Source organism: Bacillus sp. T2.9-1 (genome assembly GCF_950097965.1).
GTDB classification, from domain to species: Bacteria; Bacillota; Bacilli; order Bacillales; family Cytobacillaceae; genus Niallia; species Niallia hominis.
Genome location: NZ_CATNHG010000083.1, coordinates 1 through 50,495, shown reverse-complemented (window position 1 = coordinate 50,495; position 50,495 = coordinate 1). Strand labels below are relative to the sequence as shown.

55 protein-coding genes and 1 pseudogene are annotated in these 50,495 nt (G+C 38.1%); 3 read left to right on the top strand and 53 right to left on the bottom strand.

Annotation, left to right across the window (positions count from 1 at the left end; translation table 11 throughout):
• Window positions 1–62 precede the first annotated feature (62 nt).
• From QQZ16_RS09395 to QQZ16_RS09385, 3 genes are all read right to left on the bottom strand, one after another.
• Complete coding sequence (locus QQZ16_RS09395; RefSeq protein WP_284561308.1) at window positions 63–686, bottom strand: class I SAM-dependent methyltransferase; 624 nt, start codon at window positions 684–686, stop codon at window positions 63–65.
• A gap of 112 nt (window positions 687–798) precedes the next feature.
• Window positions 799–2,166: a sensor histidine kinase gene (locus tag QQZ16_RS09390; protein WP_031536879.1), complete on the bottom strand. Its 1,368-nt coding sequence runs from the start codon at window positions 2,164–2,166 to the stop codon at window positions 799–801.
• On the bottom strand, window positions 2,150–2,857 hold the full coding sequence (locus tag QQZ16_RS09385; protein ID WP_109768509.1) for a response regulator transcription factor: 708 nt from the start codon (window positions 2,855–2,857) through the stop codon (window positions 2,150–2,152). Before QQZ16_RS09385 ends, QQZ16_RS09390 begins: the two co-directional genes overlap by 17 nt.
• A gap of 258 nt (window positions 2,858–3,115) precedes the next feature.
• Between QQZ16_RS09385 and QQZ16_RS09380 the strand changes: the two genes are divergently transcribed.
• Window positions 3,116–3,334: a glutaredoxin domain-containing protein gene (locus QQZ16_RS09380; RefSeq protein WP_231512534.1), complete on the top strand. Its 219-nt coding sequence runs from the start codon at window positions 3,116–3,118 to the stop codon at window positions 3,332–3,334.
• Between the two features lie 139 nt (window positions 3,335–3,473).
• On the opposite strand, the gene QQZ16_RS09375 is transcribed toward QQZ16_RS09380, so the two are convergent.
• Both QQZ16_RS09375 and QQZ16_RS09370 read right to left on the bottom strand, forming a co-directional pair.
• Entirely contained in the window at window positions 3,474–3,863 is a 390-nt protein-coding gene (locus QQZ16_RS09375) for a DUF302 domain-containing protein (RefSeq protein ID WP_031536881.1), read from the bottom strand.
• Window positions 3,864–4,039: 176 nt separating this feature from the next.
• On the bottom strand, window positions 4,040–4,384 hold the full coding sequence (locus tag QQZ16_RS09370) for a four-helix bundle copper-binding protein (RefSeq protein WP_031536882.1): 345 nt from the start codon (window positions 4,382–4,384) through the stop codon (window positions 4,040–4,042).
• 241 nt (window positions 4,385–4,625) lie between these two features.
• On the opposite strand from QQZ16_RS09370, the gene QQZ16_RS09365 reads away from it, so the two are divergent.
• Window positions 4,626–5,942: an MFS transporter gene (locus tag QQZ16_RS09365; protein ID WP_031536883.1), complete on the top strand. Its 1,317-nt coding sequence runs from the start codon at window positions 4,626–4,628 to the stop codon at window positions 5,940–5,942.
• Between the two features lie 21 nt (window positions 5,943–5,963).
• Entirely contained in the window at window positions 5,964–6,671 is a 708-nt protein-coding gene (locus tag QQZ16_RS09360; protein ID WP_035416319.1) for a hypothetical protein, read from the top strand.
• Window positions 6,672–6,752: 81 nt separating this feature from the next.
• On the opposite strand, the gene QQZ16_RS09355 is transcribed toward QQZ16_RS09360, so the two are convergent.
• The 48 genes and pseudogenes from QQZ16_RS09355 to QQZ16_RS09120 all read right to left on the bottom strand — a co-directional run bounded on the left by QQZ16_RS09355 (window position 6,753) and on the right by QQZ16_RS09120 (window position 50,089).
• Window positions 6,753–8,081, bottom strand: coding sequence for a recombinase family protein (locus QQZ16_RS09355; RefSeq protein ID WP_035416321.1), 1,329 nt, complete (start codon window positions 8,079–8,081; stop codon window positions 6,753–6,755).
• Window positions 8,026–9,309: a recombinase family protein gene (locus tag QQZ16_RS09350; protein WP_035416322.1), complete on the bottom strand. Its 1,284-nt coding sequence runs from the start codon at window positions 9,307–9,309 to the stop codon at window positions 8,026–8,028. The genes QQZ16_RS09355 and QQZ16_RS09350 overlap by 56 nt, the downstream gene beginning before the upstream one ends.
• Before the next feature lie 77 nt (window positions 9,310–9,386).
• A complete protein-coding gene (locus QQZ16_RS09345) occupies window positions 9,387–10,265 on the bottom strand; it encodes an N-acetylmuramoyl-L-alanine amidase (RefSeq protein ID WP_446715452.1) in 879 nt (292 codons plus the stop codon).
• 101 nt (window positions 10,266–10,366) lie between these two features.
• Window positions 10,367–10,780 (bottom strand): phage holin family protein, encoded by a 414-nt coding sequence (locus tag QQZ16_RS09340; RefSeq protein ID WP_031536888.1) that lies wholly within the window; start codon window positions 10,778–10,780, stop codon window positions 10,367–10,369.
• A gap of 126 nt (window positions 10,781–10,906) precedes the next feature.
• Entirely contained in the window at window positions 10,907–12,547 is a 1,641-nt protein-coding gene (gene merA / locus QQZ16_RS09335) for a mercury(II) reductase (RefSeq protein ID WP_031536889.1), read from the bottom strand.
• 19 nt (window positions 12,548–12,566) lie between these two features.
• Window positions 12,567–12,731: pseudogene (locus tag QQZ16_RS09330) on the bottom strand (heavy-metal-associated domain-containing protein); the annotation flags it as partial.
• Window positions 12,732–12,743: 12 nt separating this feature from the next.
• Window positions 12,744–12,893, bottom strand: a complete 150-nt coding sequence (locus tag QQZ16_RS09325; protein WP_197030875.1) for a hypothetical protein — start codon at window positions 12,891–12,893, stop codon at window positions 12,744–12,746.
• Window positions 12,894–12,899: 6 nt separating this feature from the next.
• A complete protein-coding gene (locus tag QQZ16_RS09320) occupies window positions 12,900–13,199 on the bottom strand; it encodes a putative mercuric transport protein (RefSeq protein ID WP_268817806.1) in 300 nt (99 codons plus the stop codon).
• 2 nt (window positions 13,200–13,201) lie between these two features.
• Complete coding sequence (gene merF, locus QQZ16_RS09315) at window positions 13,202–13,423, bottom strand: mercury resistance system transport protein MerF (protein ID WP_231512535.1); 222 nt, start codon at window positions 13,421–13,423, stop codon at window positions 13,202–13,204.
• Window positions 13,407–13,832, bottom strand: coding sequence for an Hg(II)-responsive transcriptional regulator (gene merR, locus QQZ16_RS09310; RefSeq protein WP_031536891.1), 426 nt, complete (start codon window positions 13,830–13,832; stop codon window positions 13,407–13,409). Before merR ends, merF begins: the two co-directional genes overlap by 17 nt.
• Before the next feature lie 79 nt (window positions 13,833–13,911).
• Window positions 13,912–14,973, bottom strand: a complete 1,062-nt coding sequence (locus tag QQZ16_RS09305) for a hypothetical protein (protein ID WP_031536892.1) — start codon at window positions 14,971–14,973, stop codon at window positions 13,912–13,914.
• Window positions 14,974–14,975: 2 nt separating this feature from the next.
• Entirely contained in the window at window positions 14,976–16,130 is a 1,155-nt protein-coding gene (locus tag QQZ16_RS09300) for a prophage endopeptidase tail family protein (protein ID WP_031536893.1), read from the bottom strand.
• Window positions 16,127–18,727 carry a phage tail tape measure protein gene (locus QQZ16_RS09295; protein ID WP_031536894.1) on the bottom strand — a complete coding sequence of 867 codons (2,601 nt, stop codon included), beginning with the start codon at window positions 18,725–18,727 and terminating at the stop codon, window positions 16,127–16,129. Before QQZ16_RS09295 ends, QQZ16_RS09300 begins: the two co-directional genes overlap by 4 nt.
• Before the next feature lie 57 nt (window positions 18,728–18,784).
• Window positions 18,785–18,961: a hypothetical protein gene (locus QQZ16_RS09290; protein WP_231512536.1), complete on the bottom strand. Its 177-nt coding sequence runs from the start codon at window positions 18,959–18,961 to the stop codon at window positions 18,785–18,787.
• An 11-nt stretch (window positions 18,962–18,972) separates the two neighbouring features.
• A complete protein-coding gene (locus QQZ16_RS09285) occupies window positions 18,973–19,398 on the bottom strand; it encodes a hypothetical protein (RefSeq protein WP_051640937.1) in 426 nt (141 codons plus the stop codon).
• 20 nt (window positions 19,399–19,418) lie between these two features.
• Window positions 19,419–20,300, bottom strand: coding sequence for a major tail protein (locus tag QQZ16_RS09280; RefSeq protein ID WP_081836602.1), 882 nt, complete (start codon window positions 20,298–20,300; stop codon window positions 19,419–19,421).
• Complete coding sequence (locus QQZ16_RS09275; RefSeq protein ID WP_031536897.1) at window positions 20,301–20,645, bottom strand: hypothetical protein; 345 nt, start codon at window positions 20,643–20,645, stop codon at window positions 20,301–20,303. It abuts the gene before it with no gap.
• Window positions 20,642–21,076: an HK97-gp10 family putative phage morphogenesis protein gene (locus tag QQZ16_RS09270; protein ID WP_031536898.1), complete on the bottom strand. Its 435-nt coding sequence runs from the start codon at window positions 21,074–21,076 to the stop codon at window positions 20,642–20,644. The genes QQZ16_RS09275 and QQZ16_RS09270 overlap by 4 nt, the downstream gene beginning before the upstream one ends.
• Window positions 21,077–21,080: 4 nt before the next feature.
• Entirely contained in the window at window positions 21,081–21,416 is a 336-nt protein-coding gene (locus QQZ16_RS09265) for a phage head closure protein (RefSeq protein WP_031536899.1), read from the bottom strand.
• Window positions 21,413–21,724 carry a head-tail connector protein gene (locus tag QQZ16_RS09260; RefSeq protein ID WP_031536900.1) on the bottom strand — a complete coding sequence of 104 codons (312 nt, stop codon included), beginning with the start codon at window positions 21,722–21,724 and terminating at the stop codon, window positions 21,413–21,415. Before QQZ16_RS09260 ends, QQZ16_RS09265 begins: the two co-directional genes overlap by 4 nt.
• A 14-nt stretch (window positions 21,725–21,738) precedes the next feature.
• Window positions 21,739–21,960 (bottom strand): head fiber protein, encoded by a 222-nt coding sequence (locus tag QQZ16_RS09255; RefSeq protein WP_031536901.1) that lies wholly within the window; start codon window positions 21,958–21,960, stop codon window positions 21,739–21,741.
• A 10-nt stretch (window positions 21,961–21,970) separates the two neighbouring features.
• Window positions 21,971–23,164 carry a phage major capsid protein gene (locus QQZ16_RS09250; protein WP_031536902.1) on the bottom strand — a complete coding sequence of 398 codons (1,194 nt, stop codon included), beginning with the start codon at window positions 23,162–23,164 and terminating at the stop codon, window positions 21,971–21,973.
• Between the two features lie 13 nt (window positions 23,165–23,177).
• Window positions 23,178–23,858, bottom strand: coding sequence for a head maturation protease, ClpP-related (locus QQZ16_RS09245; protein ID WP_031536903.1), 681 nt, complete (start codon window positions 23,856–23,858; stop codon window positions 23,178–23,180).
• A gap of 3 nt (window positions 23,859–23,861) precedes the next feature.
• A complete protein-coding gene (locus QQZ16_RS09240) occupies window positions 23,862–25,079 on the bottom strand; it encodes a phage portal protein (RefSeq protein WP_081836603.1) in 1,218 nt (405 codons plus the stop codon).
• 78 nt (window positions 25,080–25,157) lie between these two features.
• Window positions 25,158–26,195 (bottom strand): type II toxin-antitoxin system antitoxin DNA ADP-ribosyl glycohydrolase DarG, encoded by a 1,038-nt coding sequence (gene darG, locus QQZ16_RS09235; protein WP_031536905.1) that lies wholly within the window; start codon window positions 26,193–26,195, stop codon window positions 25,158–25,160.
• A 33-nt stretch (window positions 26,196–26,228) separates the two neighbouring features.
• Window positions 26,229–26,822, bottom strand: a complete 594-nt coding sequence (locus QQZ16_RS09230; RefSeq protein WP_031536906.1) for a DarT ssDNA thymidine ADP-ribosyltransferase family protein — start codon at window positions 26,820–26,822, stop codon at window positions 26,229–26,231.
• 108 nt (window positions 26,823–26,930) lie between these two features.
• Window positions 26,931–28,484 carry a terminase large subunit gene (locus QQZ16_RS09225; RefSeq protein ID WP_446715451.1) on the bottom strand — a complete coding sequence of 518 codons (1,554 nt, stop codon included), beginning with the start codon at window positions 28,482–28,484 and terminating at the stop codon, window positions 26,931–26,933.
• Window positions 28,477–28,950, bottom strand: a complete 474-nt coding sequence (locus tag QQZ16_RS09220; protein ID WP_109768512.1) for a phage terminase small subunit P27 family — start codon at window positions 28,948–28,950, stop codon at window positions 28,477–28,479. Before QQZ16_RS09220 ends, QQZ16_RS09225 begins: the two co-directional genes overlap by 8 nt.
• Window positions 28,951–29,024: 74 nt before the next feature.
• Window positions 29,025–29,240 carry a hypothetical protein gene (locus QQZ16_RS09215; RefSeq protein WP_031536909.1) on the bottom strand — a complete coding sequence of 72 codons (216 nt, stop codon included), beginning with the start codon at window positions 29,238–29,240 and terminating at the stop codon, window positions 29,025–29,027.
• Window positions 29,241–29,507: 267 nt separating this feature from the next.
• The gene (locus QQZ16_RS09210; RefSeq protein WP_031536911.1) at window positions 29,508–30,260 is read right to left on the bottom strand and encodes a hypothetical protein; all 753 of its coding nucleotides are present in this window, start codon (window positions 30,258–30,260) and stop codon (window positions 29,508–29,510) included.
• A gap of 124 nt (window positions 30,261–30,384) precedes the next feature.
• Window positions 30,385–30,705 (bottom strand): DUF6329 domain-containing protein, encoded by a 321-nt coding sequence (locus QQZ16_RS09205; protein WP_031536912.1) that lies wholly within the window; start codon window positions 30,703–30,705, stop codon window positions 30,385–30,387.
• Between the two features lie 134 nt (window positions 30,706–30,839).
• Window positions 30,840–32,087 carry a site-specific DNA-methyltransferase gene (locus QQZ16_RS09200; protein WP_031540359.1) on the bottom strand — a complete coding sequence of 416 codons (1,248 nt, stop codon included), beginning with the start codon at window positions 32,085–32,087 and terminating at the stop codon, window positions 30,840–30,842.
• 9 nt (window positions 32,088–32,096) lie between these two features.
• Complete coding sequence (locus QQZ16_RS09195) at window positions 32,097–32,837, bottom strand: HNH endonuclease (RefSeq protein WP_051641009.1); 741 nt, start codon at window positions 32,835–32,837, stop codon at window positions 32,097–32,099.
• Window positions 32,830–33,294, bottom strand: coding sequence for a helix-turn-helix domain-containing protein (locus QQZ16_RS09190; protein ID WP_031539295.1), 465 nt, complete (start codon window positions 33,292–33,294; stop codon window positions 32,830–32,832). The genes QQZ16_RS09195 and QQZ16_RS09190 overlap by 8 nt, the downstream gene beginning before the upstream one ends.
• A 348-nt stretch (window positions 33,295–33,642) precedes the next feature.
• Window positions 33,643–33,996 (bottom strand): HNH endonuclease, encoded by a 354-nt coding sequence (locus tag QQZ16_RS09185; protein ID WP_031539296.1) that lies wholly within the window; start codon window positions 33,994–33,996, stop codon window positions 33,643–33,645.
• Between the two features lie 273 nt (window positions 33,997–34,269).
• A complete protein-coding gene (locus QQZ16_RS09180; protein ID WP_031539297.1) occupies window positions 34,270–34,701 on the bottom strand; it encodes a DUF1492 domain-containing protein in 432 nt (143 codons plus the stop codon).
• A gap of 18 nt (window positions 34,702–34,719) precedes the next feature.
• Complete coding sequence (locus tag QQZ16_RS09175; RefSeq protein ID WP_031539298.1) at window positions 34,720–36,102, bottom strand: SNF2-related protein; 1,383 nt, start codon at window positions 36,100–36,102, stop codon at window positions 34,720–34,722.
• Window positions 36,099–36,377, bottom strand: a complete 279-nt coding sequence (locus tag QQZ16_RS09170) for a VRR-NUC domain-containing protein (RefSeq protein ID WP_031539299.1) — start codon at window positions 36,375–36,377, stop codon at window positions 36,099–36,101. The genes QQZ16_RS09175 and QQZ16_RS09170 overlap by 4 nt, the downstream gene beginning before the upstream one ends.
• Window positions 36,378–36,638: 261 nt before the next feature.
• Entirely contained in the window at window positions 36,639–39,044 is a 2,406-nt protein-coding gene (locus QQZ16_RS09165; RefSeq protein WP_031539300.1) for a virulence-associated E family protein, read from the bottom strand.
• Window positions 39,045–39,223: 179 nt separating this feature from the next.
• Complete coding sequence (locus QQZ16_RS09160) at window positions 39,224–40,045, bottom strand: phage antirepressor KilAC domain-containing protein (RefSeq protein ID WP_031539303.1); 822 nt, start codon at window positions 40,043–40,045, stop codon at window positions 39,224–39,226.
• A 21-nt stretch (window positions 40,046–40,066) separates the two neighbouring features.
• The gene (locus tag QQZ16_RS09155) at window positions 40,067–42,016 is read right to left on the bottom strand and encodes a DNA polymerase (RefSeq protein ID WP_031539305.1); all 1,950 of its coding nucleotides are present in this window, start codon (window positions 42,014–42,016) and stop codon (window positions 40,067–40,069) included.
• 5 nt (window positions 42,017–42,021) lie between these two features.
• Window positions 42,022–42,564, bottom strand: coding sequence for a DUF2815 family protein (locus QQZ16_RS09150; RefSeq protein WP_051641010.1), 543 nt, complete (start codon window positions 42,562–42,564; stop codon window positions 42,022–42,024).
• Between the two features lie 18 nt (window positions 42,565–42,582).
• On the bottom strand, window positions 42,583–43,758 hold the full coding sequence (locus QQZ16_RS09145) for a DUF2800 domain-containing protein (RefSeq protein WP_031539309.1): 1,176 nt from the start codon (window positions 43,756–43,758) through the stop codon (window positions 42,583–42,585).
• Window positions 43,758–44,099 carry a hypothetical protein gene (locus tag QQZ16_RS09140; RefSeq protein ID WP_031539311.1) on the bottom strand — a complete coding sequence of 114 codons (342 nt, stop codon included), beginning with the start codon at window positions 44,097–44,099 and terminating at the stop codon, window positions 43,758–43,760. Before QQZ16_RS09140 ends, QQZ16_RS09145 begins: the two co-directional genes overlap by 1 nt.
• Entirely contained in the window at window positions 44,092–44,250 is a 159-nt protein-coding gene (locus QQZ16_RS09135; RefSeq protein ID WP_155986780.1) for a hypothetical protein, read from the bottom strand. Before QQZ16_RS09135 ends, QQZ16_RS09140 begins: the two co-directional genes overlap by 8 nt.
• A gap of 331 nt (window positions 44,251–44,581) precedes the next feature.
• A complete protein-coding gene (locus QQZ16_RS09130) occupies window positions 44,582–46,483 on the bottom strand; it encodes an ImmA/IrrE family metallo-endopeptidase (RefSeq protein WP_031539313.1) in 1,902 nt (633 codons plus the stop codon).
• A gap of 102 nt (window positions 46,484–46,585) precedes the next feature.
• Complete coding sequence (locus tag QQZ16_RS09125) at window positions 46,586–48,421, bottom strand: tetratricopeptide repeat protein (RefSeq protein ID WP_031539314.1); 1,836 nt, start codon at window positions 48,419–48,421, stop codon at window positions 46,586–46,588.
• A gap of 27 nt (window positions 48,422–48,448) precedes the next feature.
• Entirely contained in the window at window positions 48,449–50,089 is a 1,641-nt protein-coding gene (locus QQZ16_RS09120) for a restriction endonuclease (protein WP_051641011.1), read from the bottom strand.
• Window positions 50,090–50,495 lie beyond the last annotated feature (406 nt).

Below are 50,495 nucleotides of genomic sequence, written 5' to 3'. Positions count from 1 at the left end.
TCTGTTGTAAACTGATTCATAGGGAAGACCTCTTTTCTAGGATTGGTTGTGGTGACTTAATTCTACCAAGAGAAGGTCTTCCTTTTTACATGGAAATTTTCATTTACACAAAATATTTTATACTCTCGTTCAATTAGTAAACCTGCCTTATTAATATTATTTAATGTTCTTCGGTTAATATTCGCTCCCCACATGCTAACCGTAATAGGATTTAATAGATCCATCATTTTTCCTACTACTTCATTCTCACTTCTCATATGTTCTAACAGAATAATTTCCCCATCCGGTTTACAGACTCTGCCCATTTCTTTAAGTCCTTTTACAGGGTCAGGCACAGAACAATAAACACAAGTGGCTACGACATAATCAAAAGTATTGTCTGGAAATTCCATTTGCTGCGCATCCATTTCCGGTAGAGATATTTGATAGGGTAGAGTTAGAGTCTGTGCCTTTTTCCTTGCATGCTTTAACATACCTGGACTAAAATCTATACCTGTCAAATAAATGTCGGTAGGATAAAACGGAAGATTCGCACCGGTACCTACCCCTACTTCTAAAACATTTCCTTTTACATTTTTGAGCACATCTTTTCTCCAGCTCTCCTTTATCATTTTATCCATGGAATCGTATATCCTTGATACCCGATTGTAACGATTCTTGATCTTTTCAGTTAATCTCTTTTCCACGTTAAATCTCTCCCAAAAATATATTGGATTAAATTAGCTTATCAAATATAAAACACTGAAAATAGTGAGTGAACATACAATAGTATTAAATCTAACGGCATTTGGCCTTACCTTACTTCTTTGGTAATTGTACTTCTACAGTTGTACCAACATTTGATTGACTCTCTATCTTTATTTTTCCTTGATGCGCTTCTACAAAAGCCTTTACAATCGACAACCCAATTCCAACTCCACCTGTTTTTCGATCGCGTGATTTATCACCTCGATAGAACCTTTCAAATAGAAATGGAAGATCATCTTCACTAATTCCTTCACCTTCATCTTTTACTATGAAAGAAATTTGATCATTTTTTTCTTCTATATAAACAGAAACTCTTTTCCCTGGCGGTGTATATTGCAGGGCATTATTAACGATATTGGTTAAAATTTGAATAACTTTATCACGATCACCACTAAACCAATGTTGTTCTTCGGTATTTTGTACTTCTAAATCAACTCCTTTTTTCATAAACAATGGATTGAATTGCTCTTTTATGAAGGACAATAGTTTGCCGGTTTCGAGCCTTGTTTTATCTAATCTAATCTGAGGATTTTCAGCTGCAATTAATTTTTCTAGTTCATTTACTAGCCTAACCAGGCGCATTAGTTCTTCATGACATTGCTCTAATCTCTTTGAATCTGGTTCCCATATCCCATCTTGAAAAGCTTCAATATGACTCCTTAGCGTTGCAAGTGGTGTCCTAAGTTCATGAGCAAAATTAGCTGTAAACTCCTTTCGTAGCGTTTCTTCTTTTGCTAAGGATTCTGCAAGCTGATTAAACGACTCTCCTAAAGGTCTCATTTCATCCGTTAATTCTTTAACCTGAATTCTTGTTCTCCATTGATGATTACGTAACTCTGCAATCGCATTTATTAACTTTTTAAAACCTGACGTTAAACGATTTGAAAATAATAAACTAAATAAAATCGATAAAATAACAGTAACCAATACAGCAATGAGAATATTTCTTTTTATTGATTTCAAAAAGATAAAATCCTCACCCATTAATTGTTCTGGGTAAAACACGGTCAAATTCCCGATGACTTCATTATTATTTTTTAATTGGTATGAAGTTGACTGATAGTCATTAGGGTCTATTGAGGATTGCGTCCCATTCATCATTCCCATCATTGAGCGCAAAGATGTTGAATCAATTAATATTTCACCGTTACTATCATAAAGTTTAAAGTATAAGTTCTCTGTCATTGCCTGCTGATGTAGCATATTATTTAATTCTTCGTTTGTTAACTCACCCGTCTCATCATATTGTTGAAGTACTTCCTTTTTAATCGTCTCGATACGTTCTTCTCTATTTTTTTGGAGATAATCAGTAAATTGATTTTCTACGCCAAAAAAGATAGTGAAACTAGTGATAAAAACGCCACTTAAAGAGACCACTAAAAGATATAACAATATCCTTGTCCTAAGTGTTAGATTCATCCTTTTCTCCTCCAAACTTATACCCCATTCCAAATACAGTAATGATAAACTCAGGGTGGCGAGTATCAGTTTCCATTTTTTTGCGCAAGTTTTTTATATGTGTATCAATATTTCTTTCGTATCCCTCGAAATAAGCGCCGTCTTCTTGTAACTTTTCTAATAAATCAGCCCTACTGTACACTCTCCCTGGATAGCTTGCCATCGTAATTAAAATCCTATATTCATTTGGAGTAAGAGCAAGAATCTCATCATTCAGCCTTACTTCCTTTTTAACATGATCAATCTTAAGTTTATGATGGTTAAAACTCATTTGGTTATCGTTTACCATCTGCTGTGTTCTTCTTAATAAAGCTTTTACTCTCACAACCACTTCTCTTGGACTAAATGGTTTTGTCACATAGTCATCTGCACCAATGACAATCCCATTAATTAAATCATCTTCAGCAGACTTAGCGGTAAGCATGATAATCGGTACATTACTATCCTTTCTTACCAACCTACATATCTCCTCACCGGAAATATCCGGTAACATCAAATCTAATATGATAAGATCCGGACTCTGTTCTTTTACCTTTTTTAAAGCGTCAATTCCATTTGAAGCGAAAAGAACTTCCCATCCTTCTTTTTCAAAATAAGCTTCTAATACTTCTAGTATTACTTTTTCATCATCAACCACAAGAATTTTCGTCATAAAAATCACCTCTTATATGCATAATAGCATCTTCTTTATTAAAAAAAATAATCTCCATAACTTCCACATAACTTTATCATATGAATTGATTACAAAGTTTTTATAATGAAAAGGAAACTGCTTGTCATTATAAATTATTGTTTTTTGATTACTCCCTTACCGATTGGTATACTTGATCCATAGTTAGGAGGTGTTGTACCAATGAGTGATTTAACTGTAACAGTATATACACGCCCCACCTGAACAGATTGTCAAGCATTGAAAGAGTTTCTTTCATCTCAACATATTCATTATACCGATATCGACTTAACTCAAAACCTTGAAAAGGAAGAGGAGTTAAAGAAAAAAACAGGAAGCAAAATTGTACCAGGAATTATTATTAGTAAGCCTAGATTTTGGGGATTCTCAAAAAAAGAAAAATATTTTATCGGATTCGAACAAAATGAATCAGAAATAAGAAAAATTTTAAATGTTTAGTGGTGAATGGCAAGATAATGAGGATTTTGACCCTTATGACAACAAAGTTATTTTCAGTCCGTGCTTATTACAAAAAGCAGGAGACACCTCCCATTAAAAGTTTGGTGTCTCCTGCTTTTTGACCTAATATTTTTTTTCTTCAACTAACAGCTTTCTTAATTGAAATTATAAGACGTTCTTCAATTTCTTCTGCAATATCATATAAATCTTTATTCTCCGTAAGACCAATAAGTAAACTAGGTTTTGGCATTCCAACTTTTGTTTTTCCATTCTCTTCATAAACCACAATTTTACAAGGTAAAAAGTATCCTACCAGTTTATTAACATTTAGCACTCGGTTCGCCTCTTGAGGATTACATACTTCTAATACTCTATAGGGGGTATTAAAGTCCATCCCTTTCTCTTGTAATTTTGCAGTAAGATCAAAGTCCCAAAGAACACCAAATTTATCTTCCATAAGAGTGTCCTTAAGTCTGTTAACAACTTCATTTATTCCCTTAGAGGTCTCTACAGTAAACTCAAATGACATTGATAGGCCCTCCTCACTCTCGCTTTTAAAGAGCTTTTCTTTTATCATCTATATTATTTGGTTAAATTAGTTGAGCTTTCCCAGCACAGCACCTTTGAGACTTAAAGATATAACAACTTTACAAGACAATAAAAAGGAGCTAATTCCAATAAGGTTTAGCTCCTTTTTATGTGATTTTAAGAAGCCATATTTCTACAAGCTTCTGCACACTCACGACAAATCTTAGCACATTCTTGGCAGTGAGCATCTTGAAACTTTTCGCATTCAGAAGCGCATGCCTCACAAATATCAGCGCAAAGCTGACAATGTTGTTTAGAGAATGAGCTATTTCTGGCCATATATGCTACTGCCTGAAAACAAATCTCTGCACAATCGTTTAACATTTGAAGACATGTTATTCTAGCTTGTACATCTTGTTCTTGTAAACAAGCTGTTGTACATTCCTCACAAGCCCTTGCACATTTTACACATAACTCAATACAGTTGTCCATGTTAGTTGGTGACGCTGATAATACTCCCATCCTAAAACCTCCAATTATGTTTAGTCAAAGTTATTATCTTGTTTTTTTTAGTTATTTATACAAATAAATACTTCTACCTCATATAGAAATTAAAATAAAGATTATTTATATTCTTCTTGTATTTGGATATCTTAAGAATGCACTGGCCTTTTATCAATGATAAATAAATTACAGCATTTATTTTAATACTTTGAACACACTCTAAATATCCATTCCCGCTTCTTTTGGAAAGGAGAATTAAATGATAAATTTGAGTTCCATTGAAAAGCCTATGATTGTCCTTTTGCTAGGTGTATTATTATCTCACTTAGGAACATATATGGTCATTCCCATTTTACCTATTATGTTAAATGATTCAATTGGATTAAGCTTTTCAACAGTTGGTTTCGTGTTGGCAGCATACGCTATATCATTCCAATTTGGGAGTTTATTTGGCGGTTTTTTAGCTGACAGAATTGGGCGTCGCACTATTATTGGATTAGGTGCTCTGATAGGTGGCATTGGTTTTATTGGATTAGGTATTTTCCCATCATATATTCCTGTTTTGATTTCTACTGTTATTGCAGGTTTTGGTAATGGGCTAAATGCTCCTTCTACAAAAGCAGCCATAGCTGCCCTTGCTTCAAAAGGAAATGAAACAACAGCTTTTTCACTTAGAGGAATATCCGCTAATATTGGAACAGCTGTTGCTGGTCTGATAGTTTTTTTTCTAGTAAGTGGCTCCCCAACTATCATCTTTTGGATTGCAGGAATAATCTACGGTATCATTGCTATTAAAAGTTGGTTTTTGCTGCCAAAAAAATGTGGCGATGCTCCGTGCCCAGTTATCCCGTCAGGTGCTTACAAGGAAGTATTTAAGCATAAACCTTTTGTTATTTTTGGGATTTTGAGCATCTTCATATGGGCACTTTATGCCCAATTATCAATTGCATTACCGTTACGAGCAACAGAGATTTTAGCACAACCTAGCAATGTTGCTCTCATATGGACAATAAAAAGTGTTACAGTCATCCTACTCCAAACATGGATTACGAAAAAAATCATTAGCCGCATCCACCCCTTTGTAACTCTGTCGATTGGTTTACTATTAATTGGGATTGGTGTAGGCTCGTTGTTTTGGGCTAACTCCTTTTATCACCTGATTATAAGTGGAACAATCTTTGTTATGGGAGAAATGCTGATATTACCAACTATGGATAGTACGATATCTCAACTCTCTAAAGCTGGCTTAATTGGTTTATTTTTTGGCCTTGCAAACGTACTATCTGGGTTAGGTGAAGCTGCTGGCAATTTTGTAGGAGGACGACTACTTGAAATCGGACAAGACATACAATACTTACCATGGCTTATTTATGGGGTAACGGGAGTATTATTATTTTTTATCACACTTGGTTTGATGAAGTATAAAACACTACAATCATCACTAACTGAAGCAGCACAAAAAGAGACGCGGCCTAAACAAGCTCCACATGTCAACCCTGGTCCAAATAATCACTTAAATCACCCATATCATGATTGGGTAGAGGATATTTTTTTTCGTAAAAGAAAGAGTACTTAATTTTAGAGGAGGTACTTGTCAATGGAAATACATCACAATCATCATGACTCAACACTGCATCATAGTCCTACTGTAGAAAAAAGCGATATTGACGTTTCTGTTTCTTTCGATAATGGCTTATTCAATATTCATCTTGATGACTCAGAAGGAAATGCACCAATATTAATGGAAAGCCACGGAAAGTTTATGCATTTGATAATCATTAGCGATGATTTTCAAGAATTCTACCACGTTCATCCAACGAAAGTGGATGAATCTAATTTTAATGCAGAAATATCACTAAATGAAAATAAAGGCTATAAAGCATTTGTCGATATATCAGTAAAAGATAAAAATTATTTGATTAAACCCCTGACTGTTTCTACCATTGACACCCACCAATTGGTAACCTTAGAACTTGACAAAAATCGTACAAAGAAAATTAATGGGAAGAGCATCGAATTGAAACACAGTGATTTTATAACCGGTAAAAAAGTTGATTTAGAATTTTTATTTCAAGAAGGCATAGTACCAGATCCTTACTTAGGTGCTTTAGGTCATGTTGTTATCATTGATAAAAACATTCAGCAGTTTATCCATGTTCATCCAAAATCGGAACACGAAACAATATTTGAAACTCAGTTCGATAAGGCAGGGATATACAAATTATGGGGAGAGTTTAAATTTGGAGACAGTATAATAACATTCCCTTTTGTGTTCGAGGTTAAAGGTAATACTAATTATCATTAAAGATATAAACCAGAAGGGCTTAATATCAAATCTCTTCTGGTTTTATTTATTATATATGAATGAACTTGATAACTTCATTAACTATTCAATTTCACATTCAACTTCTGTTCCATCCAGCAAAGTCACAATAATTTTTTTTCCTTTAAACACCGTCATCTTTTCAACTAGCTTAAAGTATAAATCTATATCAAACTCTGTTATTGTTAAACCTTTCTTAAAAAGTTCAATAAACTGTTCTGTTTTATATTTTTTTAGAAGCTCGTCGCTACCTTGCTGTCTCCACTTATTTATAAAGTGATCTTTATTTTCTAGTATGGCGTTAAATACATTTATAAAGGCTTGGTATAAAGTTCTATCATCTATATGCTTATTCTCACAGCTCTTTTCACCTTTAATGGTGTATTTTTTGTTGCATCTCCATATTTTTCTTCGAAGGCTTTCGTTTGTAGAGTTCCAAACCTTTCTGCCAAATGGGCTACCGCAATGGCCACATAAAACTCTTCCTGCAAAAGGATTATCAATCGTCGCATAATCGACTTTTACAATCCCGTGTTTCTCTGCAAAGGATCGCCTTCTCTCCATTTCTAGCTGAACCGCTTCCCACATTTCCTTGTCAATGATCGTGGGGTGATTGTCTTCCACATAATATCGTGGAACTTGACCGGTGTTCTCAACTCTTTTCTTGGTTAAATAGTCAACTGTGTAGGTTTTTTGAAGAAGGGCGTCGCCTTTATACTTTTCATTACTCAACATCTTTCTGATACTGCCTTCATACCATTTGGCTGTTCCGTTCCAGTTTGGAACACGCTCTTCCTCAAGCTCTCTAGCAATTCGATTGGGCCCTTTCCCATCAAGGTAGTCTTTAAATATCCTTCTAACAATCTTGGCTTGTGGCTCGTTAATGATCAAATTGCCATCTTCATCTTTGTCATACCCTAGAAATTTTGTATGGTTGATGGCGACTTTTCCCTGCTCAAATCGTCGCCTGATTCCCCAGGTAGAGTTCTCCGAAATAGATCTACTCTCGTCTTGGGCTAGGCTGGAAAGGATACTTAATAATACTTCACCCTTCGCTTCTAATGTGTTTATGTTCTCTTTCTCGAAAATAACGCCAATTCCTAAATCCTTTAACTGCCTCACGAAATTCAAACAGTCTAAAGTATTTCTTGCAAATCGTGATATAGATTTTGTGATGATCATGTCTATCTTTCGAGCCTTGCAATCTTCAATCATTTTGTTGAACTGCTCGCGCTTTTTCGTATTGGTTCCTGAAATCCCTTCATCTGCATAAATTCCTGCCATTTCATAATCAGGGTGGTTTGAAATGTAGGTTGTATAATAATCAACTTGTGCCTCATAACTTGATAACTGTTCTAATTGGTCGGTTGACACTCGGCAGTAGGCTGCCATTTTCTTTTTCTGGGGTTCGAACTGTTCTGAACTGATCTGGATGTTTGTGCTTGCTGGTATAACGGTAATGTTTTTTGCCATTCCTCAAGACCTCCTGTACAAGCGTTTCTTCTTTTATATTGAGCTCTCCAACAACTTCATCGTCAATCTTTGTTCCTAGACAGGCTTTTTTTCCATTCTTAATGTAGTTGCTGCATTGCCAGACTACTTTTTTGCATGGAAGTTTGCTGTTCCAAGTCCTGCGTTTCAAAGTTGCCCCACACTTTCCACATAAAAGCATTCCTGTTAGCGGATATCTATTTTGATACTTGCTTTTATCCCCTGTATTCCCCTTGGCTTTTGCTCGGGCTTTCATTTCTGTTTGAACCCTATCCCATGTTTCATTTGAAATAATCGGTGGGTGATTCTTTTCGATATAATAACTTTCAACTTTTCCATTATTTCTGACGGTGCCTTGCTTTAAATGATCGGGTGTATAATATTTCTGGAGAATGGCATCCCCCTTGTACTTTTCATTTTTTAGTATGTTTAAGATTGTACTCTCTTGCCAAATCCCCCCAGCAACAGTTGGTATCCCTTCTGCATTTAATTCCTTGGCAATCGTGAATGCTCCTTTGCCCTCCAAGTATTGATCAAATATCCGTTTGATAATTTCTGCTTCATCCTCATTAATAACTAAATTCCTTTGTTCATCTTTGTCGTAGCCGAGAAACCGATTTGTGTTTATCATCAGTTCGCCTCGTTCAAACTTCTTTTTTATTCTCCATTTCACATTTTCACTAATGTTCTTGCTTTCTTCTTGGGCAAAAGATGAGAGGACGGTAAGCATTAACTCTCCGTCCCCTGATAATGTATTGATATTCTCTTTTTCAAATCGCACTTCAACGCCTAGGTCTTTGAGTTCCCTGACCCTTTGAAGAACCACTGTTGTGTTTCTTGCAAATCTTGAAATGGATTTTGTGATGATTAAATCAATCCCACCTTGTTTTGCGAGTTCTATCATCTTTTTGAATTCTGGGCGTTTGTCAGTAGTCCCGCTAATACCTCGATCTGCAAACACTCCCACAAATTCAAACTCCGGGTTTGTTCCAATCAATCTTTCATAATAATTAATCTGGTTTTCTAAAGATTCACCTTGCTTTTCATGATCAGTTGATACCCTAGCATAAGCACATACTTTTTTCTTTGTATCTTTCACAATGGTTGGTTCTATAATTCTAACTCGCAATGAAGGCCCTCCTTTCTATCAATTTGGTACTACCATATATCACTCTAAAGGCCTTAAAAATCAAGTTAATAGAACCATTATTCGAATTTAATAAAGCCATCAAATCCCGCTGCTTTTAGCTTTTTAAGTATCGCCTCTGCATTGTTTTTCTTAGAAAAGGCGCCCACCTGTACTCGATAATACTTATTTGCCTTTGACGGTTTTTCTGTTTTAGTAGATGAATTAATTAGCGTTAGCGCATCCTTATCAATCCAACTCATGATTCCAGTAGATTCTTTGCCATTGTTTTTACCTATGGTTTTTCCTAGTAGAACACAAGTCTTTCCACCTCTAATGACTGGTTTTCCATTTGAAACAATCTGGGTCACTTTGTGATATGGACCTGTTTTTACCCAAGATGGAATGGTTGCTCCACCGGGGTAATACTTAGTTGTTGATGATTTTACTTCCACTACATCACCAACCTTAATGCTAGACGATGTTTCCGGATCAGTATTTGACTCATTTAATGCTGACTTAACCGCTGCACGAAAAGTATTCATATTCTCACCATGCTTAGGGAACCAATGCATGATATCCGAATGGTTACTCGCAATCCCCTTCTCGTGTCCTTCTGAATGACAAATGATATCTCGTTCAGTGAGATCATAGGTTTTACACAATTGAACACAAAGTTGAACCGCATTTTGCCATGCTTTTCTAAAGTAGCTCTCATTCTTTTTGACGTCATAGCCAACCATCGCGGATCCTTTACCATAAGAAAATCCACCTGGTTCACAAATTTCAATTCCGATATGCGTGTTGTTTGCCCTGCCGCCAGAGTGCCATCCCCGGTGATTCCAGGGTAGGTACTGCCAAACTTCTTTATCATCAACAAAGGCATGAACTGCAACTTGCCTACTCGTTTCGCCCGCTTGGTATGATTTATTCCATCGACTAAACCAACCCGCAGCCATAACACCAGGGGTTGCTGTGGAATGAATCATAATCCCTTGAGGTGAAATCTTCCTTCCCGCTTTATAACAATCATTTTTGGTCATAAATCTAGTATTTAGTTTCATCCCTTATCCCCTCCCTTTTTCCCTTTCAGCTGGGCCAATATATCTTTGAGTTTTTCAGGAATAGGTAACCCAATTCTTGAGGCATTTTCGATAATGCTGATCCCCTCATTTGAAAGATAAAAAAAGATAACCGCTGTGCGTATAGCACTACCGTCACCAATAATTTTGCTATCTATAATATGAGCCACTCCAACTAGGAAAAAAATCAACACCTTCTTAAAAATTCCTTTTGCTCCAATTTCACTAGAAAGATGTTTTTCTATAATCGCACTCATAATACCGGTAATATAATCAATCACTACAAATGCTATAAGTGCATACAAAAATCCATCAAAACCACCAAGAGCCCACCCAAACCAACCACCTACTGTAACAACTACAACTTGCATATATGTCCACAACTCTTTCATTCTCAAATTCCCTCCCGACTTTTAAGTAAAATAAAAAAGAACACATCCCAAATTAAAGGTAATGTGCTCAATAAAACATTCATTTTTTATATGAATAAAAGATGTTCTCTCATTTGCCAAATACACTTACCCAGCACAACAAGATAATTTCGATACGTCTTTATCAAACGTTAGTGCTGCTAATTTTAATCCTTCTGCCATCGTTAAATAAGGGGCAAGGCTCTCTTTTAAATCTTCAACTGTCAACCCAAATTTAACAGCTAGTGTTGCTGCATAGATGACATCCCCAGCATTTTCAGAAACGATATGAACGCCGAGTACTTTCAACGTTTTTGCGTCAGCAACAAGCTTAAAAACTCCCGTTGTTTCCCTGTTCACAATGGCTCTTGGAACGGCATCTAAAGGCAATACAGATGTTTTAACTTCATAGCCCTTTTCCTTTGCTTGCGCTTCTGTTAAACCGACTGTAGCAATAGAAGGGTTCGTAAAAGTAACACCTGGTACTACAGATAAATCTAGCTTTTTATTTAATCCGCCAATTGCATGATCTGCAACAATTCCACCTTCATAAGCTGCAACATAAACAAATTGAGGGCCTAAGGTTACATCTCCTGCTGCATAAATCTTTTCATTACTAGTCTGAGCAAATTCATTTATTAGGACTTCTTTCCGTTTACCTACTTCAACACCGGCGTCTTTCAAATTTAGCGACTCTGTATTTGGCTTTCTACCAGTAGCAATAAGTAACTGTTCAGACTCAATCACTTTTTTCTTTCCAGCGACCGTGACATGGACCTTCTTAATATCTCCTTCTTGTTCCACATGATCAAAAGTTGCTCCTTTTACAAGGTTAATCCCCTGCTCTAATAATGCTTTTTCTACTTCTTCTGAAATCTCGGGGTCGTATTCTTTTAAAAGACGCTCGCTTCTTTGCATCAGCGTCACTTCCGAACCTAAGTTGTGAAACAATTGCCCAAGTTCCATTCCAATATATCCAGATCCAATAACCGTTAACCGCTTAGGAACTTTCTTTAATTCAAGTAATGTGGTGCTTGTTAAATAGTCCACCTGTTCAAGACCTGAAATTGGCGGTAACGATGGAGATGCTCCCGTTGCTATTAAAAAGCGTTTTGCTGATAACTTTTGACCATTCACTTCAAGCGTATTTTCATCAACAAACTTCGCTTCACCCTCAATTAAATCAAACCCGTATTCATCGATTAAATCTACATATTTTTGATTCCTCAGCTCACTAACCAATTCATTCTTTTGTTTAATTAAAGGAGCTAATTCCACTTCTCCTGCAGATGTTTGCAGTCCTGTAAATGGGTTAACTTTTGCCACGTGGTTGATTTCCCCTGCTCGAAGGAGGGTTTTTGATGGAACACAACCGATATTTACACATGTTCCTCCAACTGTGCCTCGTTCAACCATTCCAACTCTGGCCCCGTATTCGATTGCTTTAATTGCAGCAGAAAAAGCCGCTCCTCCTGAACCAATGATTAGTAAGTCGTAATCTCCTTCAATCCCTAATCTTACCTCTTCTTGCGATGAAACTTCCTTTATTTCTCCAGGCTGATATTTTGCTTCATCAACTGCCTTTTTAGCTGTTTCAACATCGACGTTGTCCGGAAGCTCAAATACAGCTTCACCTCGGCGGAAATTTACCTCAATGTTTTTAGCACCTGCATTTTCTAAAGCAACGGAAACATGTTCTTCACACCCTGTACAAGTCATTCCTTCAATGTTTAATTTGAATTTTTTCACGTCTTAGCCTCCTCCTGTTTTATTTTTCCTCGCTTCTTATTTCATAACCTAAATCTATGATGACTTTTTTCACTTCTTCTAAACTAATTTTAGATGGATCATAAGTAAGTGTTGTTTTTCCTGTTCCTTCAACCTCAATATGTTGAACACCCTCTTTATTAGAAACGGTGGACCTCACCGTAAAAGCACAGGATGCTCAGGTAAAACCATCTATATGAAATGAGACCGTTTCAAGGGATTCTGATTGGGCTTCTTCCAATGTAACATTGCTGTCATTAGTCGTATTTCCACAGCCCGAAATGATTAAAACCCATCCAATAATGAATACATAGATAACTGGTTTCATTGTGCCCTAAACCCCCTGACTAAATAATGTATAGAGAAGTAAAACTCCAGAAATAACGGTACTTATCCATAACAACTTTTCTGTTTTCTTTGATCGTTTATTTTGTTTCCATACAAGTATGTGAGCGACAGCTAGCATCATTATTGTGATTATAATAAACCACATTCTATAAGGCGCAAAAGCTACCGCAAGTGTTCCAGCTAAACCACTTAGACCAAGTGGTATTAAAATCGCTAAGCCAATTCAACAAAAACTTGCTAAAAAGGCTGTAAACATAGAAGCAACTGCAACAAATCTCCCTTTCATCCTTACGTCTCCTTTTTTGATTGTTCAAATTTTGAATAAGAATAATAAATTAACCCAAGAAATACAACTAACACTGGGATTAATATATAATCTAGGTACCCTGTCATAGCCCCAAGTCCAACAGCACCTAGTAAAATGACCAATATAGGTGTTGCGCAACATAAAAGCACAATGAGCGTTCCAACTATACCCGCGAAAAAGGTCTTTTTATGTTTCACTTTCATCACTTTCCCTTTTTCCATCTATTAGTACTTCAATAATGGGACATGCATGTAATTCTTTTTCATCAGGACAACACTTTTTTAAATTCTTTAACATCTCTTCTATTCGTTTTAAATCTTCAATTTGTCTTTTTACTTCTATCTCTTTTTTTGAAACAAATTCAAACATATCTCGGCAACGCACTTCATCTTTATCTACAACACCTAGTAGTTTATAAACTTCATTTAATGAGAAACCAAGATCTTGCATTCGTTTAATAAACCCTACTCGTTTCACTTCATCTTCTGAATAAATCCGGTAACCAGCATTTGTTCGAGTGGATTCTTGTAATAAATCTTTCCGTTCATAATATCGAATGGTTTCTTTATTTACACCACATTTCTTTGCAAATTCACCTATCTGGTAGCTCATCTCATTCACCTCACTTAAGATTATAAACCGTGTACCATAGTACACAGTCAAGTACCAGTGTGAACTTTTTCTTTTAAATTTAATACTGCGCATAATAAACATATCCACTGGCCTTCACATAAAAACCATCCCCAGGAACATAAATAGCACCACCAAAGGTATCATATGTGGATGTAGTAAATCCCGGTTGTTCCACGCCTTCCCATGTCAATCCATCAACTGATACATAAAGCATACTTTCTTTAAAGATTGCATATTTTCCCCAATCCGCCATCCAGATGATATTCTGCGGATTAGCAATGTTATTATTGGCTAAGTCACCAACATGAGAGAGATTCGTTTCAGTAATCTCGGTAGCACTGTCATTCATCACACACAGTTTTACGTCATAGATCCCATTCACATAACGGTACTTCATTACAAACAACTTGTCATTAACAGACCGGATAAACATATAGGATGTTTCATTTAAGTCTTCAGGAATGGTTGTGTTCCATGAACCTGGAGTTGCTGAACTAGCAATGGCAATTGACTTGTCCCCACCTACTATCCCGACAAAGTTTCCTTTGTGAGTAGTCATGTATTTAAAGAATGGAACCGAAGAACCATCAGAACCGACTAAAGTCCAGGCTGTTCGTTCTAATAGAGAATCAAAACTATAGTACAAAGGAGACTTGTAATACCACCAACTAACAACCCCTGAACCTCTATCCATATCATAAGCACCCGTTGTCATCGCATTTTGGGCATTTTGACAGTAACCACTATTGTTCCAAGTAATACCGTCAAAAGAAGAGATGATGTTGGCATATCCGGTTATCTTGGCTATGAATACACCACCACCCGAATAAAGGATTTCAGGTTCACCATAGTTCCACCAAGATACATCTGACAATGTCCATTGACGAGTCGTCTTATTGTAATAGGACATGTACGGTGTTTTTGCATGATAAACAGCAATCTGTGCATTTCCGTTATCATAAACATTTATTTGCTTTTCACTATTATATTGAGTGTAGCCAAAGCTACTATACGTTTTCTTTGTCCAATTCAAGGTGGGAATAGGAAGAACGAGGCCACCCCTGCCACCAAAGGCAGTCCAGATGGCTAATGTATTATTAAAATTTCGATCGTAGCTCACCCTTACCCCACCACCTTATCAATTGCCGTAATTCTTCCACTGCTATCTGTCGTGTAATTATAGCTTGCTGTCTCTCCATCTACATAGGTGACATCAAATTTTGCAGCATCTACCGTTAATGTAGAAACTTCCTTTAATAACAATTCTGAGAAAATGTCTTCTAAAGTAATACTTGTAATCCGTCCACTGGTGTCAGTGGTGTAGCTGTATTGTGCATGATACTGTTGTGTATCGCCCTTTTCTACTTCATAAGTTACGTTAATAAAACTAGTATCTATTGAAAGGCTTTTAACAATCGTATAGGAAACTCCTAAATCATTTACTTGAATCTGAAGGCCATCAACTGAACTACCGACCTGTGTTATAGATGTTTCAACTGAATTCATTGAACTTTTAATTTGATAAAATGTATCAGAAATACTTGGCCGGTAACGTCCCACTTCTACTCGAACGTCATAGCGATAGAAAGGGTTATATTCCAAAGATATAATTCTAGTCTGCACATCAATTCCAAGTGGCCTAAACACAATGTGCACATTATCTCCAACTGATAGGCTTAAGAGTTTAAAGAAGGAAATATGATATGAAGATGCATTTTCCCTTGAATCATGGGAAACCGAAACATCTGTAACGTTTTTGGTGTCCATTACCAACTTGTATTCACTGCTTCCACGATGACTTTTAATGTTAATTTGATAACCATCGTACTCGATTTCTCCACCCAAGATGGCTATGTACTGCATAAGAGCAGACCTTCTTGTCACCTCTTGGTTGATCTTCATGGTACAACTTTCGGTAAACTCTACAATCCCAGCTGAAAAAGGAGTTCCTGATAATAGCTGGGTCAAACCAGCAGCCGGATCTCCTGTAAAATCAAACGTATCAATTTTATAAATATCATCATTTAAGATGTACGATACATGCTCACAAGTTACCGAACAAACCGGTAGACTTCCTTGCAGTGACTTTGTTATTTGTACGATTTCAAAATACTGATCATTTATTTTGGCTAACTGTTTCGTCTTTAAAGCGAGGGCAGATTTGGCAAGCACCGTAAACGATAGTGTAAATTCCCCCTCAATTGTTTCTCGCAAATTGGCGGACATCACTTTTCGAATGGTCTGTATTAACGTGTTTCCTGCAAAAACTTCTATCATGACCCCGCAACTCCTAAATTCCTCACCGTTACAGTATTTTGATTCCACTGTAGCTGAGCTATAATCCGAGTTAAAACTGTTCCATCAATGGTAAGTGGAATCGTAACATCTAATAAAGAGCCATTAGCTCCATTAGCTGAGGCATTGATTTGACTGTTTAAATCCATGTCAAAATCGGTTGGAATAGCTCCTTCCATATCTTTTTCCACACCTCTCATGGCATCGGTGAAACCAACACCAATTCCAGCACCCATGTTTTCACCGATTCCAGCAAATACTTTTGAAGGAGAGTGAATGCCAAGAACACCCTTTACATTGCTCACAATTCCACCAACAAAGTTACTCACTTTATCTCTTATCCACCCAATCATTGAAGAAATTCCATTCCAGAGTCCTCGAACAATATTTACTCCTATTTCACCTATCGAATAGACCGCTTTTCCAAGACCAACTAAAAGTGCAGAAACAATCTGTGGTAATTGAGCCACTAATTGTGGAACAGCTCGAATAAGCCCCGCTGCTAATTGAATAATTAACTTAATCCCCATCTCTACAATCTTAGGTAGGTTCCCTGTAATAAAATTAATGATTGTTGAAATTATGGTTGGAAGGGCTTCTATTAAACTAGGTAATGCATTTAATAACCCGATTGCTAAACCTTCAATAATTTTAAAAGCTGCATCTAATACCATATCGAGATTATCTATGAGTGTTTGAACAATTAAAATCACCGCTTGAACAATCGATGGAATGAGGTTCGGTAATGCTTCACCAATTCCTGTTGCAAGTGTCACGATCATGGTTAAAGCCGCTTCAATTAATGCTGGAAGGTTGGCAATAATTCCGTCTACTAAAGTTAAAACCAGATAAAGTGCACCCTCTGTGATTTGAGGTAGAGCCTCAATTAACCCTTGAAGCAAGGTCGTTACTATCTGCATAGCTGAATCAATAATTGTTGGGAGGTTTTCAATAATTGCCCCTGCAATAGACATCACAATTTGAAGGCCTAAGGTAACCAATTGAGGTAGCTGTTCAGCGATAATTTCTGTGATGCCAGCAACTGTCTCCCCAATAACCTCTGAAATTTTTTCGAAGTCTCCATCAGCCGCATTAATACCATTTGAAAGATTTGAGAATAAATCCGTTATTCCTGAAGACACTTCACCAACTGCTGGTAAAAACACTCCTTGCAAAGAACGTTTCACACCCTCAATACCATCAGTCAAATTGTCGTACTTCACTTCTGTTATTTGGGCTAAAGCATCACCACTTGCCAGTGTACTATCCTTCATGTTGGCGAGAACAGGTAGTACGTTTGCCTCTAAATCTTCAAATTGAGTACCAAACAACTGCACACCAACAGTATTTTTTAGCAGGGGATCCTCAATTTCCTGGAGTCTTTGAACAACACTGTAAAAAGCATCATTAGCAACTTCGCCACCCTGTGCAAACTTACTGGTCATCTCTTCAGCATCTAGGCCTAAAGCAGTGAAAGCTTCCATGCTTGTTTTGCTTCCATCTTTTGCACGAATATTGAACTCTTTAACTGCATCCCCGACCTTATCAATACTAAATGCTCCGCTTTCAGCACCATTTACTAAACTAGCAATAAACTCATCTGCACTTAATCCAAGTGAAGAATATTGCACAGAGTATTCATTAAGCGTATCTAAAAGATCTCCATTTTTATCTGCACCATTTTGGGCACCTGTCGCAATGATGTTATAGGCTTCCTCTGAGGAAATACCGAAGTTTTTCATCAAAGCACTTGCTGCCCTGGCTGACTCCTGCATTTCAAAGCCAAAGGTGTCCCTTAAAGCAAAACCAGACTCGGTGGCTTTTTCTAATTCTTCGCCCATGAGCCCAGTTATCTTTTTAACTTCTGAAATTCCTCCGGCAACATCTTCCAAGTTTTCACCGAAATTATGTTTGTACACGTTTTGAGCAATCTCACCTAGTTCTTCAAGTTCCGCCCCTGTGGCCCCAGTGGAAGCAGAGATCTGATTAACCGCCATATTGTACTCATCACCAAGCTTAATAAGGCTTGCTCCAGTTGCAACAGCAGCTGTTCCAATAGCAGTTACGGCTGCACCTATCGTCACTCCGATTCCCTTTAGTACTCCTCCTACTTTTTCGAAGCGGTTAGCTGCATCTTCTGTTTGCTTTGCTGCATTTTCTACTTCATCAGCAAACTCTCCTACTTCACCTTCTGCATCATTAGCACTATCACCCATTTCATCAATCGATTGATTAGTTTTATCTAATTCCCGCTCCATTTTTATTAAGTCGGACTTGGCGTTATTAAGTTGAATTTGCCAGTTTTGAGTTCGCTTATCGGTTTCCCCAAAGGAGTCTGCAGCATTTTTCAAAGCTTTTTCTAAGGTACCGATTTTGTCTTTCTGTGCATCTACTTTTTTGTTTAACACATCACTTCTAGCGGTTAGTGCCTCCATCGATTGATCCTGTTTATCAAACTGTGAAGTTACTAGATTCATCTCACTGCCTAATACTTTAAAACTTCGATTAATGTCTCTTAATGCATTTTTAAATTGTTTCTCACCTTCAACACCAATCTTGACCCCAAAGTTATCTGTCACGATTCCACCTCCTTCCCTCAAAACATAAAAAGACACCCATACGCTGAGTGCCTTCTTCTATATTCCAATTGGTATTGCATCATCAATAAATACATCTTTCCTTGGTTTTGCTATTCCGTTAAACTGCTTGTGGCACTCCCATAAGTCCATCAAGTATCCTAGAGGCATTAACCACACTTCATCTTCGCTACGGTTTAATAATGCCGTTCCATAATAAATAAGTCGGATAAACAACTCTTCATCGCTTACCCGACTACCACGTTTTTTGATGGTTCACTCTCAATATGTCTTTTGGTACCTTTCATCATGCTAGCCATAATAGCATTCTTATACTCTGCTAATTCAAAAGGAGTGGTCAATAGTTCGATTTCTTCTTCCGTTAACAGCTCTTTCTTTGCATCTCGATTCTTTAAGTTATGAATCAGAATCGATTGATTCGCCAACAAAGTAATTAACCAAACTACCTCATCTAAAGCCAATTCAAAGTCCTTTGTATTCATCAATTTATTCCCGAGATTTTCAAGCCCGCCATACCGCTTCGCAATTCCCTTGGTAGCCTTAGTAGTCAAAATCAACTTATATTCTTGGCCACCGATTTCGATCACAGCACTTCGTTCATCAGCTGCAGGATCTATCTCTAAAGGTTTAGCTTCTATCTTTTCATATCCCATTTGTCATCATCCTCCTCTGCTTAAGATACCGTGACCATCGCCACTGTCGTCGTAACATCAGGTGCACCCGTTGAGCTTAGCGTACAGTAATAGTAGTATGTTCCAGCAAGAAGGTCTGTTGGAATATCAAAGCTAGCAGATGTTTCACCGTTGATAACCGTTCCACCAGTCGTGCTATCCACTGTATTTTCATACCATTGATATGTCACTGGATAGCTAGTATTCGTTTCAGCTACCACTGATAGACTTCCTGAAATACTACCTTCCGTTACATTTGTTAAATCAGCTGGCTGGGTAGTAACCGTGATCGTTGGTGTAATTGGTGTAAAATCTGGCTCGTACACAGTACTAAACCAGTTGGTAATAGTATCTTGTGCAACGCCATTATCACCTTCTGTGACCTCAGCTTTCCAAGGATGTTTGCTTTCCGCATCTAACTTATTTCGTCTAAAAACGGTGCCTTCTATGGTGGGATTACTAAAGGTAATCGAATCGCCTTTTGTTGCAAGACTCGTTGTAGGAATACTAAAAATAACACGATATAGCCAAAAATAGCGGTACTTTCCATTCGACTTTTTCGCACGAAAGCCAATTGCAACTGGGTTCCCTCCATCTTCACTTCTTGATACAACAACATTGTTGCTATCAATCTTTGAACCTGTTAAATCCTGCGCCACGATTGAACCAATATCATCAATCCCAAGGCTTAATGTTCCACTCTTAAATTCCTTTACCACTTCAGATGCGCCATCATCGGCATATAGAATTGCTTCTATTAGCTCAACACTTAATTCAGCTGTCATGGCTTTAGCTAGTATTTTAGGTGTTCCATAGCTTTCAACACCATTTGTATCTTCGGTGATTTGGGCATAATATAATTGGTCAAGTCCTATTGTCGCCAACTAAATCCCCTCCATTTCATATTCTTTCATTATGTCAATTGCGTAATGGTGATATTTTGTATCATTCTCAAAACCGATATATTGTCGATCTGTAATCGTTATTTCTCCTGATAAAATTGCTCTAGTCAGTTGTTCCTTAAGAGCTAAATAATTTTTCTTTGAAAATAAGGATAATCTTACTTCAGCGATAACCGTATGCGCTTGGTTATCCGCATAGAATTCTAATCTATCTGCCATAGGTGTAATGACTACATATTCATCAGGTGGTTTTCCAGAGAACACACCTGTTTCAATCGGGATGCCGATGGGCTCTAGTAAGCTATTTAGTTCATTTAATAAGCTCATAGTTTTCCAATCTCCTTCCCCAACGCTTTCTCCATTGCTTCAATACATGCTTTTCTTGTAGCCGACTTTGTTGGTTTTAACCAAGGTTTAGGCGGTTGACCTGATTTTCCATATTCCAAAACAGCTGCTTTTAAAGCATTTGATACGCCTTTACTATCTTTGGTGGTTGGAACCCCAACACGCAGATTCCAGTTACCCTTATGATCCAAAGTAGGCTTTGTTGTTTCTAAGGATTGGACCAGTTCTCCTGTAGATTCAGAAGGTTCCTTTGTCCCTTCTCCAATCCTAGCAGTTAAATTGCTTTTTGCTTTCTTAATAACAGGATCTGCCCCAGCTTGTAAGACTCTTGGTGCAATATTGTCAAATTGGTTATTGAGCTTAGATAGCTTTTCTAAAAATTCATCCGGCATTTTAAATGTAGCCCTAGCCATCCTATCACCCCTTTGACCCAACAGTTTTCTCAGCCAACACTTCTACATACATCCCTCTTTCCTTCAGGTCTTCAACACTCAATATGTTGTATTTCTCGTTTTGGCAATTAATCTTCATTTCTGTTGTGACCCGAAAGCTTCGAGGTTTTCTAAAACGAAAAAGCGATGTAGCAGATGAAAAACTTGCTCGACTCTTCCATGCTTCGTTCCCATGTCTATCTTCTTTATAAGCACGTAAGGAAGCTATAACAGTATCTTCTTCAGTGGCAAAACCTTCCCCATCTTTCATAATCCTAGTTTCAACAATGTCTATTAGAGTTCTCATTTTCCCAAAACTCATATGACCACATCCCTGTTTAACCGTAGAAGCATATTCACTACATGCCATACTTGCTGACTGGCCTCTACTTTATCTGCAAAAAAGCCACCAGTACTACCATCCCGACTTTCATAAAAGTGAGACGATAGCATGATGACTGCTTGTTCGGTCGTTGGATGCATAGGGTTTTCTTTATAATAACCATCTGGCTTCTTTTGATAGCTTTCTGCATAGGAAATAGCAGCAGTGATGAAGCCAGAAAGCAGAACATCGTCTTCATTATGATTTAAAATAAGGTTCTGTTTTACCTTTGATAGCAATTCCTCCATCACCACTTACCTCCCTATACAGATTTCATTAGCCCCGCTGCTTTCAGCTTTGCTAGTAGAGCATTAAAGTCAGTAACTAGCCCAGCTACATCTGCAGCAGTACTATCTGCTTGAAGTGTAGCTGGGCTTAATGGCGTTCCATCAAAAGCTAACTTACCTTCAGGAGTGATATCTAATTCCCCACCGATGACGGTTCGATCTCCACCTTGTTCGGTATAATTTTTTACATTACTCATGAACTACCACCTACGCTTTCTGTTGAAGTACTTTGATTGCTTCAGGAAGAATTAACTTTCCATCCACCCGCTGTGTTGCCTTAAATCCAACTTGTCCTGTTGCAGCATACAATTCATTTAATCTTTGGAAAGAACGCCCTTGTCGATCAGCTACCCAATAGTACCCGAAGTCACCAAAAGCAATCGACTTAGCACCCGCTGCAACAGTTGGCACATAAGCTGAGGTTTTCACCGGGCGATTTAAAATCGTATCAGGTTGTCCTGCTTGGACTGAAGGCTGCCATAAATATTGACCACTTCCGTCTTTTAACTTACGAAGTAATTTGACTGTTGCATCATTCATGACAAAGACGGCCTTTTTACGGTAAGGCGATTTTAATGAATAAAATAAATCCATAATCTCATCGACTGAAACAGCGGTTGCTGAAGTGGCTGTAACTCCTAGCTCTGCTCCACCCGTTGCATTAAAAATGCCAGTCGGTTTTCCGGTACCATCTCCAACAAAGAAAGCTTCTTCTTCTCTGGCACCAATCCGTCTGGCAAATTCTTTTGAAATATATGATTCAAGATTAAATACACTGTCATTTAAAAGTTCTTCAGAAACTTTAATCATGGTGGCAAGCTTATAAGCCCCAATGGAAACCTGGCCAAAGCTATCATCTGATTCTGGAATCAATCCTTCCTCATCTACCCATGAAGCAGTTCCTTTTGAAGCAACTACAGGAATTTTCCGATCGCCTGATGAAGTCGTAATGACCTTGGCTAATGAACGGAAGATATTTTCTTCTTCCAGGGATTGAATAAGTGTTCTTTCAAACTCGTCTGGAGCAAGGTAGCCACCTTCTGAATCCGTTCCAACCTGGAGAGCATTCTTTACATCATAATTACTTTTGTTTCGCATCACTTTCCAGAACGATTCTCTGTAGTCATCCGTAGCTCGTCCTGTTTTTTGCCCTTCAACACCCGTTGGTTTTGATGTAATTGGCTGGTTAACCGGCTTGGATAGTTCTAGGTCAATGGCCTGTTGTCGTTCCAATCGGTCGATTTCCTTACCAAGATTAACAACTTCTGTTTCCATCTTCTCATAAGTAGAAGTATCTTCAGCGGAAAGGATCCCGTCTTCTCCTCTTTTAGAATCAAGAAATGCTTTCGTCTGCTCCCATACTTTTGCTCGTTTTTCACGTAGTTCTAATACTTTACTCATCCAAATCTCCTCCTTAAAATTTCAAGAGGTCTAGCCTCTTGTCCAATATGGTGATGTCTGTCCCTGCTTTCTTTTGTGGCAGTTTGTGTAAAAAGGAATTTACCACCGCCATCTTGTTGTAAATAATCCCTTCATCCGAAGAGTCTTGCTCACTCTCGTTTTGGAACATGATCTCATCAGCAAAACCCAGCTCTACTGCTTTTCTAGAATTAAACCAACTTTCATCATCCATCATGTGCGAGAGCTTGGTCCTTGAAAGACCTGTCTTCAGTTCATAAGCATTGATAATACTTTCTTTTACCTCACTCAGCATCTGGATCGCCTTTTTCATTTCAGCTGTATCGCCAAATGCAATGGTCATCGGATTATGGATCATCATCATGGATACAGGTGACATATGAACTTCCCCACCTGCCATCGCAATGACTGAGGCAGCACTAGCAGCTATTCCATCAATCTTTACGGTTACATCTCCTTTGTAATCCATAAGCATGTTATAAATTTGACTCGCTGCAAAAACGTCGCCACCTGGTGAATTAATCCAAACGGTGATATTCCCACCATCATTGTTTAGCTCTGACTTAAACTGTTTTGGAGTCACTTCATCACCAAACCATGTTTCTTCGGCAATGACTCCATCAAGATAGAGCGTCCTGCCATCTTCGTTTTTTACCCAATTCCAAAACTTCTTCACGGTTTATCCCTCCTTGTACTTTTCTGTCCAAGCTCCTGCCTTTGACATATCAACGAAGTTTCCGTTAACTAAATATTTATCTCCGCCTTGTTCTTCAGGTATCAGGTTCATCTCTTCTAGCTCTCGGATGTCATTCGCTGACATTACTCCGTTTTGTCGCATGATTTGATAAAACTGTGCTCTTGATCCTGCATCTCCTCGGAGTCTTCCATTCAGATTAAATTTGATAAAGTACTCTTTCTTATCCGTTTCACTTAGCAATGCCTTTTTCATGGACTGCTCGATTCTTGTAACCCAAGGCATGATCGTATTATCTATGAAACTAATAGACTGGTGTTCAATATTACTGAAGGTTGCTTTATCCAAATTGGCTACAAGATGAGGTGGAACACGAAAGATTCTACAAATCTCCTCTGTTTGAAACTTCCTTGTTTCCAAAAACTGTGCTTGTTCAGGTGGAATGCCGATGCTTTGAAATTTCATCCCTTCTTCAAGGACGGCAATACGATGAGCATTGCCACTTCCTTGATAAACTGCATTCCAGCTCTCTCTGATTTTCGCCGGATCCTTGACCACACCTGGATGTTCTAAAACACCACCGGGATTTGCTCCGTTAGCGAAGAACCTGGCCCCATATTCCTCAGTTGCAAGGGCCATTCCAATCGCATTTTTAGCCATAGCAATCGGTGAGTATCCAACAAGACCATCAAAGCCAAGCCCAGGAATATGAAGCACTTCCTCGCCTCGCAGGATGACTGAACCTGTGTCTTTTCGGTATTCATAATAAAGCTCACCAGTTGAAGTTCTATCTACCGTCATTCGGTCAGGAAGCAAAGGGTAAAGAGAAAGCACATTCCCTCTGCCGTCCCGGATAATCTGCGCATACGCATTTCCCCATAATAAAAGATGACTCATCAGTGTTTCTCTAAACACGAACGAAGTCATCTCGGCATTTGGCTCATCATGGAGCTTATAATATAAATTGTTTTCTACTGCTTTTTCTTTTCCATTATCAGTGTATCTGTATAGATGAATTGGGAGACTTGCAATCGTTTCTGCTAGAATTCTCACACAAGCATAAACTGCAGTGGTCTGCATCGCAGTTCTTTCATTGACTGTTTTCCCACTAGTTGTCCCACCAAAGAAAAAGCTGTAGGTGCTACCTAAAAGGCTATTCTTAGGACCGTCTCTTGATTGAAATAGACTTGATAAAATCGGAATTCTTATAGTGTCCACCTCCTAAAAAAGTGCATAAAAAATAGCACCCCAATGTGTGAGATGCTACGAAATTATAGGTATTTAGCTATGAATAGTTCGGCTTTGGCTTAGCGTATAGCCCATTAACGTTTTTTCAATAATATCCGTTTCAAATAACTTTTCAATTCCATTGACAATTTCTTCTTCAGAAAACCTATTTGCCTTATCTTCTGACCAACGCTTAAACTCATCAACAATTTCTTCCTGAGATAATTCCTCTTTCTCTTTCAATAGATAGGTAATGGTCGATAAGCATTCTAATTCATGGTTAGAAGGTAAAGTGTTAACATATTCTGCCGCTTTTTCAATAAAAGGCTCTAGGGATCCTAATTTTAATTCTACTTGACCGCTCACAATTTTATTATAGAGAATTCCATATGCCTCTTCGGTATTCTTTACGCCATGGTATTTCTGAAACTCTTTAATATTCCTGCTGATGATGGCAATCGAATTATCGTATGGACCGTATTTATGTCTATTAAAATTAAAATAATTTTCCTTAGAAAAAACATCCATATAGAAAGCTGTTTTTTGAAGTCGTAACGTATCAAATTTATTAAGGTGATGTTTGATATTCATTAATACAAGTGCTGATAGGCTTAAATTAGGTTCTGCCTTCGGTTGTGCTACATAATTTTTGGATGGTTCGTAAATAAAAATTTGGACCGTCTCATCCACTGCTGTTAGCTTCTCTTCAATCAGTTTCTTTACCTCGCTCCAAACAAGTCCTCCATTCCCACTTCCTAAAGGTGGTATGGCAATCGATTGAATTCCTAACTTTTCAATTAATGGTACGAGCTCATCCAGTCCTTTTTCTACATATTCCATCTTGGACTTTGCTCTCCATTTATTTTTAGTCGGAAAATTCACTATAATCTTACCGTCTTCCTTATAATAGTGAAGCTTTCCAATCTGTAGTTCACCTGTCTTACAGGCCTTGACATAATCTTTATTGTTCTCCGGGAATTTCAATTTAAACTGATAAGCAATTCCTTTTCCCATATACCCTTCGCAGTTGACAGTATTAACAAGCGCTTCAGCTGAAGAACTTAACAAATCACCCGTTGTATAAATAATCACGTTTTCACCTCACTTTCTTTAAATAGATATTCATCATAGCCAGGGGCCTAAATCAACGTATGGTGGCTTCTTCGTAATCCCTTTAGACACTAGCTTATCTTGTACAATTGCTCGCGTCTTTTCATTTTTTACATATATACAATGAAATACACCTGCAGGTACCCTTAAATTTGTCAGGCATTCTGCCATTTTTACACTCTTTGTATAACGGTCTTCTGTACCTGGTGTGTGCATCGTTTCCCAATCGATGGTTTCAAAGCCTTCTTCGTATTCATATAATTGGTATGTCTCTTCGTTATTTAAGGGATGGCGTGGCAGTATTTTAAAATTATTATATTTAGCATTTTCCCTTGAAATGCAAATGTAAATGAATTCTTCATCTGCATATGTGTTTTTTACTGCAACATCAAATGAAGAATAAGGATGAAAATGAAAAGGTATATATTCATCTAGTCCAAGTTTTGTACGCTTAGAAATAATTTCTTGGTCTGCGACATCAAAAAAGCGAACATCATTATCTTCAACTAATTTTCTGGAAACTAAACCGTGTTCCAATATGGAGTCTAAGTTAGACAATCTCGTCAAATGATATAAGAGTTTGCTCGTTTTTATATTCCCTATCGCCATGTTTACATTCCACCTTATTATAATACTGCTAATATAGCAAGCCGTGACTTTTATTCTATTATTATACCATATTGTGGAATGTTCACATCAGCTATTTCTTCGGAAAAACTACAGTATTAAAATTCCACGACCATTATAAACACTCTCTCTATTTTCATTCCTTATTGCTCGATCCAACGCCATAATCAAAGCTACGGCACCATCAATACGTTCTGTACTTTTCTCTTTATCAGGCTTGATATTTCCTGCGGGATCAGTTTTCACAAAGATGTTATCCATCATCCATCTTAAAACCGGATTTCCACCATGAACGATCCTTTTCTCAAGGGTGATTTTCATCAGCTCTTTGGATGCTGGTGACATATCCTTGTACCCTTGTCCAAACGGAACAACGGTGAAGCCCATGCCTTCAAGGTTCTGAACCATCTGTACAGCACCCCATCTATCAAAAGCAATTTCTTTAATGTTGTACTTTGTTCCTAGTTCTTCTATGAAAGCTTCTATGAATCCATAATGAACGACATTACCCTCTGTTGTTTTGATATATCCTTGTTGTTCCCAAATATCGTATGGAACGTGATCTCTCCTCACCCTTACTTTCAGGTTGTCATCTGGTATCCAGAAGTAGGGTAAAACAATAAACTTTTCATCATCTGTTCTTGGTGGGAAAACCAATACAAAAGCTGTAATATCAGTTGTGCTAGAAAGGTCCAGCCCAGCAAAACATTCTCTTCCTCGAAGACTATCTAAGTCAACCTGATCATCGCAAGCATCCCATTTCTCCATTTGCATCCAACGAGTCGATTGCTTCACCCATTGGTTCAATCGCAGCTGCCTGAAGATGTTTTCTTCTGCAGGATTTTCTTTCGCACTGATAAATGCATTTTTCACTTTCTCTATGTCAATGGTATGGTCCAATGATGGATTGGCCTTGTACCAGTTCTTTTCATCTGTCCAATCATCGTCATCTTTAATTCCGTATATGACCGGATAAAATGTAGGGTCAATTTTTCTTCCTTCCAGAATATCTACTGCTTTTTGATGTACTTCATAACAGATTGAATTTCGATCTGTACCAGCTGTCGTGATTAAAAAGAACAGTGGCTGAAGCCGGGCATCCCCAGAACCTTTTGTCATTACATCAAATAGCTCGCGGTTTGGTTGAGCATGTAATTCATCAAAAACAACGGAATGAACATTTAGACCATGTTTTGTATATGCTTCTGCCGAGAGTACTTGATAAAAACTATTTGTAGGTTTATAAACTAATCTTTTCATTGACATGACTGGCTTAAATCTTTTCTTTAAGGCTGGTGATTGTTCTACCATTTCAACCGCAACATCAAATACAATCGAGGCTTGTTGCCTATCAGACGCACATCCATAAACCTCAGCTCCCCACTCGTTATCACCACAAGTCATAAGAAGTGCTATTGCAGCTGCAAGTTCACTCTTCCCATTCTTCTTTGGTATTTCAATGTAAGCAGTGTTGTATTGACGATAGCCATTTTCCTTTACCGTGCCGAAAAGATCCCGAATTATTTGGTCCTGCCATGGAAGAAGGTCAAAAGGTACCCCACGCCACTGGCCTTTCGTATGTTTTAAACAGTTGATAAAATTAACAGCGTGTAAGGCTTTTTTCTCGTCATACACCTTAACCACCACCTTTAAAAAGCATAAACTCCATTGGATCATTTGCATCCATGGGTTTATCAGCTGTAATTCGACTTCTCGATGAAGGGGTTAATCCAAACTGCTCACAGAAACGGTTCATGATTTTTAGATAGCTTTGAGCGATGGAAACCTGTGGCACCTGTTGCCAGTATCCTGAAGGCGTTTTTACAATCGTTCCATGCTTGGAGATGAACTCTTCTGCCTCTTTCCACCTTGCATAAGCTTGGCAATATCCCGCAAATGCAGCCATGTCTACTTCTGTCAGAATACCTAGCTGTTCCAGTTGCTTAACCATTCTACGCCACTCCTTCTTGGCTTCAGGTTCTAACCAAGTTGGGCATCTCGGTGCCTTCTTTTCAGGTTGGGGCTCTTTCAGATTAAGGTCTCTCTTCCCAGGATTACCTTCTAATTGTTTAATGGCTGTAGGTTTTGGTTTCCTTCCACGTTGAGCCACAGGCGCCACCTCCTTTCCAATTTGGCATAAGAAAAGAGCCTACCTTCTGATAGACTCCGATTGTTTCATTTCTTTTAGTTCTTCCAAAATTCCATCTTGAATTCGCCATCAAATGCTAACCATCGAACTTCTCCATCTTCAAGTTGTAAGACTAGCATGCCCGGTAATAAATGTATTTCATTTTCTTGGTATCCCGCTTCTTTCAATTCTCGCTTTTGCTGAAGTAACAGTTCCATTCCCCTCACCGCATCAACGTTTCCTTGTAACATCTGAACCCTATCTCTAATCATAGAAACAACCTCCCTGTGTTTTTGTATGTCTATACATCACTCTGAACACAGGGATTATCAAGTTAATTGTCGCCCTTAATTCCTTTATAATTGAAATTGCCCTTCTTGATTTCCTCATGGTCAGCTTTTACCGCTTCACCATAGTCATTTCGCTTGGATTCCCTATCCTTACAGCTTAAGCAAATGCAATCGGTATTGTACATGGACATGATCCGTCCGCCTTTCAAACTACCGCCACAGCGGTCACAGTGCCTTTGTGTGAAGAATTTATTCATTCGGTTCAATCACCTTTCTAAAGGCTCCGCTTCCTTCAAGATTTTGCAAGAGTGCTTTTCTCGTGGTTTTGTATTCAGGTCCATTCATTCCGAGTCTTATCAGCCAAGTCCTAAAGGCATATTTCGGATTGTCATCCTGAGCTCGTTTGAAAGTTGCTCGCTTTTGCTTTTTGGCATTTTGGTTGATGAATGCGGCGAGGTCTTGAAAGGCTGCAATTTTCTCTGAATTCAAGTTTTGCGCTGCTAGTTTGATAGTGAAGGTTTCATTTTCAAAATTGAAAGCTAAACCTGGGATCCTCTGAACTCCAAGTTCATCAAGTGTCTTCTTAAACTCCTCAAAGGTACTCGATTCTTTTTCACCCAAAGCCTCTGGTAAGGTTTCATCCATCAGCGGCTCGTTTGTTTCAAACGCCATCATGATCAGGTGCTGTTTGCTATAAAGCATGTTTACTAGATTTCTTAATGTGTTTCCGTTGTGACCCTCAAGCGGGATCGTTACCTCAATCCCATCCAAATCAAGAACCGCTGGCTGTTCCTCACCTGTTTCTTCTTCAGGCTCTGGCGGATTTGTTATCTCTTCAAAGGTTTTCACTTCTCCGGCTGAGTTTGTAATCGCGCCCTGCCTGTCAATGGTGTAAATTTCATCCTCGGTTATAATTTCGTAGGCAAAGGTTGGAACGTTTAGATACTTGGGTTTCACTCCTAAAAATTCTCCTAGTTTTTTGACCATTTCTTTTCGATCCATTTTCACTACCTCCTGTGTTTTGGTGTAGTACATATATCACTCTAAACACAAGTAATAGCAAGTCATTCCTGAACAAAATGAGTATATTTATAGACCAATAGAAAAAGGCCCGTCAAGGCCCCCTCTAGTTATTTTCAATTGCTGTATATCTTGGATAACTAAATCCTTCGCTGTTTACCAATACTGATTCACCTGTTTCTTTATTGATGACTCTAATACATCGAGCCTCTCTATTCGTATTCACTCCGCCATCTCCTCGTGTGATCCAAGGCTGGTCATTAAAGAAGTCTCTTGCAAAGTTATGAAAATCCTTATCTTCTAACTCCACTTCTTTTGTAACGGTGTATGTTTGACCTCGTTGTCCTTGCTTAATGGCTGATTCCGTGATTTCCTTAAGTTCCGCTAGATTACTAACTTTCCTTCCAAACAGTGCTTTTTGACTCATTCCCATTCAACCTCCTATGTTTAGTTAATACATATATCACTCAAAACATAGAGAATAGCAAGTTCATCAAGCACTTTCATTCCCTAAAATAGAAACAGCCGCCTTTTCAAAATGGCGACATCACTCATCTGCATTTAATCCTTTTTATCTTCATTGAGCACCAAATCACTATACTTCAACTTTTGGCCATCTCGAATAAGAAAAACATCTTCATCTATTCCTACGTGCTCGATATATCTTTTTACAATTACATCTACAAACTTCTCATCCAGTTCGATCATGTAACAAATTCTATTTGTCTGATCACTGCTTATCAATGTACTACCAGAACCTCCAAATGGATCAAGTACAATACAATTAGTGAGGCTTGAATTCTTAATCGGATAAGCAAGTAGATTCAATGGTTTCATGGTCGGATGTAATTTTGAGCTTGTCGGTCTGTCAAAATTCCAAACTGTTCTTTGTTTTCGATCACCATAAAATTTATGTCCCGACGTAGGCTTCCAACCATACAAAACGGGTTCATGAGCATACAAATAGTCACACCGATTAAGCACTGGAGCATTCTTTACCCATATACATGTCTGATGACAAAAGAATCCCGCTTCTTTCATTGCTGTTCTGAAGTTAACTGTCTCTCGATCTGCATGAAATACATAAATTGCAGCACCATCTTCTACATGCTCATACATATTTTTATAAGCCTTTAGTAAAAATGAATAGAATTCTTTGTCGCCCATATTATCATTTTTTATTTTACCTGCTGTTCCTTCATAATCTACATTGTATGGCAAGTCTGTTACGATTAGATTTGCTTTTTCACCATTCATCAACTTCTCATATGTTTCTGGAACGGTACTATCTCCACAAATCAGCCTATGCTTTCCAAGAAGCCATATGTCGCCTTGATTTGAAATTGGTTCTTCTTCTAGTGCAGCATCAACATCGAAATCATCTTCCTTGATTTCTTTATCGTGAACCTCGTTAAACAATTCATCAATTTCTGGTGGATCAAAACCTGTAAATTCAATATCGTAGTCTAAAGATTGCAAATCCTTAATGAGGTCTGCTAGTAACTCCTTATCCCATTCGCCCGATACTTTGTTCATTGCGATATTTAATGCCTTTTCATCAGCTTCATTCATTTCTACAAGAACACATTCAGCTTCGGTGTAACCTAAATGTTTTAATACATTCAGTCTTTGGTGACCAGAAATCACAGTATTGTCATTCTTTACATTTACTACTATTAGTTCGACATAACCAAAGTTCTCAATGGATTTCTTTAATTTTTCAAATTCAGAATCTCCTGGCTTTAATTGTTTCCTAGGATTATATTTTGCAGGATTTAATTCTGCTATTTTCAGTCTCTGAATATTCATTGGTTCCTCCTAAATTGAAAAAGCCATCACTGAATGACGGCTTAGTTTCTCAAGTATTCGCTTTTCTAATAAGTACGTTGCTTCAGGAACATCATTTAAATTTGCATACTCACCAAATAAGACATTAGCTGCCACATTATAAGATTGCGCAGCTTCAACTGTGTTGTCAAAGCATCCAAGATGAATAGATTTATAGCTATATGTTATTCTTGCCGCGAACCTACCTGTTGCTTTAATTAAGTAAACTCCTGTATAGCCTGTAGTATTGCTACTGTTTAGTTTGTGATTGAACATATTCTGTTGATGGCTGCATAACCTTAAATTACTTTTTCTGTTGTCATTTTTATTTCCAGATATATGATCAACTATTTTATCTTTCGGAGCATTCATTATTAAACGATGCATCCTTACTCTTCTCCCATTAATTTGAGCTACTAAGTATCCCACTCCATTAGGCAGCCACCTATGATCCTTAATAATTGCCAAATCTTCTGTATCTATAATAAACTCTTCACCGCTAGGTAACCTTCCAATGGTTTTATCACCTACGCTTTGATATTTAATATTTGTCCTGCAAAAGCCACAGGTTTTTGTATGCCCTGTACGTAAATATCTTCCTTGAACAATTGTCATATTCCCACACGAACATTGACATTGCCACAAAGCCCTCCCCTCTGTACAACGCCCTGCTTCTTTTATCACTTTTAGTTGGCCACAGATTTTATTTTTCATATCAATCTTTTTAACCATCTTCTATCACCGACTCTATTTCAATAATCTCATCTTCACTCCAAAATCTAGATTTGATATAGCAATCATGAGTACAGAACTTTCGTTTCTTGTTCCCATAGCAACTGAAATCTTTTTCACACTGCGGGCAGGTATAGTGGTAAATAGCTGTTTCATTTTTATTACGTGCCTGAGGATTTTCTTTCCACCACTTACGGCGACATTCATCCGAACAGAACTTCCGAGTCCTTCCACGACCTTTTTGGTTAATTGGATTCCCGCAGCAAGTGCAGAGTAGATGATTGTTCATTTGCTCTTTCACATTTAATGCGACAACTCTGGAATCACCTGCAAGTCCATTCCTTTTACAAAAACCACGGATACTATCTCTGGATTTTCCCAAGACAGCGGCAATGGCTTTGTATCCCACTCCTTTAAGCCGAAGATCGTATATCGTCTGTTTTTCTACATCATTCATCTCTCACACCCCTTTCTGCGTAAACCGTATTAAAAATCGCAATAAAAAAACGCCTTAATCAGCTATTTTTCAAGTGATTACTGGCGTTTAGCTATTATTTCTAATTTAATTAAAAAAGTTGCTTCAACCCTAGTATCCATAAGGCTTGAGCAGTTTTTGTATTCCTTCTTAAATAAAACCTCTTCGCAAATTCAAAAATAGTTGTAACCCTTGCGCCTATTGAGATTTAATATCTTTTCCAACCTTTGAGGGATACCCCCCTTATTTAATTCCGCGAAAATTCGCGTGAAGGGGGCGCGCGGTCGCCATATAAAAGGTTGTAGAGATTTGGCCTCCCCTAGGGGTCTCTTAAAAAGAGTACACCGGGAACTGATCTTCTGTTCTTGTCTTCCGATCGTGGCACCTCTTACACAAAGGTTGCCAATTACTTTCATTCCAGAACAGCTTCTGATCTCCTCGATGGGGTTTAATGTGGTCTACCACCGTAGCTTGATTCAGCTTCCCTTTCTGTTCACATCGTTTGCATAGAGGATGAGTGTTTAAGAATCGTTTGCTCGCTTTCCTCCACCGTTTATCATAACCGCGCTCGCTTGCGTTTGCTCTATCATCAACATGAAGCTTTGCATGAAACTCACAGTACTTGTTTTCTGTTAACAAAGGACAACCGTTGTGTTTGCATGGCTTCTTTGGTTTCACTGGCATTGCTCTCAACTCCGTTTAATCCATTAAAAAAGCCCCGAAGGTTTGTCCTCCAAGGGCTGTTGTGTATTCTACTTCTACAGTTTATACTCTAGCACATTTACAGGGTGGCTTATAATGGCTTTTCATGGCCTCTTTTAAATTTAATAATAAATAAAAGTTATCCACATAGAAGTGTGAATATTTTGTTAATAAGCAGCATTCTTACACAACAATTGCATAGAAAAACCCTTAAAGGTTACATCCTTCAAGGGCACTGTGTGTACTCTATCTTTTTTATATGCATTCCACTGATTTGTTTTCTAATCGTTCCGTTGCTTCTTTCAACGCTTTCCGATGCAACCGATAAACCCAGCGCAAATCATAGCCCATGATGACAGCTACTTCTTCCCATGTACTGCCGCTAAGATATCGTAGTTCAAGTAGTAATCGGTAAGAGGGATTATCTATTTCAGATACGAAGGTTGCCAACTCACGTTTTAAATCAATCAATTGATCAATGTCGTCATTGATTTCTTCCTCAAGGGTCATTAACTTAACGAGAGCAGTTTCCATCGGCGATTGTTGTTTCGTACTTTGGACCTTATCATCCTGAAGGACGGAGGTTGTTTTTAAAGCAAGGTCTCGTAACATCGATACTTGTTCAAGCTTACTGTTTATTCTTTGATCAAGCTGAAAGGCCTGGGATAAATAATCTTTTGCGTTCACCGGCAATTCCTCCTGTCTTTACATTCCATCTGGCAAACCCTCTTTGTATTGATTCATTCTCGCCTTCACCGCTTCCATTAATGCCGCTTGGCTGACGTCTTTATCTTCCAGTGCTTTCATCACCCGTTCATCAATGGTGTCTTTGGCAATGATGTGATGAATCACAACCGATTGTTTTTGACCTTGCCGCCATAATCTTGCATTTGCTTGTTGGTAGAGTTCGAGACTCCAAGTAAGGCCAAACCAGATGATAATGTTCCCACCAGTTTGAAGGTTCAGTCCATGACCAGCTGATGCTGGATGAGCTAGAAGAACTTGAACCTTCCCTTGATTCCAATCCTTAATATCTTGATCTGTTTGAAGGGGCCTCGGATTTAGTTTCTTTAAATGATGTAAAAGCCTGTCCTTGTCATGCTGGTAACCATAAAACACAAGAACTGGTTTCCCACCTGCTGCTTCCACCAATTCATTCAAAGCCTTTAACTTTTCATCATGGATATGTTTTACTTTTCCGTCCTCATCGTAAACAGCGCCATTAGCCACTTGTAATAATTTATTGGCTAGGACTGCAGCGGACCCAGCTAAGACATCTGTCCCCTCCAGTGTTAGAATCAATTCCTTTTCCAAAACCTCATATTGTTCCTTCGTCTTCTTGGGAAGTTCCACTGTAATGACATTGTCCATTCTTTCAGGTAACTCAAGGTAATCCTTGGCCTTCATACTCACACAGATATCAGAAAGCTTTTCATAAATGGCAATTTCCGCTCCATTTTTTAACTTCCATGTGTAGACAATCATTTGATTTCGCTTATCGGGAAGAAAGTATCTTTCTCTATAACTAGTGACTGTTTTACCTAACCTCTCTCCACCATCGAGTAAATAAATCTGTGGCCACAAATCAATTAAACCGTTTGGTGCTGGTGTTCCTGTTAATCCAACCAATCGTTTAATAAAAGGCCTCACCTTTTTTAAGGACTTAAACCGCTGTGCTTTGGAAGATTTAAAGCTGGATAACTCATCGATTACCACCATGTCAAAGGGCCAGTCCGAATCGAAGTGTTCTACGAGCCAAGTAACATTTTCTCTATTGATGATGTAGATATCTGCTTTTTTATATAAAGCTGCTACTCGTTGTTTTTCACTACCGAGCACTTTGGAAATTCGGAGCTCATTAAGATGATCCCATTTCTCCACTTCTTCTTCCCAAGTTGTACTTGCTACTCGGAGTGGAGCAATGACCAGAACTTTCGACACATCAAAGTAGTCATACATCAATTCTAAAATTGCTGTTAAAGTTGATACTGATTTTCCCATTCCCATCTCAAGAAAGAGAGCTGATTTCTTTTTATCAATAATCCACTGGGTGGCATAAGCCTGGTAATGATATGGTTTATATCTCATGGGACCAACTCCTCTAGCATTCGATCGACCGCTTCATAGCTATCAATCTTAAAAACTTTAAAGCCTATGGCTTCTAGCTGCTTTTTCCTTTTCCGTTGCAAGGCTCGTAGCTTTTTAGCTGGTGCCTTTAATTCCACAAAAGCAACCTTTGAACCATTAAAGAGCACCAGCCTGTCTGGCACACCTGCAAAACCGGGCGATACAAGCTTTAATGCCAACCCGCCATGTTCGTTCACTTTCTTTTTCAGCCTTTGTTCCACACTCGCTTCATTCATTTATCAGTCACCCCATATTTATTGTTTACAAACAAATCCAGTATTGATAAGGGTTTGAGCCCTCTTGTAAACTTGTAAACATAAAAATGGTTAAGCTATACATATAAGGCTATTAGAGGGTATAGGCTATATATAGTATTCTCTATACTCCCTATTTCTTCTTATATAGATATATATGTTTATCATGTTTACAAGGTATATAGAGTAAGAGGGACAAGAGGTTTGATGTAAACAATTAAAAAATTTTATAGTTTACATGTTTTACAAACCATCCCTTCTAAATCCTCTTTGTGTTCCGTAATCATTGTCGAACCGAATGGAACTCACCCTTTTCCAACCCGGTGTATGTTGGATGATCATATTGATCTCTTTTGCATCGTATCTAGTCATTATCGATACATCCTTTTGGAAAAGCTCTTCCCACACCATCTGAGCACATACTTTGTTTATTTTTATGGTTTGAACTGAGTTATCATTTGGTTGGTCCATATGCAAATAAGTCCTTCTCGTACCAATGTCTAGCTCATACCAGTTCACAGGCACAGGCGTTTCTAGATAGGTTCTGATACTTTCCGCAATTGGATTTTCTTGCGTATGGGCAGCTTGAAGTTCACGTGCCTTTTCCTCAATGTCTTTGCTTAATGCCAAGATCTCTCCCTTTTCGTACAATACCTTCGCTTCTGCCCAAATCTGATCCACTTCCTCATCAGTTAAATCATCCCACATGTTTTTACTGCCTCCACCATTAACCGTTATCGGTAAGAAGCGACGATTCCCCGTTGGATCGTTTAAGAAGTCGTAATCATTGGTGGTTCCAAAAAACACGCACTGCCGCTTAAATGTTTCATTATGCCTTCCATACGCTACCCGAAAGGTATCCTCGGATTTAGAAATAAAATGCTTTACTGCTTCCACATCAACCTTCTTCGTCGCCGTTAGTTCTGCCATTTCTAAAATCCAAGCTCCCTGAAGCTGCTCGTAGGCTTCCTTGCCCTTCACGGTTATTAAGGAATCCGAGTGCCATTCTTTGCCTAAGAGCTTAATAATATAACTTTTCCCCACACCTTGAGGGCCAACAAGGACCACGCAGTAATCAAACTTTGCCCCCGGTTGATAGATTCTTGTGACTGCAGCAAGCATAATTTTTTGAGTAAATGTTCTAATGCATTCATTGTCTTCAGAACCAAGGTAATCGACCATAATCGTCTCAAGCCGCTCCTGACCATCCCATTCAAGGCTGTCTAAATAATTTTTAATAGGATGAAACGCATGGTTAATGGCAACTTCACTCCAAGCATCAGCGATAACACCTGCTCCTTTAATACCATAAATTGAATAAAGATAATTTCGCAGGCTAGCATCATCCATGTCTGACCAATATCCACCACGCTCAACACTCCGCCAAGGTAAATCATCCTTAATAACCACCCGATGGACAAAATCGTTCATCGCAATTCTGTCTTTTAAAGCTGGGTCGTTTTCAAGAATAAGGATGACATTTGGTGCACTCGAGACAATGTTTCCTTTCTGATCCCTTGTTAATTCAGCCAACCACTCCATCTCTCCATCTTCAAAATCATCTGCAGCAAGACTTAACTGTTCTTTGCCGAGTGTCAGTTTCACCTGTTTATCCTTTAACGCTTCTTCCACCATGGCATTATACGAAGGCAAACGATTAATAGGCGTCCCTTCTTTGGAAGCTTCATCAAGATCACCAAATAGGTGAATACGAACTAAATCAAAAGCATTGCATAACTTCCCACCGATCGGGTCGGTTGAGTGATGGGAATAAGCAAAGTCACCATCTTCATATATCACCAGTCCACCTGCTGTAGAACCAGCTGAATACGTGTAACGGTTTGGATCCTCACAAGGGATATAGATATCACTCAAGTATTTCTCAATCACATCTACGACCGAGTACGTTCGGCAAAAAGCACCGACCACACCTTCTTTGGATTTAGGATCACCTTGCTTATCAGCGAGCTTCTTTCGTTCATGTATGGTTCTGGAACTTTCTGGCCAATAAGAGGAATCTCTCCAATCCGGATATCTTGCCAGCACTACATCAGGATCAACCCAAGGCTCGTCCAATACTTTAAAGACAAACTCCCCATCAGATGATGTTGATGGCCAATACATAAGTCGGTGAACTTGATATGTCGTATCATCGAAAAAATCAATTCCGAGGTCTGCTGCTATTCTTCTTGCAATTGGTACATATTCATCAGCGGTAACAGGCCTGGATAAAGGAATCACGAGTCTTAATCTTTGGTTTTTCGGATTATGTTTATGAGTAGAATACATGGCGCACCCATAGCCAAACATCGTCTCAACTGAAGCCCACAAGTCACCTTTCACAAAATCGGCATCAAGGGAAACAATCTGTCGCCAAACCACACTATCATGCTTTCTTCTGCCGCCCTTTAAAGTCCCACCGACAAATCCACCAACGTCTTTAATCTCATCTTGTTTTGATTTAGAAAGCTTTTTATATTCCTCATACGTTTCATGGGTTCTAATCGTGCTACTTAGCTTCTGAACAACATCGGACCAAAGCATTTCACGATTTTTCCAGTTTAGTTCTTTACGATTTCTTCCGATTGCAATCGTGAGGTTTCCATCATGTTTTAAACTTCGCTTTATTTTTTCACTGGGCTCTTTCACTTCGATCAACCCTCCTACGTAACAAAGTACCTAGGCCCTTTTTGGCTCCCTCCAGATCACCGGAAAGAGCCTGACCTTTCAATGTTTTAATTGTCTGTTTTGGCAGTACATCCTTGTACCGTTTTAGTTCCATTACAAAATTCAGAGTGTCAATACTAGCCATACTTGACACTTCCCCGCTAGGCAGTTTTAGTTGAACGTTCTATTAACGGTACTAATCCCTTTTCTCTCTTTAGTAATTCATAAAGAAATAACCTTCCCTTTTGTGTCCAGTAGGTGTGCATGACACTTCTTTCTGCATCAATGGCATGTGTTTTCGACTGGGTATAGCCCATATCGGCATATTTTTGATAAAGAAGCCAAGTTTTGCCCATCTTGTATTGCACACCCAGCTCATGTAAGATGGCGTTCAGTTTTCTTGCGGATAACCCATAATCCTTCGCAATAAGGCTTATTGGTACAACGGATTTATTTTGAAGAACTAAATCATAATACGATGCTTTCGGTTTTAACTCTCCGATGATTTGCTTGTTTTGAGCATTTTCCAGTTCGAGTCTTCTTGCTTTTTCTTTTGCATCTTTATACTCAGTAAAAAGCTTAATCCCCAGTTCAGGATTTTTTAAAATGTCATTGAGAAGGGACTCCGAAGCATACATCCCATGTTTTCGAATATCCGGTAGCACCTCATCGAAAATCCAATGTTCGAATTGCTCTGCTTTCTTCTTCACCAGCTTATTCTTGCTTTGAGATGAAGCCCCGATAATTAAGCGATACACATCGCCTTCAGGAATAAAATTCTTTTCAATTGTTTTACCTTCACTTTGCGGATGAGGTACCTCTCTTTTTGTTAGGTACCGGCAGTTTTTGATAATGGCTTGATGAGGATTACCATAGCAGAGCATTTTCGCTACCTCTGTCGCAGGAAAAAATTCCTTTCCATCAATCACCATAATTTCTAACTGACCAAATTCCGTAGAGTTGAATACACGTAAATTATTCATCTTAATTTCCTCCTGTTCGATTTAATCTTTCTTGTAATAATCCGTTTCAAAGCTATCTGCCCCTAAAGGCAATCCGGGTGCCCATTCAATTGACTGACCCATCAATTCTTCTACGTTTTCCATAGAACCCGTATCAATTGGAACATCTAGAACAACTTCGTCATGAACATGAAAGTTAATTCGATATCCCGCTTCGTCCAACCTAAGCATGGCAACAGCAAGACAATCTCTAGCTATGGCTTGAATAATATTCTCCGTAAGTTTGCCACCATAAGTAGGAATCCTTCCCCACTGCTTGGAGCCTTGTTCCGTTCCTTCATACGTGAGTTGCTCTTTTCCAAAACGCTCGTCTATCCCAATTTTCGGTCTAACATAAGCAAGGGACCGACCTGAAGGTAAGGTGATAAATAAAAGACCTTTTGTATAATGAAAAGTAAGACCATACTGCATCTTCACTACTGCTTTTTCCTTCACAGCTTTTATTGCTGCAGATTCTATGCCCCACCAAAGTTTCACGATATTTGTATTGGCTTCACGCCATGCAGAAACTAACTCTGGAAGTTCATCTTCGGTTAGCCCCATTTCTATAGCTCCCATTTGCATCAAAGCCCCTTTAGAGCCACCGTAGCCAAGAGCCAATTCAGCAATTTTCCCTTTCTGCCTAAGCGGGCTCCCTTTATCGATTGTCTGAATGGGTACTTTAAACATCTGTGAAGCAGAGGCTTCATAAATTTTTCCGTGTGATCGAAACACATCCATTCGCCAACGTTCTCCCGCTAGCCACGCGATTACTCTCGCTTCAATAGCCGAGAAATCAGCAACAATATAACGGTGGCCTTTCGATGGAATGAACGCGGTTCGTATCAATTGCGATAAAACGTCAGACACACTTTCAAAAAGAAGTTCTAGGGTTTCATAGTTTCCAGATTTCAATAGATCTTTTGCAACCTGTAAATCATTTAAACTGTTTCTTGGAAGGTTATGAATTTGAACAAGTCTACCAGCCCAACGCCCTGTGCGATTCGCTCCGTAGAATTGGAGTAGTCCTCTAATTCTTTGATCAGGACAAATGGAACGTTCCATGGCTTCATACTTTTTCACTGATGTTTTGGACATTGCTTGTCTTAATTCCAACAGCCGCTTCACTTTTGTGCTTTCCACTTCATCCATTAGTGCTTCCACATCTTTCTTGGTAAGGCTATTAACTTCTAACCCTTGTTTTAATAACCAACCTTTCAGCTGCGCTGGACTATTTGGGTTCTCGAGTCCTGTTAAACGCACAGCTTCTTCAAAGAGCTCATCCTGAAATGTTTTATCTGCTTGAATGGCATTAATGACTAAGCCTTTATCGATGAGAACACCCTCATCATTTATTTTCTGGTCTAACTCCCAAAGTTTCTGTTCGACTTCCGTGATAGGAAAGGCCTCTAGCTTCTTTCGGATTTGTCTTTCTACCTCAACGTCCTGCTTACAGTAATCCTTAAAAGTAGTCCACTTATCCAAATCGTGTTCTGGAAGATTGCGAGTTCTTCCCCCATTCACTTTTGTAGGTTTACAAGGAACAGAAAAGTAACGAATTAAAGCTTTTCCTTCCTTCATTTTCTGTTCTTGCAACCTGAGACATTTGGCCACACCATCAAGATATCCAGGTAAACCAAGCATTAGAGCATGAACCGATGAACACCGCCATTGTTCTGGCGGCATCGGTTGGTGAAAATACTTGGCTAAACATGTTCTTTCAAAGTTGGCATTGTATGCTGTCTTTATAACTGTCGGATCGGTCATGGCTTTCAAAATGTCATCCGGTATCTTTTCACCAGAAGCTAAATCAACAATCCTCACTTCTTCATCATCAACAGCATATGCCAAGAGAAGAACTTCAAAATCAGCTGATTCACAGTACGCATAGACCCCTGTTTTAATAAGGTCTATGCTACTGTATGTTTCTATATCAATGGCTAATAGTTTCATAGATATCAACCTAAAATATCATCATCGTCACTATCATCAGCAAAGTCAGCTTCAGCACTGCTTCGGCCACCAAGTGGATCTCCATCAGTAGACTTCATTATATTTTGAAGCCCTGCCGCGATTCCCTTATTTCCATTTACGTTGTAAGCGTAGAAAGTCAAACTGACTCTCCCATAGCAGCCGGAGTAAAATTCGCTCTGGTCCATAATCGGATTCAAATCCGCATCGACAATCCCTGGTTTTATCTTGCTGTTAGCATTAATGAAATAGGAATCTGCATATGCCTCATCATCTTCACGATCCACATCACCATCACGCAGAGGTGTCTTTAGATTTGAAGGTACCTTACCACCAAACTTGTCCTTATTTTCTTGAGTGGCTTTTTGAATTGCATCTTTTACTTTCTTAATTGTTGCCTTATCTGATTTTGGGATAATGATACTTACTGAATACTTTAGGTCACTTCCATTGACACTAACTGGCTGATGTACATTCGCATAACTAAAGCGTACTGGGTTTTCATTTGTTCCAATCGTAATTTTTACCATGATTTAATTTCCTCCTTGTTATTGAAAATCCACTTCTGGTGAAGCTTTTATTTCCGGTCGCTTGTCCTCTTCTGGCACGATCTTTACTTTCCCCGGCGCTTTTGTAATGAGAGACCCAAGCAACTCTTGGAATGTCTTTTTACCAAGTTCTTTTTCCAGTGTTGTAATCGTATTAAGTGATTTCTTATAAATCACATCACTGTCATATCCTGCAGTAGTAAGTGCTTCAACTATTGCATTTTCATCACTATATTTACGACTGCCTCTGCCCTCGACCAATTTCATCCCTGGCCACTGCTTGTTTTCATCCATTGCCATGTTTAAAGCATATTCTTGTACATCTTTTGCCCAGCTGATCAACTGGTCCATAGAAGTTAAAACTTCTACCACTTCATCATCCGTCAGTAACGGAGGTTTCTGAAAATCCATACAGGCAAGCTTCAGGTTTTCTTCCGCTCTCGCTCTACAGTTCGCTTTCACCTTACAAAAACGACAGTGCTCACCGGCCATGAAGTCACCTTCACCCTTAAATGCTAACTCCGCCTTGGGCTTGACCACTTCTTCTGCCCATTCCAATAGTTCATCCACTTGCATTTCATCTGTGGAGATATTGTCTAATCTGGGTTGCACAACGGTCATCAGTATTTTCTGAGTATCATAGAGTAGACCAAAGTTGTTTAATGCGCCCAAAGCGTACAGTCGCATCTGGGGATTTTCCACTGCGGAAACCTTGACACCCTTCCCACCCTTAAGGTCAATAACTTCTAATCTATCACCATAAATTAGAATTATGTCCCCCGTACCGAAAGCAGCTGGAACCCAAGGACTAAAATCTACTTTTTCCTCAATAAGGATGAGCGGGTCCTTGCTAGTTGCCTTAGCCTCATTCATTTTTTCTGTAGCAAAATCTACATATGTTTTTACAGCTTGTTCGATTTCTGCGTTATAAAATTCATTTTGTTTCATCTGTTTCAGCTTTTTGTTCAACTGAGCTTTTGTCATCTGTTTTAATTCATAGGACAAATAAAGTTCTGACAGCTCATGCATGAATGTACCTTCCCTGGCAAAAACGCTAGTTGTTTCTTCGTACTGTTCACTAAGTCGAACACTTGGTGGACAAGCTAACCAGCGACTGGCACCAGAAGCACTTAGACTAGCATGTGCTCTTTCTGAATGGTTCACAGCATTCTTCATCAAAGTTTCCCCGCTTCTTCTAAAAGCTCTGGATACTTTTCAGCTGGGATATCACTTAGTTTCTTGGCTCCAAATCCCGTAATCAGCTCTTTCACTTGTACCTGTTTTCCATCTTGTGAAAGTGATGCAAGTTTTGCCCTGACATCCTCCAAAGTTGGTAGCTTTGCTTTCGGAGGTTTCACAGACTTCTTTGATTCCCTTTTTTCCTTCGTTTCTTTTTCCTCCACGGGAGCCGCAGAGTTTGTTTGATTGCTTTCTAATGCAAACACCAAGGTTTCAATACTTCCTGCTAGATTTCGCAAGTCCGTCACTACATCAAGAGCGAGTTTTGTTTTACTCATTTGCTTCTTCTCCTTTCTTTTCATTTTGTTCATCAAGCTGACTCAATCGATTGGCTAGTCTTTTAGAAACAATGCTGATAGCTGTAAGGACGCCAATCATTTCTTCCTGAATTACTTGGTCGCCATCTTTTGGTTTGACTTGTTTTATCAATTAAAGGTCACCTCCTCGAAATTAATAATGTCCTTCACTTATTAGCCAACGGGGAGGGTGGTTTGGAAACCAAAAATCATAAATTTTTTTATAGAAATTCTTAGCGATGATCCTTCTATGAATTTCTGCTTATTTATTAAGGGTTGGCCAACCTCTTGCCTTAATAGTAATCTCTCAGGCATTGTTTAACCCGGACACGAAATGTCCTATTTTTACGCAAAAAAGCACCCCCAAAGTGATTATTTGCTCATCACTTTTGAGAGTGCTCTTGATTTCAAACAAAAAAAGAACCGGACATAGAATGTCCATCACCAATAAATATTTTTATTTTTTAAGCTTCTTTTGCGAGAGTTTTATATTCACATGCAACAAGAATTTCATTACATTCATATATAGAGCTTTGAAACTTTGTCATTAATAACATTTGAAAAATGACATGTTTTTGATCACCTGGTCTGAAAGAATGTCCTGCCTTAGATACCATATCCAAACTCAGAGGAGGAGGTAATTGAAGACCAATACAGATAGCAATAACTGTCCCGAGTTTTGAATTATAATCAAAATCATTTCTCATTCTTTGAATCGTCTTTGGACTAACCAATGATTTTTGAGCCAATTCTTCTTCTGTGATATTAAGACGCTTCATATGGGATACAAGAGTGTCTCCAAATGTAGTGGGAAGAGTGCGCTGGATATTGGCTATTTGACTAGCCATACCTCCAAATAACATTAATTCTTTCGCATTCTTTTCTATCGATTTATTATTATCTGAATCTGAAAACTTAACTTCTACTAGCTTGTCAGACGCTACATCTCTATATAGAACTGCCTCTTTGTAGTAGTTGACGCCATATTTATTTGGACTTGCTTTCACATCGAAAATCAAACAGCATTCATCTATATGTCGTCTTGCGTAATCTGTTAGATTTGCATATCCGTAATCATCTAGGTATATGTATTTCGGATCATTTATACAAAAATGAGAATCAACATATAAATATTTCCCTGAATCTAATAGACTTCTAAGGTTCGCATTCGTCGCATATTCAAACAATGCATCCTGAATACTAATAGTGAACGTTTGATTGTTTTTAAGAGCCTTTTTATCAAAAGCATGGCTTGCCACATAGCGATCATCTACATAGGTGTAAACGCCAACCGCCTCTCTATAACCGAGATCAATCATCCTAATCTTTGCTGCCACCTTAGACACTTCAAAAAACTCAGATAATTCAAGGACTACTGATTCAAAAATTTCATATGAGCTTTCTCCTGAATATAATCGTTTGTTTTTTGCAATTAACTCTTCTATCTTTACCCTTGTTTGCTTTTCTGGCATCAGTATTCTTGGAGCTAGAGCGTTAGCCTGCCATTCCATCCAGTCCAATGGAGTCCTATTCTTTTCCGGCTTAGCACTTTCTATTACTCTACAGCTGATTGCCTTTGCTTCTCGATTATAAAGCTTTTCAAGTTCAAAGAATTTTTTGTGCAATTCCCAGTGAACACACTCATGTATGATCGTATTATTCATAGATCCGATGTTGCGCATAAAAAACACATCTGGATCAATAAGCATTGTTCCTCTTTTTACCTTTACTGACTTGTAGGCCCCAGATTTGATATCAAAATATCGGGTTTTAGCATTCGAAAAATATATCTGTCCAAAGACAGAACCTGTTTTTGTGATGTGTATTTCTCGGATGCCAAGACCCATTCTTTCAGCTATTTTACGAGCTGGAACCTTCATTGGCTTTTCGAGTGCTTCAGGATAATACTTTTCAAGAAACCCTTCTGCTACTTGATCTAGCTGGTCCTTACTAATGACAGGAACCAAGTATTCTGAAAGGCGATTCTCCTTATTTTCTCTTTGCTTCATGTAGATAGACACATCTGTTACACCAAAATCCTGAAGACCGTCCTCTAATATTGCTGTACAAGAAATTCTGAACCATTGAATTAACCCATCAGTTTCCCTATTGCGTTTTACTGTTTCAGCAATTTGAATTTCAGCAGAAACAATGACATCAAAATAAATGGAGTTATCCAGTGAGCTAATTATATTAATCCACTTCACTTCGAAGTCTTCTAAGCTCGCCTCATCTGGTTCCTCAACAAGGTATGATTTTGATTCAAGTTGAGAAGGATTTTCTTCTATAAACTCTGACAACTCATCAAAAATTTCGTTATAAAACAGTTCCTGAATAACATCTCTAAATGAATGTAATTTACCCATAGGCAAGTCTCCTTGCTTCTGATTTTAAAATAGACACCTACAGTGAATACCAACCAAGATACATGGATTTATATTGTCCATTAACCCTAATCCAGCAACCATTTATGTTTCACTGGTGATAGGATTAAAATTAGAATTTAAAAAATGAAAGTCTTGTTGAATCCAGTGTGCAAAATGATGAATGGAGACTCCAGAAGACTTAAAAGCATCCAAGTGCTCCTTCGATTTTTCCCAATTACCGAGTGTAAAATAATATTTGGAAAGCCTTATGTACATTTCTACTACAATAGGGTATGAATTTAATTTCGCTAGATTATCTTCAGCTATCTGTACATGTTTTTTCATTTTTTCTAACGGTTCTGCTTTTATTTTTGAACCATTCATATTATCAATAGCAAAGCATTCATCAGCAATATCAAGGTCTTGTGTTACCATGTCAATTAAAAGTCCGTTTTTCTTATATATATCTTTCACATCGCACATTGACTCATAAATACGATTAAATTCATAAGGTTTATGAAACGCTTGTAACACCCCGATTTTTTCCCTTTCAATTTGACACCTTTCTTTTATTTCATAATCTTTCAGCATTTGAAGGTAATGTTCCAAATCTTTTAATGCTTCATTTTTTAAATATTTTAATACTGTATGCCTAATGGTTTCATAATGGTGATGAGCAGGAAATCGGATTTCACTTAATGCTACATTAATTTCTTTCATGCAAAAGTATCGTTGAGGCATTTCTAAATTGAAATAATCATTTAGACTGTTATATATACGATTCAGTACCTTTGTTAAATCTAACCTGTTGTTACAACGGAGTCTCAAATCATTTATGTCAAAAAGTAATTGTTGTTTAAAAGATAATTTCTTTCGAATTTCAATTTCCCCAAAGTCAACTACTCTTATCAAGTTCACTTTATTTGATTTTTGTCTTGCTACTTCCATCTGTAGATTATAAAATTCTTGCAAGTCTTTTAACACATTGCTATCTATTAATTCACTATATTCATCTAATCTTTGCTCACTTTCCTCAACCCTCTTTTGCCGAATACATAAGTGGATTAAATTTTGATACGACACATGTATCAAGGTTTTGCTCTTTTGCTGATTTGCAATTTCACAGCTTAAACGATAATAGTTTATAGCATCTGTATAGTTCCCTTCTATAAACCTTAAGCGGCCATAGTTGTTATAAATCATCGCTTCTAATATCCGATCTTTTCCATCAACCATATTCAACGCATGCTGAAAATGATCTGCTGCCCTATCTAAGTCCAGCCAGTTTTCATAAATCATTCCTCTTAGCATATGATAATTGGAATCATTTTTTTCTGTCAGATTATCGAGTAAGTACTTCGCTTTATTTAAATCACCTAATTCATATAATAGAAACGCTTTTTTTCGATGTAATACATTCTTCTCCGAAAGGAATAGCTTTCTTTCGTCTACTTGATTGTATAGCTCATATGCTTCTTTTATCTTCCCTAATTCTCCTAAATGTTCAGCATGAAGCATGTCGAATTCAAATCTTTCAACAAAATCAAAAAAATAAAAGGGTCTTTTGTTAAAAAGTTCTTCCTGGTTCCAGCTATAACCTTGCTGTAATTTAACTTTCAATTGGCCTAGCTTTAATTTTGAATATCCCAATGGTTTCTTAGCTGCAAAATATGAAAAGAGTGCATAAAATACTAAAAGTGATAATACTGCACACAGAACCCACCAATTATCAAAACCTATTAAGTCGTTTAATATAGCATTCAGGACTAATAACAGCAGAATGATTAGCGTGATATATCGACTTCTATATCTGGGGTGTCTAATTCGATGAATTTTAATGGGTAATAAAACCGCCAAAAATAGTAGTGTAATATTTCCTGCTAAATTTCCACCAAAGTACTCTAAAAGTAACTTAAATAAATTAATAGCGTCCCCCATATGACACCCCTTTTTAAATGGATTTGTTTAAACCTGCTCTGCAGCCGTTACTTTCTTAAAAGTAACCTCTTCTAGTACATCGAAATGTGCCTTACCACACTCTATCTTATCGTTTTCACTTTCACGTAGTTTTGTCTCATCGAGAGTTGACTTTGTTTCGGCAACTAAGTAGAGCTTAGCTTCTTCTCCTACTTTTTGTCTAACAATAGCCCAATCCGGATTGTATGTTCCAAGTGGTGTATCAACAGTAAACCAGCGAGGTAGTTTAAGAAAAAACTTAATATCTTCACGTTGATCCAATTCTTCAGCAAACTTTTTCTCCACTTCAGAATCAAACTCAAGAGCATCATAAATAGAGCCTTCTACGCTGACCATTCTACTAATATATCCCTCTATTTCATTTTCCTCGAATAACCTCATTTCGTATTCATCACCAGATATTTTTTCATACTTAATTCCTTCAACCATCATTTTTTGCATGGTAATACGGATAGCTTTAGTTACCTGGTCAAGAAATTGTTGTGGATTTTGCCAAATATCCGCTAGACGGTTAGATTTTTTTAGAATAGCAGCGATAGTCTTACGTGTTAATTCTGTCTCCTTTTGAATATAGGAAAGAATATCAGGAATGTTAGTGATTTCATAATCTATACTAGCTTCGTTAATGGCTAACATTTTATTCGCGATACCATCCGTAGTAATTTCTAAGCTGGCCTTCCTAGTATGAATTTTTGATTTTCCTATCTGGGGCATTTGTCTTATTGCAGCAGCAGCCCTGACAATTAAATCATTTGAATCATAATGCACGGAGTACCGAGTCTTATGCTTAATCCTTTCCCATAGCTCAACAAATTCTGTGTGATCGCGCCATTTAGGAATAAGATTCACTTTCTTACGCTCACGTTTGTTATTTATTCTCTCTTTATTAAAATTCTCACCAGTTTCTTCTTCAATTTCAGTTTGGAGAGACATAGCAAAGTCCTCGTAACTTTCATTAGCTATAATGGTTAGGCGGTTTAAATGATCGTCAAACACTCTCGTGCCTGTTTCATCTACAGGTAGACGTAGACCTCTCCCAATTTCCTGTCGCTTTTTTATATCCGACTTCGTTTCGTTTAAAGTACAAATTTGAAACACATTAGGGTTGTCCCATCCCTCACGTAAAGCAGAGTGGCTAAAGATAAAGCGAAGCGGTTCTTCCAGTGACAATAACCTCTCCTTATCTTTCATAATTAATTGGTATGCCTCATCGTCTGCTTTCGTATTACCCCTTGTATCTTTAGCTTTACCTTTTGTATCAGTTGCAAAATATCCATTATGCACTTTCTCCACCGGTGGAAGATTGAGATCCTTGTAACGTGGCTTAGAAGATAACTCCTTATATGCATCAATAAACCACTTACGAATTTTCCCATCATCTTCGGTATAATTAGCAACTTTATCGATAAACAAGAGGGATAGCACTTTAAGTCGTCGGCCTTCTGAACGCTTTTGTCTAATTCTTAACTCTTTCTCAAGGTGTTCCTTTACCGTTTCATAAATTTGCACCTTCATTAATTCGTTGGTTTGTCCACCAATAGTTTGCCCCTCATTTAAGGTAACACCATTAGTAAAAGCTATATATCCGCTACCTGCGTCGATATGATCTACTACGTAACCTTTATACACACTTCGTTCATTAGAGAGTTCATATAAATCTGTACCATTCTTACTTATCGATACGTTTTTTCGCTTCGGCCCACTTTTTTCTTGTACATCTATTTTTACTTTAGCGGTAATTTTTGTTTTTGTCGCTTTAATAGATTCAACAGCAATAAAAGGCTGATTAAAGTCTGGATCATCTAAAACAGAATCGACCCTGAATTATTCATAGAAAATCATTAATTGGTTACAATCGTTATTCCAATAAGCTTTTTTGTTAAATGTTAATTCACTTGATAAATGAAAAAAGAATCCATTTCTGATAAGGTTAAAACAACGACGAAATAACCACAGAAAGGATTCTTATAATGGCTACTTTACCGCAAATTACCCTTGATTTCAATCGCAAAATTAAATTGTCAAATGATGGAGG

Excerpts from the sequence above, each read along its gene's own strand:
- QQZ16_RS09160 (WP_031539303.1), bottom strand. The coding sequence starts at position 40,045 with ATGAATAATTTACGTGTATTCAACTCTACGGAATTTGGTCAGTTAGAA.
- QQZ16_RS09385 (WP_109768509.1), bottom strand. The coding sequence starts at position 2,857 with ATGACGAAAATTCTTGTGGTTGATGATGAAAAAGTAATACTAGAAGTA.
- QQZ16_RS09365 (WP_031536883.1), top strand. The coding sequence starts at position 4,626 with ATGATAAATTTGAGTTCCATTGAAAAGCCTATGATTGTCCTTTTGCTA.
- QQZ16_RS09185 (WP_031539296.1), bottom strand. The coding sequence starts at position 33,996 with ATGCCAGTGAAACCAAAGAAGCCATGCAAACACAACGGTTGTCCTTTG.
- QQZ16_RS09370 (WP_031536882.1), bottom strand. The coding sequence starts at position 4,384 with ATGGGAGTATTATCAGCGTCACCAACTAACATGGACAACTGTATTGAG.
- QQZ16_RS09190 (WP_031539295.1), bottom strand. The coding sequence starts at position 33,294 with ATGAATGATGTAGAAAAACAGACGATATACGATCTTCGGCTTAAAGGA.
- QQZ16_RS09390 (WP_031536879.1), bottom strand. The coding sequence starts at position 2,166 with ATGAATCTAACACTTAGGACAAGGATATTGTTATATCTTTTAGTGGTC.
- QQZ16_RS09255 (WP_031536901.1), bottom strand. The coding sequence starts at position 21,960 with ATGAGTAATGTAAAAAATTATACCGAACAAGGTGGAGATCGAACCGTC.
- QQZ16_RS09215 (WP_031536909.1), bottom strand. The coding sequence starts at position 29,240 with ATGATTAGAGATAGGGTTCAGATGTTACAAGGAAACGTTGATGCGGTG.
- QQZ16_RS09140 (WP_031539311.1), bottom strand. The coding sequence starts at position 44,099 with ATGAGTAAAACAAAACTCGCTCTTGATGTAGTGACGGACTTGCGAAAT.
- QQZ16_RS09145 (WP_031539309.1), bottom strand. The coding sequence starts at position 43,758 with ATGAAGAATGCTGTGAACCATTCAGAAAGAGCACATGCTAGTCTAAGT.
- QQZ16_RS09150 (WP_051641010.1), bottom strand. The coding sequence starts at position 42,564 with ATGGTAAAAATTACGATTGGAACAAATGAAAACCCAGTACGCTTTAGT.
- QQZ16_RS09195 (WP_051641009.1), bottom strand. The coding sequence starts at position 32,837 with ATGGTTAAAAAGATTGATATGAAAAATAAAATCTGTGGCCAACTAAAA.
- QQZ16_RS09205 (WP_031536912.1), bottom strand. The coding sequence starts at position 30,705 with ATGAGTCAAAAAGCACTGTTTGGAAGGAAAGTTAGTAATCTAGCGGAA.
- QQZ16_RS09355 (WP_035416321.1), bottom strand. The coding sequence starts at position 8,081 with ATGGCAGCCTACTGCCGAGTGTCAACCGACCAATTAGAACAGTTATCA.
- QQZ16_RS09125 (WP_031539314.1), bottom strand. The coding sequence starts at position 48,421 with ATGGGGGACGCTATTAATTTATTTAAGTTACTTTTAGAGTACTTTGGT.
- QQZ16_RS09155 (WP_031539305.1), bottom strand. The coding sequence starts at position 42,016 with ATGAAACTATTAGCCATTGATATAGAAACATACAGTAGCATAGACCTT.
- QQZ16_RS09265 (WP_031536899.1), bottom strand. The coding sequence starts at position 21,416 with ATGAGTTTTGGGAAAATGAGAACTCTAATAGACATTGTTGAAACTAGG.
- QQZ16_RS09250 (WP_031536902.1), bottom strand. The coding sequence starts at position 23,164 with ATGAGTAAAGTATTAGAACTACGTGAAAAACGAGCAAAAGTATGGGAG.
- QQZ16_RS09130 (WP_031539313.1), bottom strand. The coding sequence starts at position 46,483 with ATGGGTAAATTACATTCATTTAGAGATGTTATTCAGGAACTGTTTTAT.
- QQZ16_RS09325 (WP_197030875.1), bottom strand. The coding sequence starts at position 12,893 with ATGAAACCAGTTATCTATGTATTCATTATTGGATGGGTTTTAATCATT.
- QQZ16_RS09285 (WP_051640937.1), bottom strand. The coding sequence starts at position 19,398 with ATGGGATATGAAAAGATAGAAGCTAAACCTTTAGAGATAGATCCTGCA.
- QQZ16_RS09175 (WP_031539298.1), bottom strand. The coding sequence starts at position 36,102 with ATGAGATATAAACCATATCATTACCAGGCTTATGCCACCCAGTGGATT.
- QQZ16_RS09230 (WP_031536906.1), bottom strand. The coding sequence starts at position 26,822 with ATGGCGATAGGGAATATAAAAACGAGCAAACTCTTATATCATTTGACG.
- QQZ16_RS09200 (WP_031540359.1), bottom strand. The coding sequence starts at position 32,087 with ATGAATATTCAGAGACTGAAAATAGCAGAATTAAATCCTGCAAAATAT.
- QQZ16_RS09375 (WP_031536881.1), bottom strand. The coding sequence starts at position 3,863 with ATGTCATTTGAGTTTACTGTAGAGACCTCTAAGGGAATAAATGAAGTT.
- QQZ16_RS09170 (WP_031539299.1), bottom strand. The coding sequence starts at position 36,377 with ATGAATGAAGCGAGTGTGGAACAAAGGCTGAAAAAGAAAGTGAACGAA.
- QQZ16_RS09340 (WP_031536888.1), bottom strand. The coding sequence starts at position 10,780 with ATGAAAGAGTTGTGGACATATATGCAAGTTGTAGTTGTTACAGTAGGT.
- QQZ16_RS09275 (WP_031536897.1), bottom strand. The coding sequence starts at position 20,645 with ATGAGCTTATTAAATGAACTAAATAGCTTACTAGAGCCCATCGGCATC.
- QQZ16_RS09360 (WP_035416319.1), top strand. The coding sequence starts at position 5,964 with ATGGAAATACATCACAATCATCATGACTCAACACTGCATCATAGTCCT.
- merR (WP_031536891.1), bottom strand. The coding sequence starts at position 13,832 with ATGAGCTACCAGATAGGTGAATTTGCAAAGAAATGTGGTGTAAATAAA.
- QQZ16_RS09210 (WP_031536911.1), bottom strand. The coding sequence starts at position 30,260 with ATGGATCGAAAAGAAATGGTCAAAAAACTAGGAGAATTTTTAGGAGTG.
- QQZ16_RS09300 (WP_031536893.1), bottom strand. The coding sequence starts at position 16,130 with ATGATAGAAGTTTTTGCAGGAAACACGTTAATACAGACCATTCGAAAA.
- QQZ16_RS09270 (WP_031536898.1), bottom strand. The coding sequence starts at position 21,076 with ATGGCTAGGGCTACATTTAAAATGCCGGATGAATTTTTAGAAAAGCTA.
- merF (WP_231512535.1), bottom strand. The coding sequence starts at position 13,423 with ATGAAAGTGAAACATAAAAAGACCTTTTTCGCGGGTATAGTTGGAACG.
- QQZ16_RS09345 (WP_446715452.1), bottom strand. The coding sequence starts at position 10,265 with ATGGCTGCGGGTTGGTTTAGTCGATGGAATAAATCATACCAAGCGGGC.
- QQZ16_RS09260 (WP_031536900.1), bottom strand. The coding sequence starts at position 21,724 with ATGGAGGAATTGCTATCAAAGGTAAAACAGAACCTTATTTTAAATCAT.